This is a genomic window from Paraburkholderia sp. RL18-101-BIB-B, from assembly GCF_046026985.1.
GTDB lineage: Bacteria > Pseudomonadota > Gammaproteobacteria > Burkholderiales > Burkholderiaceae > Paraburkholderia.
Map to the genome: position 1 here is coordinate 56,620 of NZ_JARESV010000011.1, position 57,671 is coordinate 114,290.

A 57,671-nucleotide genomic window follows, 5' to 3' on the forward strand; every position below is an offset into this window, starting at 1 on the left:
CGACTCGCGACTCGCCGACGTATTGCGCCAGCGTTCGCCCGCTTTTGCATTACCCGGTGAAACCTGCCGGCTCGTCGCAACGCGGCTTGCGGTGCATGGTCTCGAACGGTTGCCGGTGGTTGCGGATTCCGCAACGTTGCAACTGATCGGCATCGTGTCGCGCAGCGATCTGATCAAGCCGTCTCTCGCGCACTTCGACGAAGAGCACAAGAAAGAGCGGTTCCGGCGCTTGCGAATGGACACCGGCAAGCGGCACTTCCCACCGGTTCCGTAAACCGCCAGAGCTGTCAGCGATTCTTCCGTGCCCCTTCGGGGGCACGCTTGCCTCCTTTTCCCCGCTGTTTCACAGCACTGTCTCCCGCACGACATCGTCCCGACGCCGCGAAGCCACGTCGCGCGTTTCATCGCTATTCGCAAGCGTTCCAAAGACACGCGCGTCGCAAGCCACAACTGGGAACGGGGCTCGCACACGTGACATCCAACACCATATTGACGATCGAATCAGCCGCCGATCGCGCGCGGACCGACCCGGACTCGCCATCATTATTCAGGAGACGCAAGATGAAGATGATCAGCGCAGCACTGCTCAGCGCACTCACGTTGACCGGCCTTCCATGCTGGGCGCAGAGCGCCGGTCCCACCGATGCGCAGATCGCAGCCATCGTCGTGACGGCCAATCAGGTGGATATCGACGCGGGCAAGCTCGCGGAATCGAAAACGAAGTCGAAAGATGTCAAAGCGTTCGCGCAACGCATGGTCACCGATCACAGCGGCGTCAACAAGGCCGCCGCCGACCTTGTGCACAAACTGGGGGTGACGCCGGAAGACAATCCGACGAGCCAGAGTCTCAAGCAAGGCGGCGATGCAAACCTCGCCAATCTGAAGTCGCTCAAGGGCGCGCCATTCGACCGGGCGTATATCGATCACGAGGTCACCTATCACGAGAACGTTCTCGACGCGCTCGACAAGACGTTGATTCCGGACGCGCAGAACGCGGAATTGAAGGCGCTGCTCGTCAAGGTGCGCCCAGCCTTTGTCGCGCATCTCAAGCACGCGAGGCATTTGCAGGCTGCGCTGGGCAAGAGCGGTGGGTAATCCGACAGTTCGCGCGGCCGGGAAGCGCCGGAGCAAGAGACGTACGAGTGGTTTCGTTCGCGCCTGCGCGCTCCTTGCGATCGTCGTGACGTCACTGGCCGGCGTTTCCAACGCTGTGGCGAAAACCTATCTGATCGTGATCGAGCAGATGCGTTTCGATCCTCCGGTGCTCATCGTGCACCGCGGGGATCGTGTGATGTGGGTCAATAAGGATCTGTTTCCCCACACGGCGAGCGCCATGTCGAAAGCGTTCGATTCACGCGAAATCGCGCCGAATGCATCGTGGACCTATGTGGCACGGGAGACCGGCAGCTATCCGTATCGGTGCACCCTCCACGCCACGATGCGTGGCACAGTGATCGTGCAATAACGGATGCACAATGCGTGGAGGCAACCTGGCGAGGCAGTCATGACGAACATCGCTGAAGCACGTTCAAGCTTTGCCGCGGACGACGAACGTGAAACAGTCCGCCGCATCGTCGCGGGAGATCGATCGGCGTTCGAACTGCTGATGCGCCGGCACAACCGGCGCTTGTATCGTCTCGCGCGCGCCACGCTGCGTGACGCGGCGGAAGCCGAAGACGCGCTGCAGGCGGCGTATCTATCGGCCTACAGATCGATCGCCCGGTTTCGTGGCGATGCCACCCTTCTCACCTGGCTGTCCCGTCTGGTGCTCAATGAATGCTATGGACGCCTGCGCCGGGAAGCTCGCCGTCAGAACGTGATTCCGATGGTGGACGCCAACACTCACGTCGATATCGATGCCATGATCGCGCAAGATTCCGATTCCCCAGAAAAGGCGGCCGCGCGCGCCGAGTTGCGGACATTGCTCGAGCGCAAGCTGGACGAATTGCCGGAAGCCTTTCGCGTTGTGTTCGTGCTGCGTTCAGTCGAGGAAATGAGCGTCGAGGAGACAGCGCAATGTCTCGACATCCCGGAAGCGACGGTGCGCAGCCGGCACTTCCGCGCCAAGAGCCTGCTGCGCGAATCATTGGCGCACGAGATCGATCTCGCCGAGCGCGACGTCTTCGAATTCGGTGGTGCGCATTGCGACCGGGTGGTCGCCAACGTACTAAACCGGCTAGCCGATGAGGATGGTCAGCCGTTCACTTGTGGTTGAGATTTGTTTGCACGCTGTTGGCAGATGGAGAGAGTCGCCTATGCGCCGTCGATACAAATCGGCCGTTTTCGCCGACGCCATTCGCAGTGTCTGGGCGATCCTGGCCCTGCTCGCCGCGGCGGCAAGCTCGAGCGCCGAGGCGCGCGAGATCAAAGTCGTGTCGGGAACCTATGGCAAGAACTGCGGCGCGTCACGAGGCAACGCGACTGCAGACCTCGCCCGCCAGTGCAACGGTCTGCAGACCTGCCGGTACGTGCTGCACAAGGCACCCACAGGCACTCCATCCGAGCGCTGCCGCACGGACTTCCGCGCCGAATGGTTTTGCACCGGCACCGAATTCCATACCGCCGCGCTCAGCGCTCAAGCAGAGCCGGGCAGCACACTCGTGCGGAGTTGCGTCGAAGAGACCGGCGCGGGCAAATAACCGCCTCACTTCTGCGGACGGGCCCGCAGGGCGTTCTGCGCCATCCACCTGAGCCGCTCGCAGTCAGCCTTGACTCTCGATTTGAATTCCGCCGGATCGTGCAACCGCATGGCGTTCATCTGAATGCCTTCCTTCTCGCCGCGGCGCCATCCGGTCTGCCATTGCAGGTCGAAGGTGCTGGCATCATGCAGCACCTTGCGCAGGCGCTCCTTGTACGCGCCAATACGTTCGGGCGAGGTCCCGCAGAATTCCTGGGCGAAGTGAGCCCGCTCACCCGCGGCTTGCGCATTGGCGTTCGCGGTTTCCTCGTTCGCCACGCCCGGCAGCGGCCATGCCACCGACAGCAACAACACGGATGCCACCGGCAACAGCATTCGATAGCAGTACTGCCATTTCCTCATGTCCGACTCCTTACCGTCCACGACGGCGCATCCGTCCAATCAACCCGGCACGGCCGCATCGCCCAGGGATACTCCCTACGTTTTCCGCCATTTCACGCCGATCTGTCTTGATTCGACTGCAGGATGGCGGTTTCGCGCGCTATGCGAGTGTATTGCGTTGACAATACACGGTGTTACGCTCAAGAAAGCAGCCTTCGCGGCAGTGAGCCGCCGTTCAGCGGCAGAACAGCAGCCATAGAACATACCGCGAAGCGCGAATGCCTACGAGAGGCGAAACATCGCTGCGGGAGCGACTGCGATGCAAATCAAAACATATACCGGACTGACGCTATTGGTGTTTAGCAGTGCTGCTTTCGCATGGCAGCCACTCACCTATCCAATTCGAAGTCAAAGCCCTTATCAGCGCAGTATCGACACCGCGATGTGTTACGCGACGGCGAACAAGCAGACCAAGGTCAACATCGTCCGTGAGCCGCAGATTCCACCGCGCAAGCCGGCTGCCACCATGACGTCGTCGACCGGCGTACCGTCGCGGCCGCCATTGCCGCCCAGCACCTTCTCGTCCGCGCCGATCGGCGCGAGCATGCCGGCCGCCGCCGCGCCGGGCGCGAGCGCGCCCGCAGAGACTACGGCGGCGACGGCGACGAAGGGCGCCTCGGCGCCCACGGCGGCGAGCGCGACTTCGGCGGGCACCACGACCACGGCCGCCACGGCGGCATCGGCGACGAGCGCGGGCAACAGCGCCTCGGAAACGGCGGCTGCGAGCGAGGCGCAGATGGCTGCGGCATCCAGCGTGAAGCTGCCACCTCTGCCGGCGCCCGAGCCGCCAATGACACAGTATTGGGCCGCGTATGGCGCGTGCATGCAAGCGCGGGGTTACGTCGTCGCACAGTAACCCTGCTTGCAAGCCTCGTTACGGTGCCTTGTTTTTTTCTGATTGTGGCGCCGGCATTCGACGCCCCTTTGCGACACGGCGATGCTTAGCGACTTTACTTCCGATCAGCACGATCCCCTCCGATGCGGGCACTGCGGTGTCCCGCTAGCCGGTCGCTTCACGCCCTGTCCTTCGTGCCATCGGCGGCCGGTCGATTCGTTCGGCGCGCGTTCGGCGCCGCCTCCCTCGCTCAAAGTCCCGCTGAAGGATCCATTGGACGATCCACAGCCGCTCGTCGACAGCCGTCTGCCGACACGCAAGATCTGGAACCCGTCCTCGCGCGCGCTGGTCAATCCCTACGAGTTCATCGAGGAGCCCGTGGTCGCCGTGTCCGCCTATCAGCGACTGCGCCAGCCCCTCGTGCTGGGCGCATCGGTGCTGGTGGTGACGTCCGCGGTGTATCTGGGGTTCATCCATAGCAACGACTCGGATGTCGGCACGCCTATCGCGGTTTCCGGCAAGGTGCGCACGCAAAACGTCCCGCCGCTCGTCGTCATTCCGCAGAAGCCCACGGCCGCTGTCGCGCAGCGGTCCGCGCCTGCCACCCCGCCGAAACCCGCGACCATCGTCGCCCAGAAGCCTGCAGCCGTCGCCACCCAGAAACCCGCCACCATCGCCACCCAGAAGCCCGCCACCGCCATCGCGCAGAAGCCCGCGGCAGTGCCCCCTGTCGTCGCACCAAAGTCCGCGGCCACCGTCGCCGCCGCGCGGTCCGCGCCCGTGCGTTCGCCGCCGGTTCCGCCACCGGCCGCCACGCCACCGCTTTCGCGCCGAGTCGCATCCGTTGGACCCGAGACGAAGCGAAATCCGGGCGGCCAGTCAGGCAACCCGCCGGATCAACCGCGCGCGGATGTGTCGCGGCATCTCAGAGCTGCCCGTGCCAATCTGCAGCAGAACAATCTTTCGGCGACCCGAGGGCGCCTCGCAGCAGCCATCGCCGCGCAGCCGGATAATCGCGACGCGTTGAACTTGCGCTCGACAGTGAGTCAACGCGAACAGCAGCGCGACGCGCTACTGAGCCTTGCGCGAGGCTGCGGATATATCGCTCGATGGACGTGCGTCTCGCACAACGCCGGCACGGCACTGCAGATCGATTCGAGCAGCAAGGAAGCACAGCGTCTCGTGACGCTTGCACAGCGCGAAACCGAACTGCAGATGCCGCCGCCCGCGGAACCCGCACCCGAGCCGCCGCCCGACACACGCGACGTGGCCATCCATCATTGACACAAGAGGCCGCTTCGATCAGTCATGCAGGAATGGAACAGGACAGGTGCGCGCTGCGCCCTAGCGGGCCGGCACGGCCAGACTCACCTGACGCGCGATTGCGCGATAGCGGTCAGCGGTATCCCTGAGCGTCAAGCCGGCCAGCGAGCGTTCCGCCCGCGCCTGCCCTAGCGCAACGATCACCGCCTCGGCATAGCACTGCACATTGCCGGTATCGACCAATTGGACGCCGGGAAATCCGCTCGCGAAAGCGAAGGCCGGAATCTTGCTCGCCACGATCGGCACGCCGGAAGCCAGCGCTTCGAGAAAAGCCACACTGTGCGCCTCGGATTGCGACGGCATGACGAACACGTTCGACTCCGACAGCACGGTAGCGACATCGGTGCGCGGACCTGCCACCGCGACGCGCTCCGCGATGCCCAGCGTCTTCGCCAGCGCGACGACCGCGCGGTGATAGTCGGGGTCTTCGATGACGCCGTACAACACGAGCCGTGCGTCTTTCTCGTGCTTGAGGACTTCGTTGAAAGCCCGCACCGTCAGCAGTTGATTTTTGACCGCCGCGTACCGGCCGATCTGCACCACCTGCGGCGTGCGGCCGTCGCGCTCCACGCCGTCGGTGAACGCGAAGCGCGCGATGTCCACGCCGTTCGGCACGACGGTCATCGACGGATGCGGCCCGATGGCCTGCACATAGTCCGTCACCCCCTGCTCCGACACGCCGATCACCATCCGGGCGCGTCCCGACAGGACATGCTCGACGCGCCTGAACAGCGGGCGCTCGAAGTCGTTGGTCGCCGAATGCATGACGTAGACCACCGGCACGCGCAACGGCAATGCGCGCGCGTAAAACGACGGAATGGTCGCGTGTGCAAAGATCACATCCGGATGAAAACGCCGCACGGCGCCGAACAGATGGCACAACTTGATGAACGCACGATGCCGCCGCTCTGGAAAGAAGCACTGCACGCCGTGGCTTTCGAGGTCGTTCTGCAAGGGCGCGAAATCGGCATGCGCCGGCAACAGCGAAGCCACGCACACTGCCATGCCTTCGGCACACTGATCGAGCGCGAGGTCCTTAGCCAGGACTTCAGCTCCCGACAGACGCGGCGCAAGAACCAGGTGAAAGACACGCATCATGGTGTCCTTGCCGTCAACGTCCTGAAGAGCATCCACGCGGCGGCGCAGCCAAGGCCGAGCGTCATGGACCAGGCAATGCCCGTCACGCCCCAATAATGCACGGCGGGAGGCGCGCTCAACACCAGCACCACGACCTGGATCGCCGACGCATGCACGGTCGCCTTCGCGTCTCCCACCGCGCGCAGATAGGCCACGAGCACTGCGATCAAAGCGCCGATTGCCATATTGATCACCAGGATCCTGAAGAGCGGCACTGCCGGCAGCCATGCCGCGCCGAGAATCAGCGAGAAGAGCGGCTCGGCGATCAGCCGCAGCACCGCGACGAAAGCCGCGAGCCCGATCGCGATCACCAGCAGATAGATCTTGATGATGCGCGACGCCGACTCCGGACTACGGCGATGATGCGCCGCGAAGGTCGGAAAGAGGTATTGCGACATGGCGATCGCGGCGTCGGCGAGCAGCATCTGCGCGAGCCGCGACGACATCTGATAGCTGCCCAGTTGCGCCGGCCCGAGCAGTTTGCCGACCACCACCTTGTCGAACTGATTGAGCAGTAGATTGATCACGCTGCTGGCCCAGATCCAGCGGCTGAAACCGACATAGTGGCCGATGCCCGACCACACCGCGCGGATCGGCGGACGCGGTTTCATGGTCGCCCAGGTCAGCGTGCTTTTCAGGCTCTCGCCGGCCACGAGGCCGATCAGCACCGAAGACGCGCCGGCGCCGAAATACGCGAGCGCGAGCCCCACCGTGCAGTCGACGAATGACGCCGCCACCTCCACACCGGCGATATGCTGGAAGCGCCGCTCGCGCTGCACCACGTAATAAGCGGGCGACGCCAGACCGCGCAGCAACGGCAGCAGCGCCGCGAGTTGGATCAGGATCAGCGAGCCGTCCAGATGGAACTGGCTGCTCAGCAATGGGGCGAGCGCGACCAGCAGCAGCGAAATGAGCACACCTCGCGCCGTCAATGTCGTCCACACCGCGCCGAGCTGCGAGCGCGACGGCGGATGTTCGCCTTGAATGACCGCTTGCGCGAGGCCGGTATCGGACAGCGCCTCGGCAATCGCCACCGCGAGCAGAGCCACGCTCACGCTGCCGATCGCCGCCGGCCCTAGCATCCGGCCAATCGCAAGAAATTTGATCGCTACAAGTCCACGCACGGCGAACTGCTGTAGCAGGACCCACGTCGCCGCACTCGCGCCGAAGCTGCCCGCCACCGAGAACGCCGGAAGCCTGATCGCCCGCAAGCTATTTCTCCGTCGAATCGGAGCGCCGTTGAATCGGCCGCGCAGAGCGATTTCAAGCATCGCTCTGCGAACGCCGCCGGCGCATAATTTGTTAGGTTGCACCAGCAAGCTGGCGAGGTTTTTTCATCGAACTCTATGCACGACCATACCGCGAGAGAATCGCCTACAACCGCCATCAGCTAGGCCGGTTCGGCCTAAGCCGACACCCCCTAGTACGCTGAACCACAAAGCCGGACAAATTAGTGGTTACACGGATTCCGGCGGTGCTAACGTTGCTCAGCTAGCGCCATGCGGGAACGGGCGCACGGGTACTTTTTTTGCAACGCAAATGGCTACCGAAGCGATGGAACAAGACTACGTCCTGATTGTGGAACCGAATCTCACCGGTCACCGCTGGCGATATGTCGAGTGGACCATGCAGGCCTGCGCTGAAGCCGGCTATCCGTGCATGCTCGTGACCGAGTGCGCGAACGAAGACCACCGGCTCCCGAGACAGATCACCGCCGCGAACCGCCCGGACCAGCAGATCGCGTTTGTCGATCCCGAGGAGCAACCCCGCGGCCTCATGCGCGATCCCAACGAATACTGGCGCTTTCACCGCTATTTCAAGCGCGTGCACACGATCATCAGCCGGATGCAGTCGATCCGCCTCGTGGTCGTGCCCTATGTCGATTATTTCTTCTATTCTCTGCCGTTTCTCGGCTCGCCGTTCGGCAAGACGCCTTGGATCGGCATCACGATGCGCTCGACGTTCCATCATCACAAGGTCGGCATCAAGGCGCCCGATCGTCCGGTCGTCAATGCGATCAAGGCGCTGCTCTTCAAGCGCGCGATTCGGACCACCGGCCTGCGCACGCTGCTGACGATCGATCCCACCTTGCCGGAATGGTCAGCGCGCAGTGCATCGAAGCACAGCGCGGCCATTGCCTACGTGGCCGACCCTTTTCCCGATGAACACGCGGAAAACCCCGTACTGGCCCGCGAGCGTCTGGGACTCGATCCCGAGCAGCGCTATCTGCTGGTGTACGGCTCGATCACGGAACGCAAGGGTATCTACGAACTGGTGCATGCGCTGACGCGTCTCGAGCATGCGCCCACGCTGATCGTTGCCGGCGAGCAGGATGCGGGCACGCGTCATTTCATGCGCAATCATGTGCGCAGCCTCAAGCCCGCGCCGCTGGTGCTCGACGCCTTCATTTCCAACGATATGGAACGCGATCTGTTCTCCGCGTGCGACGCCGTCTGGCTCGGCTATAAGGGGCACTACGGCATGAGCGGCGTGCTGGTGCAGGCGTACCGTTTCGGCAAGCCCGTAATCGCGACGGAAGACGGTTTGATCGGCTGGTTCAGCCGGCGTTGCGAGCTGGGGCCGATTCTGAGCGACCTGAGTTCCGCGTCGATCGGCCGCGCGATCACCGAGACCATGACCTCGTGGCCGCATGCGCCTCAAGCCACGCCGTCCGCGCGTGAAGACCTGCTGTCACGGCATACGCTCGGGCAATTCAAGCAGACCTTGCTGCAGCAGATGGCTTGATTGCACGGCAGGTTCTTCAATAAAACACGAGGCGTCCATCATTGCGATGGACGCCTCGTCACATGTGGCGTCGGTTTCGTCACTGACACGGCGAACTCATGTCTTGAAGTACCGCGGAAGTGGCTGGAATTGACGCGAAGGCTCCAAACGGTACGCGCTGTATGCCGCGAATCGAGGCCAGTAGCAAATCAGATAGGCGAGCGGAATAAAAGAGGTGACGGTAGTGACGCTGACGGTGGCGCTGATAAACAGAAATATCATCATGACGAAGCCGTCGCTCGCGGTAAATGCAATGACAGCGAAAACGACCAATGCGCTGAAGATCCCCAGTTCCGCTATCGTGCCGGGAAGACCACCAAACAGCGCACCGAGCGCCATGTCGTCCTGGATCAAACGGATATAGGGAAGGTACTTGTAGTGCGCCATCATGTCGGGTGCGCTGATGCCCTTGACGAGATCCTCCAGCCGCGCATCGAACACGAACGCATAGCCGGCCAACCGGTGGGCAAAGGTGTCCGAGCCGAAGAAATTGTTGGACGCAAGGTACACCGAGATCGCTGAAATCACCGCATAGTAGCCAACCATGACCACCACTGGATGGAGCGAGCGCAATCTGTAACGGAAGGGATACAGCGCAGCGAAAAGGAAAAGCACCATCGACGACTTCGAGAAGCTGATGAAGAGGCCGAAAAGATAGAGAGCAATGAGTTTTTTATTGGGTGAATCGCTGAAGAGATGCAGGATAAGAGACGCCACCAGCAACGACGAGAAAAACCCCGCTTCGCGCGAAAATCCCGAGACCCGAGTGAAGTAGAACACCTCGTAGAAGTTCGTGTTGGTCATCGTCGCGTAGTCGCCCCAAATCAGTTTCGACAGATTGGTTGGCCCGAGCAGGAGCGAGAAATCACGATTGACGTAGTACATCGCGAATTGCACGGTTGCGAACAGGATATTGATGACCATCCACGGATGAAGGTAGCTGATGCGGCGCTCTGTCGTGTACATCAGATAGCCGATGCAGATGCCGATCGACAGGACCCGCACCGCCGCGGAGGGAGAAGTCAACGCGCTTGCCATAACCGCGATCAGCAATGGGCCGGCCCAGCGACGCGCCGTACCGGCGAGGAAGCGGGAAAAATCCAGATCGAGGAACGGGATCACGAGATAGAAATAAAGGGTGATTCCGTTCACCTGCGGATTGAGAATCACGCAGGTAAAAAACATGTAGAACAGCACGGATACTAGTCTGGAGTACATTGTTTTCTCAATGCAGGAACGCGCGACAACCGGCGGCCGACCGGCCGGCGGCGATCACGATGCGCCATGCTGTTGCGGTGGCGGAGCACTCGCCGCGGCATAGGCCGCTGCATAGCCGTAGCTGCGTTTCTCGCTGCGCCGTCGCGGCATCGCGTTGAATATCATGCCGATCAGACGCGCGCCGGCGCGATCAAGACTTTGCGCGGTGTCCTCGAGTTCCCGTTCGCTCTGGGCGCTCGGACGTACTACGAGCACCGTCGATCCGCCGAGAGAGGCGATCAGGTTTGCATCGCTCACCGCGAGCACCGGCGGTGTATCAACGATGATCACGTCATACAATTCGCCAAGACGGTCGAGGAGTTGTTGCATGCGGGGAGTCGAGAGCAGCCGGGACGGATTGGACGGGTACCGCCCTGCAGCGATAAACGAAAGTCCATGAACACCTGTGTTTCGAATCACGTGATTGACGTCGACCTGGCCAGCCAGAACTTCGGCGAGGCCACCCGCACCGGTCTGCTTCATGATGGCGGCCAATTGGCCGCGGCGCATGTCGCCGTCGATCAGCAGTACCCGTTTTCCGGCCTCCGCGCTGAGGACGGCCAGATTCGAAGAGATAAAACTCTTTCCCGTGCCGGGCGTCGCGCCTGTCACGACAAGCACGTTATTCGGCGCGTCCTGAATCTGCCGTTGCAACGACGCGCGTATGCCCCGTAAAGCTTCAAGCGGCATGTCATCGTACCCGTCGGTGGCGAGCAGGAAGCGGCCGCCGGCCAACACGGGATCTTGCGGAGCAGAGCCGCTATAGGCCAATCTGGGCGGCGATCCGGTTATCCTTTCGGCCCCTGTTTGCTGTGCTCTCCCCGAAAGGCCTTTCTTCGCCGGCTGCAAGTTCAGACTCTGCGCACGGTCCAGCCGGGCCTGCTCGTCACTGAACAACACGTGACCAAAGACAGGCAGGTTCAGATGGCGCTCGGCCGCCAGCGAGTTCTCGAGCGCCGACGACCATAGGCGCCGCACAAAGACGTACAGGAACGCCGCGATCAGACCGCCGGCGGCGCCCACGCCGATCACTAGCGGGCGCTTGGGTTTCACAGGGTCCACGGGCAACAGCGCGGTGTCGATGATGTGTACGTTCCCAAGCGTCCCAGCCTGCGTCACCGCCAGTTCGTTGGATTTGTTGACCATAGCAACATAGATATCTTCGGCGACCTTGACGTTGCGTGTGAGGTCGGCCGACCGGCGCTCGGACGCGGGCAACTGGTCAAAGCGCGCTTCGAACGCGCTCTTGGCATTCTGCAGAAGTTCGAGTTGGCTATTGACGGTCTGCACGTCACGCGAGTTTGCTGCAAAGTGACTTTCCAGCGCCGCTTTTTGCACCTTGAGCATCGCGATCTGACGGTCGAACTCAATGCTGCCCTGGAGGTAGGACGCGGCTTCGGTACCCGCCTGCATCGAGCTCGACGCGGTTCTGTACTGGCTCAGTTCGGCCTCCGCTTGCGTCAGGTTGGCGTGAAGCTTCGGCAGTTCTCCAACGATAAAGTCACGGGTCGTGAGGGCCTCGGTGCGGTGCTGCGCTATATGAGAAGCGATATAGCCCTGGGCGATGCCGTTGGCAATTGCGCGAGCCAGTTCCGGATCGGTGTTTTCATAGATGATCTGCACGACGCCGGTGTCCTTACCCGACTCGCTGACTTTCAACTGATGCTGGAAACGTTCGATTGCCTTGACGTCGCTAAAGCGCACGAGCGTGAATTCGGTTCCGGGGCGCGCGACGAGCCGATCCATCGTAAGCGCCACGCCGTTGGCCTGGGAGGGTACGCCGGGTGCGCCCGTGAGCAAGGTCCGCCCTTTCGGATCGGTGAGACGGTAGTGACCGCCAGCGAGAGCGGTCAACGTCAGTGATTCGTCTTCGAGCCAAGCCGGAACAGTCAGCGAACCGACCGACGCTTCCTCTCCGCCCCATGCAAAGGAGCCCAAACCGATGGGCGCCGGCATTGGCTCACCCGGCGTGGCAAATTGGCTGGTGATCGCTCCGATAACGGGGATGCGGTTCGGCGTGATTGAGGTGTCCTGCTTAAATTTCTTGATCACCGGCGCAATCACGCTCCGGCTTTGGATGATCTGAATCTCCGCCTCGGTAGGCAACGTGGGCGGAACGACCTGCTCCGGCGTCTTCGACGCTTGACCGAGCGCATTGGGCTGAGGGAAATCAACTTTGACCAACGCATCCGCGGAATAGACGGGGGTTGCTGCGAATGCATACAGCGCGGCCAGTCCCGTGACCACCGCGACAATGCCGACGATCAACCACACGTTGTCCACGATCAGGCGTGCTAGTTCGCCGGCGGAAAACGCATCGACGTTGTTCCGTAGCCCAACCGGCGCAGTACGGGAAACACTCGAATTCATACGACGAACTCCTTGTTTGTTAGAACCAGAGTGAACCACTGGCCGGGAAATCCTCTTCCCGAACGCGCCTCGCAGTTCGACAGGCGCATCAGATTGGATCAGGGGATCCGTCACGCTTGCGTGAGGATCAAGGGGTCGTTGGTGGCAGGGGTGGAGCGGTCCGGTCTCGCCTGACAGATTGCGGCGCCGCAGCGACATCGTCTGTGCTGTAACGCACACGACTTAAAAATCGCGCTACACAGAAGGGACGGACCAAAAGAAACAGCCCGCGGCTTATAGAAAGCGCGGGCTGCGGAGGTAGAAGGCTTGCTGCGCCGGGACGCCGGCGCGACGGATCGGGTTAGACCGGATTGGCGGCAACGAAATTCTTGAAGGCCGCATAAGACGGATTCTTTGTGACGCCGTCTGCCTGTATGAGGCCGAAGTCCGGATCGATCAGGCAGTACATCTGGACGGATTGAATGTTGTATTGATCCTTGAGCGATCGATACTCCGTCAGCGCCTTGGTTACATAGCTAGCCTGTTGCGCCGGGGTGACCTGGTTGCCCTGCCAGCCCCATTCCGTCAACCAGATCGGCAGGTTAAAGGAGTCTTTCAGAACTTGCAGTACATTCAGGCAAGCGTTGTTTCGCCAGCCACAAATGATATCGCCTGAACTCTGGTACCAGTGGTAAGTCGTGTAGTCCCAGCGAACCTGCGCTGCGCCTGAGACGCCGTTAGCCGAGCCGTTGGGCGTGATGCCGCTCCACAGCATCTGCAAGGCGCGATAGGCAAGCGGGACACCAACGTTGACGCCGCATTGGATCGTCGGGTCGATCGCCTTCACGCCGTCGATCATGCCCCGAATCACGCCGCGGAATGCCGGCCAGATCGCGGGACTATAGTTGTTCGTGTTGCTACCGTCACCGTTCGTAATCAGGCCGTTCGAGTCGAGCTCGTTACCGCACTCGATGTACTTGACGAGGCCCTTCAGCGGCTTGGCGATGGACGATCCCAGGTTGTAGCCCAACGTGTATGCGGCCGATTCGGAACCGTTCTGGTTATACGCCGTCGACCAGACGTTAATACAGGGCATGATGGACACGCCGCTGCCGGCAAACGCACCGGTCAATGCGTTGGCGACCGTCTGAGCCATGCCTGCGTCTGCTACGTCGACGCGATAGGTCGTAACGCCGAGATCCTTGAGCAACGCCAATTGGGCAGCTGCCGACATGGTGTGGTAGATACCGTCGGGCCACGCAAGGTGGCCATTCATGCCGTAGAACAGCGAGCCCGAAGTCGACCCGGAAGTCGCCCGGGTGACGTTGACCGTGATGGTCTGCGTGGTCTTGGTGCCGCCCGCTTGTCCCGCCGCAACGGAAAATGCGACCACATCGATCTGATGCGAACCCACGGTCAATTTAGTCGTATCAACCTGGATGGAAAATTTGCCGCTGCTCGGCGTCGTGTCCGCGCCGATCTTGGCGACCGTCGCGTGGTCGTAAACGGCCACGTTGCGCCAGTTGGTGCCGGCTGTGCCGGTCACTGTGATGGTACCGGAGATAGTCGCGTTGGCCGCAGGGGTCGTCACGGTGAAGCCGCTTGAGCCGGCCCTGTTGGCCACACTTGCGTCATTGGCTACCGCCGCGGGTGAGTCGCCGCTGCCACCGCCGCCGCATGCGGAAAGTGCAATCGACCCGGCACCTGCGACGAGACCGGCGAGGAACTTCCTTCGAGGTACTGATTCAGCAGGAACCAAAGAAGGGACGGACAGTGGAAGATGTTGCTGATTTTTCGGTCGGGTAGGTAAGGTCATGAGTACAACTTACGCAGTTCGGTTGGGGATCGCAGTATATGTGCCCGCCTTTTTCGTATGTTGTAACTGGATGTAAAAGCGCAGCGATAAGGCGAACTATCTCCAGACTTATGCGAAGAAGCAAATATCCGCATTACGCGTATCTAAAAAGAGAACATATGTGCGCCGCCGCACATACGAACTGTTGTGTCCGCGCAGCAGTAAAACAATTATTTACCTATTAATTAGGGGTTTTCAGCACTTAATTTTTGTGCTTCATCCCGGCTCCAAGCGAGTTCTCGCTTTGTTTTCGGACAACCCGTCCCCGATAAAAGATTAAGTATCGCGCGGATTTATTCAGACAAATACCAACTCCTCCTTCTATTTTGTCTGATGAATAAGGGTAAAAACTAACGACACAAAAAAAGTCAGACCCTTAAATCGTTAGAGGGCCGACCGCATGTTCGCCATAGAAACTCTTTACGCGCGCACTTCTTCGAAGTCGATTACGCCATTGGCTTGAAAGAGTTTAAGTTTTCATAATTCATTTAAATTATTCTCCATACGAAATGCCGGCCGCCCTTTTGGATGCCCGTAGCCATGGGCAATCAACAAATGCGAGTGCGCCTGTCTGCCGCGCGGAGTGCCTGTGCGCCGGCGTGACGCTACATACTCGAACGCAAGCGCGGCGGCGAATGCTCTGAAAGTTCGATTTCGTACTGACGAGTGGTCCGGCGCACCGTATTTTGGTTCTGCTTGCCGCTAAAGAACGCGGAGTTCCGCGTTGCCTTCAGGTGCCTGCAGACGCCTGCCTCTTGCTCATCGAACCGACTGAGCCATTTTCATAAGATTCAACGAGGATTGATCCGATGCCGACGATTCATCGCCGCCGCAGCCTATTCAGATCACGCATATTCGGGCGCGCTACGCTGTCTGCTCTACTGTTCCTGACTTTCTCAAGCGGTTCGTACGCGCAGGTGAAGCTGCAACTGGCCAACCCGGCGGGCTCGCAAGTCATGCTGACAAGCGGAAAGAAGACACTCCAGTTCAAAGTCGTGCCGCCGGACCATCTGCGCGCGGCGAAAATAACGGTGGGCGTTTATTCCTATGACGGCGACGGCAAGCCGGCGCCCACTCCAGTCGCCTCGTACGAGAAAACCATCGGCAGCATGCAGGGTGGTAAGGCGATCGACATCGACGTAGCGATCCCGCGTGCGGGTCTATTCCGCCTCGACGCAACCGTGGAATCGGCGCATGGGGAAACGCTCGGCAAGACAACGAGCACGCTGGCTGTCGTCACGAAACGCGACGAGGTAGGGCCTTCCGACTTCGGGGTCGGCACGCACTTCGCTCAACACGTCACACCACCAGCGTCGGTGCTGTTGCCGCTCGTCAAGCAGGCTGGATTCTCGTGGATTCGGGATGACCTCTATTGGGCGGCAATCGAGAAAAAACCCGGTGTGTTCAAATTTCCCAAGAGCTACGACGACTATCTTGCCTTATGTAAGCAGCTCGGCATTTCGCCGTTAGTCGTTCTCGGCGAGGGTAATGAGGCCGCCTATCCGACACTCTTCCCAAAGTCGAATTTCCCGCTGTCAGCCGACGCTCGCGCGCGCTTCGCGGATTACGTCGACGCGGTGGTCTCCCGCTACGGTGACGATGCTGTGACTGCTCCCTACGGCGGAACAGTTAAACATTGGGAGGTGTGGAATGAGCCGGACTTCAACAAGATCGGCTACGCCGCCTACCTTTCCCTACTATGGGAAACGTTCGGCGCCGTTAAGGATGTCAACGCCGATGCATCGGTCATTTCCTGCGGCGGTGGCGGCTCGGGCGGCGGCCCCGGCGGCGACTGTGTTGTCGGTTTACTCAAGGAAGGAGGACTGAACGATCAGACCGGATTTAGCGTACACCCCTATATGTCGCCGAATACGCCAGAAAGGGGTTACAAAACCGAAGGCGCTCCAATCGACTCCGTGAGCATTCCGACGGTGTGGCCCTACCTGAAAAACTTCACTGCCGACCGTGTAAAAGCAGACGGCCGACCTCTGCAAGTTTGGGTGACGGAGTTCGGCTGGCCTGTGAATCCTAAAGAGCCGGGGCAGGATGAGGCCACGCAGGCGGCCAATCTTGTGCGCAGCTATTTGCTATCGCGACGCTATGGCACAGTTCGCGTCATGTTCTGGTATGACTTCGTCGACGACGGCACCGACCTCAACAACATCGAACATAATTTTGGCTTGCTGCATCACGACCTGACACCCAAACCCGCATTCGTCGCGGCGTCCGTATTGAGCACCACGCTCGGCAAGCGTAACTGGGCAAGAGCGCTCGTCGACGAGGAGAACCTCAAGGCGTATCAATACGGAACCGATGATCCAGTTATCGTCGGCTGGACGGTCGACGGCAAGCAGCGCGTTGCATCAGTCAGCCTGCCGCCTGGAAAATATATTCTGCGCGACTGGCAAGGCGTCGACACACCGGTCACGATTACCGCGCAGAAATTCCAGTGGCGAGTGGGTCCGATTCCCCGTTACCTTGTGCCAAACCGACCGTAGTGTCAGTACACGCCAGTGCGCCGGACCGCCACGCAGAGCGGCATGCATGCACGCTCAGGATAACTGCCCACCCGCAGCAGCGGCGGGCACTTCCTCGCGCACCGAACTGCTGCGCTTTTCTGGGAACAGTGCATTGCGCATCAACAGGAACGGATACTCGATAGCACGCGTGGTCACATAGCCGATCGCAATCGCGATCGCAAACTGCGCCGTAAGCGCGACGACCCAAATGAGGCTCGGCGCAAAACCCAGCGCGGTCGCTTTACGAATCAGCATGTCGCCGGGCGCGAGCGCGAGCGAATGCCACAAGTAAATACCGTACGAATAGAGGCCGATCCACGCCACGCCGCGATAGATCCACGACTTACGCAGCGATCCGGAGTATTCGAGCACCAGCACGATCAGCGCAGCAAAGCCAAGCGCTTGAATCGTGTAGCCGATGCTTTCATCCAGTGCGAGGTTCTTGGTGGCGAAAGCGAGCCATGCGCAGAGCAGGACGACGCTGAAGATCAGCAGCCACTTGCGCTTGGCGAGCTGATGGTAGACGCCGGGTTTCATCCAGTAGATCGCGGAAAGAATCACGCCCACCAGCAAGCTGTCGATACGGTATTGCGTGTAAGCAAACGCCCCATCGAGATTACCGCCCGCCACTGCGAAGCAACGCGCCGTGAGCACCACCGCGCAGATGCCGGTAAGCACGCTGACGATCGTCCACGCGCCGAGACGCCAACGCGCAAACACCAGCAGAAGCGCCGGCAGCACCAGATAAAAGTGTTCTTCGACCGCCAGACTCCACGTCTGCGTAATCGACGTGCCCAGATAGTTTTGCAGGTGGGTCAGGTTCTGGAACAGGAAGGTATTCCACGGGTGGCGGCCGGCCAGCACATGGAAGACGATCAGCACGTAATACGCGGGCCAGATGCGGAAAATCCGGCGGATGATAAAGCGCCGTGCATCGACCTGTCCTGTTTCGGCGTACTGTCGAAGCAGCAGACCGCCCACCAGAAAACCGCTCAACGTGAAAAACAGGTTCACGCCTTCACGGCCGAAACTCTTCAGTGGGTACTCAATAATCTGAATGAGGTAATTGCCGGTATGAACAGCATGAAAGTGAAAGCCCATCACCATGATGATCGCGATGCCGCGGACGAAGTCGAGTTCGATCGCCCGTCCGGCTTTTGTGGGTCCCGCCCCGCCGAATAACTTCATGTTGTGCTCCGGTCCCATGCAAATGCGGTCATGCAAGATTGCGATCGTCTCTCGCGGGCCCCATGTCCCTTTTTGCATCTTCGGTGTCGGCAAGCGTGCGTGCGCGCCAACTTCAAGGCATTGACCGACAACATACGCAAGTGTGCGCGCGTCTTGCAGAGCTTACGCTTTCCGCGACCGCCAGAACCCAGGCAATGGTCGACGAATGCGGTCCAGCCCACTAACAGGCGTGCAGATTCCTTCAAAATAACCCGATGCGAGACCGTCCACTGTAGACCGACGGCGAAACGACGGTGACGGGGAGGAACTCGGTAATGCGCCACCAGTATGCAACGCCCTGGATATGGTTTTTTCTGCTGCCGCTTGCGTTCGACTATAAGGCGACCGACGCGAATACGGGTCACTTCGCGCAGTTCATCTTCGTCCTGCCGGCGATCGCCGCAGGGATTGCCCTTCTTCTCATCGCGCCGCGTTTTCACGAGCGCTCGCGGCTGCGCTCGGTCGTCACCTGGAGCTTGATCCTGTGCGTGTTCGGCAGCATCGTCGCCCAACTGGTTCAGGATAACGACACCGGCAACTATTTACGAACGCTGCTGCCGTTCACTCTCTTCATGCTGGGTTACCTCGTGGCGTGCCGCCCGTGGAGCGAATTCCGCATCGCCCAGTTCGAAAAAGCCCTGTTCGTCGCCAACGTCATCAGCCTCGTGTTCACCATGGTCTACGGCATGGCGACGGGCGGCGGTCTCGACGACGTGCGCTTCCGTATCCTCTCCGTGACGCTGCTGGGTTTGCAAGGCGTATTGCTCCACGAATTCATCGTGGCAAAGCGTTTTTCGCTCTTTACCGTGTCGATCTTCGCGCTGAGCGTCGTCATCGAATTGCTGAGCGTGACCCGCAGCGTGATGGTCGGCACGGTGCTGCTGTTCCTGATCGCCATGGGACTGAGCGCGCCGTCGATCCGGCATATCTGGCGCGCAATGAGCCGCACCATGATCATCGGCGCCGTGCTCGCCGGCATGGCCGGCGTCGCGGCCCTGACTTTCCCGACCGTCGCCGAGCACTGGACGCAGCGCATTTTCTTCTCCGAGGAAACCCGCTCCGGCAAGGATCCGACCACGATCACGCGTCTCGCGGAAATGCGCGACCAGTACGATCAGGTCACCGCGCAGCCGGAGACCTTGTTGTTCGGCGAGGGTTACGGCCACTACTATCGCTACTCGCCGGTCTATCTGCCGGACCTCGCCGGCCAGATCAGCGAGAAGGACTTTTATGCGATCAACGAATGGGCCGCGGGCCACAACTTCTGGGTCTATCAGTTCTTCGCGGGCGGCCTGCTGTTCGGCATCGGCATGCCGTTGGCCACGCTCGCCGCACTGGCGATCTGCTTCTTCTCGTATCGCTATTGGCGCTCCGTCGTGCCCGACGCACCCATGCTGCCGGTGCTCGGGCGCGCCATCATGCTGTTTGCCGCGCTGCCGGCCACGTCGATCGGCGGCAATCCGCTTGGGCCGCGTTTTTCGGGCCTCATATTCGGCGTCGCGCTCGGCTTGATGATCGCCACCCACGCGCGTTTGCAGCGCGCGTTGCCGGCGCGCGCGCGGCGCTTGCGCAGGCCGCCTTACGTGCGCCCGGAAGCGATGCCGGAATTGCCCGGCCGGATCCAGCCGGGCATGGGCCGCGCGGACCTCACGTCCACGCTCGGCGTCTCGCGCACGGCCGGCTCCTCGTCCGACGCCGGCCAGTTCGGTGCGCTCGTCCCGCATACGCCGCCCAGGCATCGCTCCAACCGACCGAATATCGCCCGATGAAAATTCTCCACCTGCTTGCAAGCGTCGACCCACGCGCCGGCGGTCCCGTTGAAGGCGTCCGCCGCAGCGGCATGGCGATGCGGGAGGCCGGACACGAGATCGAAGTGGCGACCTGCGATGCCCCCAACGACGCCTACCTTGCGGCCTTTCCCTTTCCGCTCCACGTCTTCGGCCCGACCAAAGGCCGCTACAGCTTCAGCGAACGCCTCGCGCCGTGGCTCGCCGCCAACGCGAAGCGCTTCGATGCGGTGATCGTCCACGGCTTGTGGCAATACCACGGCTTCGCGGCATGGAAAGCGCTGCACAAGAGCGAGGTGCCGTATTACGTGTATGTGCACGGCATGCTGGACCCGTGGTTCAAAGAGGCCTATCCGCTCAAGCATCTGAAGAAGTGGCTGTACTGGCCGTGGGCCGAATATCGCGTGTTGCGCGACGCGCGCGCCGTCATCTTCACGACCGAGGAAGAACGCACGCGGGCGCGCCAGTCGTTCTGGTTGTACCGCGCGCATGAACGGATCGTGCCGTTCGGCACGACGGTGCCGCAACTCGAAGCCGCGCCGCTGCGCGAAACCTTCCTCAAATCCATACCGAGCCTGCGCGGCAAACGCATCGTGCTGTTCCTCGGCCGCGTGCATGCGAAGAAAGGCTGCGATCTGCTGATCGAGGCCTTCGCACGCGTTGCCAGCCGCGATCCGGCGCTGCATCTCGTGATCGCCGGTCCAGACGAAACCGGCTGGGCCTCGACGCTGCGCACCCAGGCACAGGCGGCCGGCATCGCGCATCGCGTGAGCCTGCCGGGCATGCTGCAAGGCGAACTCAAGTGGGGCGCTTTTCATGCGAGCGACGTGTTCGTTCTGCCGTCGCATCAGGAGAATTTCGGCGTGGCGGTAGCGGAGGCGCTCGGCTGCGGACTGCCGGCGCTGATCTCCGACAAGGTCAACGTGTGGCGCGAAATCGAAGCGGACGGCGCGGGGCTGGTGGCCGCGGATACCGTCGACGGTACGGAAAAGAATCTCGTGCGCTGGCTCGAACTCGACGACCCGGCTCGCGAAGCGATGCGCGCACAGGCAGCCCGCACATTCAATGCGCGCTTCCGTGTCGAGACCATGGTCAGCGCGCTGACTGCCCTGCTCGAGACCAAGGGCGGCCACGACGACGTGCGTGAAAACGACAACACCCTCACCACGCTGCGCGAAGCAACCCAGCAAAGCCGCTGATCACCGGCGGCATTCCACGGCCTGAAGGCCTCACACTCAAAACGAAGATGGCGCGCCTCGTGCGCGCCATCTTCGTTCGTCTTCATCAAACGCTCACTGCTCCTTCATCACCGGCGTCAAAGTCGAGGCTGCGATCGGCAACGTCTCGACTTGAGGCGGCGTCTGGAGCGACATGGTCGCGCTGTTCGCGGCTTCGGTTCGCGTACTGCCTACGGCGTCCGGCACATCCAGTTGCCGCATCAAATGACCGGCGAGACGCAGCGACAACGCGGCAATTGTGATGGTCGGAAAGTTGGCGCCCACAGTCGGAAACACCGAGCTGCCGCCAATGTACAGATTGCTGATCCCGTGCACCTTGCAATCGCGATCGACCACGCCCTCGCGCGGTGAATCGTGCATGCGCGTGGTGCCCATGTGGTGCCACGTGCCTTCCAGCTTCACCGGCCACGTCCGGCCTTCGAGCGGCGCATCGAGCGTGACGTCAGCGACGTTCGCCATCTGCAATTCCTGCGCGAGCAATTGGAACGTTTTGTCGAAAGTGCGCTGCACCTGGTCGCCCAGGCGCCACTCCACCCGCACGCGCGGCATGCCGAAGTGGTCGCGCTTGTCGGCCGACAACGTGACGCGGCTATCCGGATTGGGCTCCGCTTCGACGATGGCCTGCAGCGTCACGTCGGTGATCAGCGCGGGCCATTGCAACAGCCGCGTCAAACCGAAACCGACAGTGTGCAGCGGGTGCGCGATCATGGTCTCGATGTCGCGCTTCACGCTGCGGCCGGGCTGGTCCTTGCCCATCAGCGCTTCCTTGAAACGGATCAACGCCTCGGAACCCGCACTGCCTTCGCCGTACCATTTCGAATAGAGCCACACGCGTGAATTGAGCAGCTTCTCGCGTTCCATCCACTCCTGCTTCGGCGCGAACTGGGACGAGATCTTCGTGCCGTGCGCGGAGACCGCCACATTCTGGTAGTGATACTTGATGTCGTACAGCTTGTTGCGCGCGATGCCCGGACGAAAGCGCACCTTGCCCGACATCATGCGTGGATGGTCCATGAAGTAGCGGCCGACCAGATCGTTGGCATTGCCGAGCCCGGCAGCCTGCACGTTGTTCGACGCAAGCAGCAGGCGCGCGTTTTCGATGCCGCCCGTGGCCAGCACGAAAATCCGCGCGCTCACCGACATCGCGCGGCCGCTGATGGTGGCCACCTTCACTCTGGAAATCGTCGTGCCTTGCGCATCGGCGTCGATATTGAGCACGTTCGCATGAAGGAACACGCGCACCCGTGTCGAGCGCGACAGTTCCTCGCGATACACCTTGCCGAAGCGCACCGGCGGGCTGAACTGCGCGACGGTATCGCGCATGTCGCCGGTGGCGAGCGGCAGACGGCGCACGTCCTGACGCCCGATCTCCTGCTCCCAGTAAGCAGGGTCGAAATTCTGCGGACCGAGCTTCAGCAGTTCATGTGTGCGCGCATAGTAAGGCTCCAGTTCGTCGAGGCCGAACGGCCAGCCGCTGTGCGCAATCCAGTCGCGCTTTTCGAAGTCCCAGGGATCGAGCGGGCGGCACCAGCCGCCCCAGCAGTTGCTGCTGCCGCCGAAATAGCGGCTGCGCGAGCCGTCCGCGAACGTGTAGGGCAGCCCGATGTTCTCGCCGCGATAGAGGTCGCGGGTTGCGTCGTCAGGACCAAAACCACCGCTTTCCAGCATGCAGGCGTCGATACCCGCCCTCGACATTTCGAGCGCGAGCGTAATTCCCGCCACGCCTCCGCCGATGATGCAGACGGTCGTTTCAATGACCGTGTTTTGTTCAACAGTACGCGTATCGATGAACATCCGCTACTCCCCATCTGCTTCACGCATTTCCTGAGCGCGTCACGGTTCGCCAAGCGGAGTTGGCAACCAGGCCACGCAAACGTCGCGGCCGGAACTCGCATTGGTGCTGCCACGAACGCCGCTCACCATGCAGCGCGGCAATCCCATTGTGGCAGTCGACATTCCGGCAAAGCGACCTCGGCCTCCCAGCGTACAAAACGCTGTGGTTCTATGTCTGTGGTTCAGGTCACGGAATCGAACCGGTTCCTGATAAAGCGGCAAGGATTTCCGCCGTACACGCCCTCCGCTTCCAGCGAACGATGCACGACCGACAAAGGTGTCACGACCGCCGAGCGGCCGATGGTCACGCCCATTTGCACGACGCACTTCGAAGTGATCCAGACGCCGTCCTCGATGATGATCGGCGCGACATGCAGATCCATCGTCGTGCTCATGTCGTGAGAGCCCGCGGTGAGGAACGTGCCTTGTGAAATGCACACGTTCGAGCCGATGCGAATCAGCGTCTGGTTGTAAATCCACACATCGACACCGAACCAGCAGTTGTCGCCCACTTCGAGATTCCACGGCGCCTTCACGCGCACCGGATGCACGAATCGGCAACCTGTACCGATCTTTGCGCCGAACAGTCGCAGCAACGCAACGCGCACACCTGAGAACGGCAGCAGTTTGTTGTTGATCACACAGGCTTCCAGCACGAACCAGATGAGCTCGATCAGCGCACCGCGCTTGGCCTGATAGTTTCCTTTTCCGGCCTGCGACAGATCGATGACGCGGCCGTCTTCGCGCGCGCCATCGGCTTGCGGCATGCGCCCGACGTGTGGATCGTCGGCTACGTTACCCATCAGCTTTCTCCGAACCACGAACAGTGGTAAACATACGCAGGCATGCCAGGCAAACCTCTCACATTATGTTGCCGCGCCTGGCTCGACTTCGCGCGGTGGCTGTGAGGGCAAGCGTTTTGGCGGCTACACGCGTACCGGTTGGCGCACGATAGCTTTATCCCGACAGCATTTCCCTGGGGAATGAGATGATGACCTCGCTTCGACACACCGCTACCTGGACGTTTCTCGCGATCGCATCGTGCGCGATGCCGGCGTTCGCACAGAACGCCGCACCCAATCCCGCCACGGCCGCCCGCCCTCCCGCCGCGACGGCGGCCAACGGCTACGGTCTGAACGCACAGCTTCCCGCCGACCGGCGCGCCGCGCACCGCAGCAGCGAGCAAGGCCTGCTCGGTGCCCCGAACCCATACGGCACCGACGGCGCGCAAGGCAATACCAACGACGCCCAACGTGCCGCGCTGCTCGACTCGCAACGCATGACGGTGCTGGGCGGTGATCAGGCTGCGCAACCGGCGGTGGGCAAGGGCAAAGGCCAGCGCAAAGCGCCGGCTGCGGCCAACGGCCAGGTCCGTGTAGCCGGCCAGCCGGGACGGCCGAATGCGGCCGACGGTCTGACGCCCGAAGGCGCCGCAAGAGCCACCTATGCCGACCCCTACGCCACCAAGCAGGGTGTCTACCGTTCTCCGTGGTGAGATCGCCTTCATGACAAGGGCCGCGCGCCGGATCAATCCGGCGCGGCTTCCTCCGCAGTAGCCGGTTTTCGCCGGCGCCTCGCTGCAGCACCTGAAGGCCGCGCACCGAAAGACGGCGCTTCGCCTTTGCCGCGCTTACCGTCCACCTCAAGCAACAGCATCGCGAGCCGTTCCTCGAAGGCGCGAATCGTCGACTCCGGCGAGAGCGCGCGCTCCGCATAATTGCGCGCCGCCTTGCCGAGTGCCGTGCGCCGTTCCGCGTCGCTCGCCAGCACCGTGATCGCCGCCGCCAGCGCTTTCACGTTGTCCGGCGGCACGACCACGCCACGCGGCGCCACGGCTTCGTAGAGCGCCGTGCCGCGACGCGCCATCGCCACGGTCGCGCGTCCGCTCGCGAACATGCCCGTGAGCTTGGACGGCATGACGAGATCCGCCGCGTCGCCGCGTTGCGGCAACACGTGAATGTCGGCGAGGTTGAGCAGTTCGTTCAGGCGGTCCACCGGTTGCAGCGGCAGGAACACGCAATTCGTCAATCCTGAGCAGCGCGCGACCAGACTCTCTTTCGCGGCGCCGCTGCCGCAGAACACGAAGGTGAGGTCCGTGCGTGCGGCCAGCGCGACCGCTGCATCGGCGAGCGTTTCGATGCCCTGCTTCGCGCCCATGTTGCCGGAATAAAGAATCACTTTCTGCTCGGCAGGAATCCCGAGCAAACGCCGGAATTCGCTCGGCCGCGCAAGCGGAAAGATGGTCGACACGTCCACCCAATTGGGCAGGCAAACAACCCGCGACGCGTCGACGCCCTTGGTTGTCGCGCGCGCGCTCATCTGCCGCGTGATCGACGACACCGCATCGAAGCGCCGCAGCAATGCGCTTTCCACCCAGCGTGCGGTGCGGGCCGCGAACGAGCTTTTCAGCAATCCCAGATCGAATGCCGCATCGACCTCGTAGTCCTGAATATGCAGCCACGCGCGCGCGCGCGTGATGCGTGCGAGCATCAGCGAGCCCGGCGCGCACATCAAGGTCGGTGCGATCAGCATGACCGCGTGGGGGCGCCACAGCACGTGCCGCACGAGCAGCGGCAGCGAGGTCGCCGCAAAGGTCGCGAGATGCAGCATCCGCTTCAGGCCGCTCGGACGCGTCGGCACCCATAGCGGCGCGCGCCAGATCGCCACGCCGTCGCGCGTCTCGTGCTGATACCGCCACGAAACGTAGCCTTCCCCAATACGCCACTCCGGGTAGTACGGCGGCGCGCACACCACGCGCACCTCATGTCCGCGGCTCGCCAGCAGCACGGCCATTTCCGCCGTGTACTTGCCCACTCCCGTCAGCTCAGGCGCATAGTTGATGCCGTAAATCAATATCTTCATCGTGGCTGCCAGAACAAGTTAGGGCGTGATGCGCGCGACGTGGCTGGGCGGAGCGACTCAGTCGCTCAACATCAGTGCACAGCCGCGGGCGATGTTGGCAGCCGCGGAAGGCGGATCGAAACGGCGAATCACATCCATGCACCGGCGCGCGGTGCCGCCCGCGTCGGCGAAGGCCTCCATTGCCTTGAGCATGGTGCGTTGCAGGCCGGCGACATCGCCCGCTGTAAACGCATAGCCGCTCACCCCGTCGATCACCAGTTCCGGCACGCAGCCGCAACTTTCGCTGACCACTGCCGGGCAACCATGCGCGAGCGCCTCGTTGACCACCAGTCCCCAAGGTTCGCTGTAACTCGGCAGCACCATGCAGGTGGCGCCGTAGTATTCCCGAGTAAGCGGCTCGTCCTGCAGACTGCCGACGAACGTCACCGCGTCGCCGAGTTCGAGCTCAGCCACCTTGACATGCAACGCTTCGCACATCGGGCCGGTGCCGACAATGCGCAGCTTGGCCGCCGGAATGCGCCGCCGTAATCCGGCGAGCGCCTCGATCAGCGTGCCGATACCTTTCTCTTCGGACAAACGCCCCACGAACAGAAACACCGGCGGATTACCCGCACGAGCGGCGACCCGCTCGACCAGCGCTCGTTCCGGCGAAAACGAACCCGGCATCGCCGCGGCCTGACATGGCACGAAAATCTTGTCGCGCTTCGCGCCAAGCGACAGCAGATACTCGCGGCTGCGCTCGCCGAAGCCGAAGTAACCATCACACAGCGAGAAAAACACGCGCTTCGGAATCGACGTCAGCAGCTTTTTGGGCCGGTCACGCGCGGTCGAGTCGCAGAACACCGCACGCCGTTTGCCGGTCACGATGCACGCCGCGAGCATCGCCCAGTATTCCGGGCGGTGATAGCCCGGCAGCACGATCAAATCCGATTTGGTGCGCAAGACTTCCCACGTGAGCCGTGCGATCAGTTTCATGGTGGGCACGTCTTCGTAGCAGCCGTCGAACAGCTTTTGCATCGGATAGCGATGAAACGAGTAGTCGACGTCGGAAAAGCCGACGCGGTCGTGCTCCGTATCCGCGATCTGCACCATCGAATAGCGAATCGCTCCGGAAGCCGAAATGTTATGCAAGGCGGAAAACACGACACCCTTGTGGCGCGACCACACGACGTTGTGGAAGATCGTGACTGACGCTGTCATTTTTATGCCACTCCTCGAAAAATCGACCCGCGTGCCTTGCGCGTCCTACGCATGCACAGCGTCCCAAGCGGTCCTTTACTCCAAAGCCGCGCGCCTAGGCCTCGATGGCGGCAGCCGGTGTCGAACCAGCGTGTGATTCGACGAAGTCCCGGTACGTGGATGCGATTCCGTCCTCCAGACCGATCGTGGCCTGCCAGCCCATTTGCGCGAGGCGCGAGACGTCGAGCAGCTTGCGCGGTGTGCCGTCGGGTTTCGAGGCGTCGAATAAGAGCTCGCCCTCGAAACCGACGACCTTGCAGATGCATTCGGCGAGCTCACGAATCGACAGGTCCTCGCCCACTCCGACGTTGAAGAGGCCCTCCGTCACGTTGTGTTCGAGAACAAATAGCGTGGCCGCGGCAAGATCGTCGACGTGCAGGAACTCGCGGCGCGGCGTGCCCGATCCCCACACCGTCAACGCGGCGTCGCCATTCAGCTTCGCTTCATGCGCCTTGCGCACCAGCGCCGGCAACACGTGACTGCTCTTCAGATCGTAGTTGTCGTTCGGGCCGTACAGATTGGTCGGCATCAACGCGACGTACTGCGTGCTGTACTCGCGGTTGTACGCTTCGCACAGTTTGAGGCCGGCGATCTTCGCGATCGCGTAGGCGTCGTTGGTCGGCTCCAGCGGCGAGGTCAGCAGGTACTCCTCGCGGATCGGCTGCGGACATTGCTTCGGATAGATGCACGACGAACCGAAGAACACCAGCCGCTCGACTTTGGCGCGGTACGCGGCATGGATCACGTTGGTTTCGATCACCAGGTTTTCATAGATGAACTCACCCGGCTGCGTCGCGTTCGCGAGAATGCCGCCCACGCGCGCGGCCGCGAGCAGCACCACGTCGATCTTTTCGCTTTCGAAGAAGCGATTCACGGCCGCCTGATCCGTGAGGTCGAGCTCCTTGCGCGAGCGGGTGATCACGTTCTGATACCCCTCGGCGGCGAGACGCCTGACCAGCGCGGAGCCGACCATGCCGCGGTGGCCCGCGACGAAGATGCGTGCTTGTTTGTTCATCGCAAGTTACTCGTGATGTTCCAGCGCCGTGAATCCGGCCAGCGTGACGAGCGCGTCACGTCGTGCAATCTGATAATCCGAGCGCACCATTTCCTTGACGAGCGACTCGAACGAGGTGGTCGGCCGCCAGCCGAGCTTCGCATGCGCCTTCGACGGATCACCGAGCAGCGTCTCGACCTCGGCGGGCCGGAAGTAGCGCGGATCGACACGCACGATCACGTCGCCCGGCGACATCCTGATCTCGCGCCCTTCCACCTTCTCGACGATGCCGACTTCATCCACGCCGGTGCCTTCGAAACGCACGGTGACGCCCAGTTCAGCGGCAGCGTGCTGCACGAACTGACGCACGCTGTACTGCACGCCGGTGGCGATCACGTAATCCTCCGGCTGTTCCTGCTGGAGCATGCGCCATTGCATTTCCACATAGTCGCGCGCATGGCCCCAATCGCGCAGCGCCGACAGATTGCCGAGATACAAGGTCTTCTGCATGCCCACCGCGATACGCGCAACGGCGCGCGTAATCTTGCGCGTTACGAAGGTCTCGCCGCGCACCGGCGATTCGTGGTTGAACAGAATCCCGTTGCAGGCATAGAGGCCGTAAGCCTCGCGGTAATTGACCGTGGTCCAGTACGCAAACAGCTTGGCGACGGCATACGGGCTGCGCGGATAGAACGGCGTAGTCTCCGACTGCGGCACCTGTTGCACGAGGCCGTACAGTTCCGAGGTCGAAGCCTGATAGAAGCGCGTCTTCTCCTGCAAGCCGAGAATCCGGATCGCTTCGAGAATCCGCAAGGCGCCGAGGCCGTCCGCATTGGCCGTATATTCCGGCTCCTCGAACGACACCGCGACGTGGCTCTGCGCGGCGAGGTTGTAGATCTCGTCCGGCTCGACGCGCTGGATCACGCGCAGAATGCTGGTCGAGTCGGTCAGATCCGCGTGGTGCAGAAAGAGGCGCTGGTCCGGATCGTGAGGATCGCGGTAAAGGTGATCGATCCGGTCTGTGTTGAACAGGGATGACCTGCGTTTGATGCCGTGTACGTCGTAGTCCTTGGCGAGCAGCAGCTCCGCCAGATACGACCCGTCCTGTCCAGTGATGCCGGTGATCAGCGCGACCTTACGTTTCATGGAGCCTTCTCCTCGTTAACCTTTGCAATGCGAGTGCCACAAGCTTTGCTGCGCGGCCGGCAGTCGGCCGCTGTCTCAGCCGGCGATGCTGTCGTAGCCGTAGTAGCCGCCCTGATAGCCCGAGCCGAGGAACGCGCCTTCCTGCGGCACATCGGTCAGCAGCACGCCTCTGAGCCCCACGCCGCCATTGCGCAGCCGCTTGGCCGTCTCCATGACCTCGTTGAGCGGGTGACGGCCGTGGCGCACCACCAGCAGCGTCGTGCCCGCGTACTTGCCGATCACCGTCGAGTCGGTCACTGCCAGAACCGGCGGCGTGTCGACGATCACGAGGTCGTAGTGCGACTTCAGTTCTTCGAGCATCGTTTCGAAACGCTTGCTCATCAGCAGTTCGGCAGGATGCGAGGGCAGCGTGCCCTTGGCGAGCACGTCGAGACCCGGCAACACGTCGCGCTGGATCATCGAGCTCAGGTCACCGCCGCTCAGCACGTCGGACAGACCCGGCTGATGCGCGACACCGAAATGCGAGTGCACGTCGCCGCGCCGCATGTCGCCGTCGATGATCAGCACGCGCTTGTTCGCCGACGCCACCAGCGCCGCCAGATTCACCGACAGGAACGACTTGCCGGAATCGGGCCGCGAGCCGGTGATCATCACCACGTTGTTCTCGGCGTGATCGAGCGAGAGCTGCAACGAGGTGCGCAGATTGCGCACGCCTTCCACGGCGATGTCTTCCGGCGCCTGCTGCGCCAGCACATGCAGCCCGCGACGGCGCAGCATGACGTTTTCCTGCAGCTTCAACTGGGTCTGGCTGCGCGGCACCACCGCGAACACCGGCACGCCGAGCATGCCTTCGAGTTCGTCCGGACGTTCCACGCCGCCGTACATCGCGCGCTTGAAGAAGGTCAGCAGAATGCCGAGCACGAGGCCGCCTCCGAGCGCGATCAGGATCGCGATCACGCGCTTCGGACGCACCGGTTCATCAGGTGCTTCGGCGAAGTCGACCACGCGCACGTTGCCGACTTGTCCCGCTTTCGCCACGCGCAGTTGCTGCGCGCTATTCAGCAGATTCGTGTACAGCTCCGTATCGACGTGCACGTCGCGTAGCAGCCGCAATGCGGTTTGCTCCGTATCCGGCATCACCGCCACGCTGCGATTCATGTTGGCTGCCGCGCCTTGCAACGCGGCGATCTGCGCGTCGAGCGAGGCCACCGCCGGGTGATTCGCCGTGAAGCGTTGCGACATCTCCGCGCGTTGCTGCTGCAGATCCATCAGCTTGGTCTTGTTATCGACGATCTGTTGCAGCAGCAGGCGGCTTTCTTCACCCAGATCGACCGTGCCGTGCGTGTTGCGGAACTTGTTGTAGCGTTGCTCGGCGTCGTCGAGTTCCTTGCGCAAGCCCGGCAGTTGTTGATCGAGAAAGGCCAGCATGTGCTCGGCCTCGGTCGACCGGCTCTCCACATCCTGACGCACGAACTCGCGCGCCATGCTGTTGACGATCGCGGCCGTCAGGCCGGCGTCGCCGCCTTCAAGGCTCGCGCGGATCACGCCGGATTGCAGCGTGGTTTCCTGCACCAACAAAGCTTTTTGCAAACGGTCCACGGTGCTCAGCGTCGACGCGCGCTGCAATTCGAAACGCGAGCCCGCGGCGCCGACCAGCTTGTCGACGCGCAGCGTGATCGGGCCGTCGGCGGTATCCGTTTCCACGGTTTCGCCGACTTTCCCCGACAGAATCGCAATACCGTTCTTGTCCCGCAGCACGTACGACCCGTCATTGCCGGAAATCAGCGTGAAAGTCGCGTCGTACATCTCCTTCGAGGTGTCGAACCGCGACACCGAAATGCTCTCGTCACCCCATGCATAGCCGGACAGGTTGATGAACTGCGGCAACTTAAAGCCCCATTGCCCGTTCACCAAGCCCGCAATCATTCCGCCGATGAGCGGAAAATAGCGCGGCGTAGCCGTGATATCGAGGTGCAGTTTCTTGACGGTTTCTTCCGTGACGAGCCGCGACTTCAGCAACTCGATCTCGGCCGCCGTCGAAGGCTTGGTGTCGAACATGCCGGTGAGCGGCGGCAAGGAATCCTTGCCGTTCGCATTGGCATTCGCCGTCTTGTCCTCGACGTGAAACAGCACATCCGCGCGGTACGTCGGCGGCGCGAGGAAAGCGTACGCGCACCCCAGCGCGAGCGCGATCAGCGTCACCATCACGATCGTGCGCCAACCTCGCACGATCGTCCGCAGATAGTCCGACAAGTGAAGCTCGTCCGGACCGGACACGTCGGTGTAACGGTTTTCAAAGTTGATTGCCATTTTCTTCACCCAACAAAGCCCGGCGGTTCAAGATCACGTTGTACGGTTACTATTTCGCGAGGACGGCGCCCGTCACAGCCGCATTGATTGCCGGCAGCAGCAGGTTCAACACACGGTTGAAGCGGACCAGCCCGCCTTGACCGACATACACCACGTCCTTCGGCTGCAGTTCGAACTGATTGGCGAGCACCATCGACACCGGCGAGGTCGCGTCGAGGTGGTACACCTCAGGCGCTTCGCTCGTCGAGTTGCGAATCACGAACAGTTGCCGGGCCGCGGCCGTGTTCGAGTCGAAGCTGCCGCTGTCGGAGATCGCCTGCGAAAGCGTCAACGAGCCGTTGCGCATCGGCAGGATGGTCGCCGGCTTGTTGACCTCGCCCATCACGTAGACACCGCTGTCTTCGCGCGACGCCACCCGCAGCATGTCGCCCGGTTGCAGATAGATGTCCGACGGATTTTTGCCACGCTTGATCAGATCGTCGAGGTTGAGCTGATACGGGACGCCATTGCGGATCAACACCACGCGGCTGCGATCCGCATTCGCGCTGAGGCCGCCGCTCAAGCTGATCGCGGTCGTCAGCGACATCGGAATGTCGTTGACAGCCTGAGAGCCAGGCGTGCGCACTTCACCGTCGACATAAACCTGCTGCGCGCGGAACGAGGCCACCCGCACCGTCACTTCCGGCTTCTGGTACACCTTGCTCAGACGCTTCGCCAGGTCCTTCTGGATCGAGGCGACGTCCCTGCCCGCCACATGCACGTTGCCTGCGTACGGAAACTGCACATCGCCGTTTTCGTCGATCAGGAAGCCAGGTGCGGCATCCGTCGTCTTCGTGTTCTGTGCCGGCTGACCGAGTGCGGCAGCCAGTTCCGGGTGATCCCATACGACGATCTGCAGCACGTCGCCGGGGCCGACCTTGTAAACGGTCGGCTTGCCGAACAACGCGACCGTTGCCGGCGGCAGCGCCGAGCTCGTCTGAGCCTGGTTCATCTTGCGCAGCAGCGCGAGGTTGATATCGGTAATCGGGATCTGCTGTTGCGATGCCGCTTCAGTACTGTAATCACCACCCGTGTCCTGAATTGCCGCAGGCGTGACCATCCGCTGACCCGGAGCGATGCCGCATCCGGAAATCAACGTTGCAGTAGCGAAAACCAGGAGACTTCCCGTGCGTAGACCAAGCGAGCTCATGATGTTTCCTCCTTGTGCCACGGCGTTTTTCCTCAAAGTAGAAAGCGCGTAGCGTTTTTAACAACTAATAAGCGTTTCGATGCACCAGTCCGGCGACTATCGTCGCGCCGATAATCCGCATGTCGAGTGCGAACGACCAATGGCCCAGGTAATACAGGTCATGTTCGACACGACGTTCCATCTTTTCGATGCGGTCGGTTTCGCCACGAAAACCGTTGATCTGTGCCCACCCCGTAATCCCCGGTTTTATGCGGTAGCGATTGATATAGCCCGCGACCACTTTCTGATAGAGGTCGTCGTGCTCGAGTGCATGGGGACGCGGTCCTACGACCGACATGTCGCCACGCAACACGTTGTAGAATTGCGGCAGTTCGTCGAGGCTCGTGCGGCGCAGGAAAGCGCCCACTTTGGTCACGCGCGGATCGTTGCGCGTGGCCTGCCTGACGGTGCCTTTTGGCTCGATATGCAAACGCATCGAGCGAAACTTGTAAATCGTGAATACGTGACCGTCTGCGCCTTTGCGTTTCTGCTTGAACAGAACCGGACCGCGCGACGACAGCTTCACCGCGATCGCAATGGCGAGCATGACCGGTGCAAGAGCGATCAGCGCGGTCAACGCGAACAGACGGTCGAAAATTTCCTTCTTCAGCATCGAACTGGCGGACAGCGGCGAAGCCACGAGATTGATCGCCGGCACGCCGAGCAGATCGATCACGCCGCTGCCCTCGAAGAGCGCGAGGCTGCGCACGTCCGGCATGAAACGGATGTTCACCAGATCGTCGCGGAATTCGCCGACCAGCGAACAGATCAACGGCTCTTCGGAAAGCGACAGCATCAGCCACAGTTCATGCACGTCGTTGGTCCGCATGTAGCCGGCCAAAGCATCGACGGTATCGAACACCGGCACGCCCGGGCTCGCGACCGACGACACGTCCGGACGCGCGTTGTACACGGCCGTGGCGCGAAAACCGGTGGTCGGCGCGGCGTTGATCCGGCGAATGATCGCGTCGCACTGCGAGCCGCTGCCGACAATGGCGACCTGGTGCAGATTCATCCCGGCGCTGCGCGCGCTCGCCAGCACGGCATGCGTCATCAGCCGGTACGCGATCAGCAGGCCGCCGGTCACCGCCGTCCAGTACGAGAACCACAGCCGCGACACGAAGTCGATCCGATGCAGCGAATACATCAACACGAGCGCGCTGCCCTGCACCATCAGCCACGCGAGCGACACCTGGCCGGCCAGCACCAGCTTGGAGCGGCCGCGCCATGATTCGTAGACGCCGAACGCCGGAAAGATGGCCAGCGCGAAGGCCGCGGAAAACATCACGAGCGCCCAATAGAACCCGGATTGAGCGAGGTAATCAAAGCGGATTTGCGACGCCACCGCCGCTCCCGCCAACACCAATGCAACATCGAAAACCCGCGCGAGCAAATCCTGAAACTTGCGCATTTTGGTCACCTCGTTCTTGCCGTTCTTGTCCGCAGTTGAGTCCGGCGTGCTGTTTAGGAGCAGCGGCCGTAGTTGTCGTTAAACCTCACAATGTCGTCTTCACCGAGATAGGTGCCTGACTGGATTTCAATGATTTCGAGCGGCACCTTGCCCGGGTTTTCGAGCCGGTGGCGGGTGCCGAGCGGAATGTAAGTCGATTCGTTTTCACTCAACAGAAACTGCTCTTCACCGCGAGTGACGAGCGCCGTGCCGCGCACGACGACCCAGTGTTCCGCGCGGTGGTGATGCAATTGCAACGACAGTTGCGCGCCCGGCGTCACGACGATCCGCTTGACCTGGAAACGCTCGCCATGGTCGATCGAATCGTAGAAACCCCACGGGCGGCGCACCTTGCGATGCGCGTCGGCCTCCGGCGCGTGCTGCGCCTTGATGCGCGACACCAGACCCTTCACGTCCTGCACGTGCGAGCGGTCGACCACCAGCACCGCGTCGGCGGTTTCGACCACCACGACATTGGTGGTGCCGACGCAGGCGACCAGCCGCCCTTCCGAATGCGCGTAGCTCGATACCGCGCCTTCGAACGTCACCCGGCCGCGTCCAGCGTTACCGTTGGCGTCCTTCTCCATCGCGGCCCAGACGGCGTCCCAGGAACCCAGGTCCGACCAGCCCGCATCCAGTCCGACCACCACGCCGGCGGGCGTCGCCGGCGCGCTCGCAGCCGCGCCATCCGTCGTTTCCGGCTCGGCCGTCTCGGTCAGGCGCTCCATCACCGCGTAGTCGATCGAATTCGCCGGCGTACTGAGGAACGCATCGACCAACGGCCGGAAATACGCGCCGTCGACACGGCCGCCGGTGAATGCGCGTTCGCAGGCCGCGTGCATTTCCGGTTGCAGACGCTTCAACGTATCGAGCCACACGCTGGCGCGGACGATGAAGATGCCGCTGTTCCACCAGTACATGCCCGCCGCGACGTACTTCGCCGCGAGTTCTTCCGCGGGCTTTTCGACGAAACCGTCGATCGCATGGCCGCCGCCCGCCAGTTCGGCACCGATGCGGATATAACCGAAGCCCGTGTCGGGGCGCGTGGGCGGCACGCCCAGCGTCGCGATCGAGCCCTGCTCCGCATAGCGTGCCGCGAGTTCCAGCGCGGCCTGCAAGGCGGGCACGTCGGCGATCGAATGATCCGCGGGCATGACGACCAGAATCGCGTCGCTACCATCCGCGCACGCCAGCGACGCCGCCAGCGTCAGCGCAGGCGCCGTATCGCGTCGCGCCGGCTCGACAATAAGACGAGCGTCGACGCCATTTTCATGAAGTTGTTCTGCGATCACGAAGCGATGTTCTTCGCCGCATACGATGATCGGCGATGCGTCCACGCTCCAGCCGGCCGGAAAGCCTTCCATGCGCCGCGCGGTGGCTTGCAGCAGCGAGTCGGAACCGACTACGTCGATCAGTTGCTTCGGATAGTTTTCCCGCGACACCGGCCACAGGCGCGTGCCCGAACCGCCCGCCAGGATCACCGGGACGATGCGCGCGCAACGCGCGCCTGCCGTCGCGCCATCCGCACCGGTCGGGGCGACCGACGCGGTGCCTACAGCTCCCTGATTCGACATATTCGCATTCCTTATAATTTCCAAAGATCAACGGAAGTACGGACCGGATGCCGTGTTGCCACGGCGATCCGGCTGGCCCCGTCGCGCTATTCGCCGACTAGTCGGCGACTTTGAATCCGAAATTCGGTCGGCGAAATTCTCATCCGCTTGCGAAACACTTTCGCGAGGCGGTCGCCGTTACCCATACCCGTGCGCCGGGCAATCTTGTCGACCGGCAATTCCGATTCGGTCAACAGGCTGCAAGTCACCGCAAGGCGTTCGTGCAACAGAAAACTCGAGGGCGTAATGCCCATTTCCATCTTGAAGCGGCGCAGAAAGTTGCGCTCGCTCATCGCGGCGAACTGCGCCGCGTCGGCAATCGAAATCGCCTGCTGGCAGTTCTCTTGCAGCCAGCGAGCTGCCGCGCGCACCTTGTCGCCGGGACTCAGACCACCGTCTTCGCCGAGCAGCGGCGCGAGATTCGAGCACGAATCCGCCAACAGGCGCTCGGCAACCGTACGCGCCGTGGCGCCGCCGAGATCGCGCTTGATCATGGCGAGCGCGCTTCGCATCGATTCGAGGCGATCGCCCGCATCGGCCGTCTGTTCCGGCTGGCGCGCCGACACCGGCTGCGCCTGTGAGTCGCCACCTTCCTTGCTGTCGGGCACATACGCCGCCTCGAGCAGCGCGCGGCCCTCCGCGATCGGCCGGATCATGCCGGTGTTGCGGCGCACACGGCGCAGCCACGCGATCAGGCGTTCATCGCCGGCGGCGGCGAATGCGCCTTTGCCGCCCGCCACATACAACGCGTCGAAACCACCGTAATGCCGCGCGTCGAGGCCGTCTGTCCAGACCCGCAGCGCGGACGACGAAGTCACCATGCCGCCATCGGCCGACAGGAAGGACACGTCGTATAACCAGCCGCCCGAGCCAGACGAAGCCATTTCGTTCGCTGCCTGGAACACCTCGGCAACGACCCCGGCTCCCTGCAGCGAGCAGTCGTTGAACATCAGTATCGCGATGCGACGCATACCCTTGTTTGGAGCGTGCACCCAGCGCAGCATTGCGGACTCGAGACTCGCGCAGGTCATAGTCATCCTCTCACCAGAAAACGGATCTACTTTTCACCTTGGACGGCCGCAGAGAGGCCGGCCTCTGTGCAGCGCATCATAGTCACCGCCAATCAAGCATTTAGCCGCCATGACCGAAAGCGCAGACATGTTGGCGTATGGACAGGGTGACCAACCAGGGATTTTCGGAACACCCCCACTACCGCCGTCTTTTCAACGAATTAATTGCCGATTCCACATAGGAATGAATTGGCATTCTGCGAATGTTAATGCAAATAAAAGCGCCATTTCGTACGCCACCGCACACACCACGACTACTCGAAAACGGCGCAGTTACAATTTGATCCATCCATCGCCATGCCGATTTGAAGTGACTTTTTCCCATCGGGACGCCAGAATGAGCGCAACCTGCTTCGCTATTCCAGCGCCCGCCGCGCCCCTTGCCTACTTGGGTTTCTTCTGACGATATATCCGCGGGGATGGCAATAAGTAAAACGAACATCCAATATAAGCACTTGAGAGTGCGACAAAATTATTTAGTTGGTTGTTATTGGATCTCACGGATATAAACGTGACGATTAATGTTTCAAACGTGAAACACGGGAATAAGACCACTTTAGGCGGCACGGCAATAGACGGGCCAGTGGCGGAATGTGTCGAGTGGCAACCGGGCTATTTCCGCCAGCGGTTTGCGGAAATACACTATGCGGTTTCCGCAACACATTGCTTCGAGAGGCGGGTCGAGGCGGCTTTGACCTGGTGAACTAGTAGTTCGGCGACGCGTCTGTTGCCTTGGAAGGACAGCGAACGACACGGGGAACACATGTCGAATGTACGCGAACAGCGCGCGCCGCGAAAGCGCGTCGACGGCTTTTCCGGCGGCAGTCGAGGACTGAGGAGTGGCATTGCCGCCTCGGTGACGGCCGTCGTCCTGCTCGGCCTCGCGGCCGGTCGATGCGCTGCGGCCGATGCTGCGCCGCAGGCAAATGGTGGGGGCAATGGCGAATTCACCGCGGACGGCAGAAAGTGGACGCCGTGTGCGGCGGAATACGGCACCTGCCGTTTCAACGGCACGCGCGACGTGCTGTATGGCACTGCACAACAGCACGTCGTCAAAACGTTCTCGAACAGCGCGGAGTGCAACAACGGCGTATTCGGCGATCCTGCACCGGGCGTGGAGAAGCGTTGCGCGATGGCGCCAACGGTGGCGAATAATGCAACCGCGTCTGTCGCGAAGCAGGACGCAACGCCGAATGCGGCAATGCAATCCGCCACACCCACGGACCTGAAGGCGCCGCCCGGACAAGGGCTGCGTTGCTCAGCGCCTTCGTCACAGGTCCCCACGGCCGCGAGCGGCGATCTGCTCGAAGCCGACACGCCCAGCGACGGCACGCGTCTCTTCGCCATGAACAAACCGTTCGCGCTGGTTTTCGCCACCCGCCCAGCGCAAGCCGACACGCTCAACTGGCAGATACGCGACACATGGAATGCCGTGCGCGCCAGCGGACGCTTTCCCGTTGCAGCTGGTGCGACGCTGTCCACGTTGAGCTGCGCGTCGAGCGTGGCGGGCTACTTCGCGGTGTCCGCATCGCTGGAACGCGGACACGGGCAGTTCGAATCGCGCGGCACGCGTCCCGCGGGCATCGTCACCTTCGGCGTGCTGCCGGATCCCTCCGCTGCGTTACCCGGCGTGCGTTTTCCGTATGAAGATCTGCATCGGTTCGGCGGACAGGGGGCCGCTTATCTTGCGCCGGGTCAGCACTGCTGCGACGGCGACGGCTATCGGCCGGTCTATACCGCTCTCGGCCTCACGTGGGTCAACGACAATCGCAACTGGTATATGGAGGAGCCGAAAAAAACCGGCACGTTCGACCCCGCGAGCAAACAGCTCACGCCCTTCTTCCGGCGCGGCGACCTGCTGCGGCTGATCCAGCTCGACGGCATTCCGCAGTGGGCAAGTCCGACGAACAAGGAGACCCACAGCTATGTGCCGACCTCGCTCGCACAAATGAAGGACTACATGGCCAAAGTGGGCGCCGAGTCGAATCGCGTTCGCATGACTTACTTTCCCAAACAGCGCGACAACTACTATCAGGTGACGTGGGAACCGGACGCCGACGGCGGTCTGCCGTGGCGCGACACGGACGCGAATTTCATCGCCATGTACAAGGCGGTCTGGGAGGGCATCCATCAGACGGATCCGCATGCGGTGGTAATGGGTCTGACCTATTCGTCGGTGCAGGGCAACGTCACATGGATGCGCAAGCTCGGCCCGCTTGGAATCGGCCGCTATATGGACGGCATGACGATTCACGGTTACTACGACATCGGCACGACGCCTTCGCATCCGCCCGAGCGCGCCGCGGATTCCGGCAATCAGGGCACGGTGCCAGGCGCGTTGCCCGCCGCGATGCGGGCGCTGCGCCACGAAATGCGTCTTTACCTGAAGCCCGGCGCGCCGCTCTTCGTGACTGAAACCGGCATCAGCTACGACATCGGGCAGTCGTATGGCAAGAACTATCCGGGCGCGAACGTGCTGTATGCACAGGCTGCCGTGACGGCGCGCACGCATCTGATTTTGCTCGGCGAAGGCGCCGACATGACCTACGTGTTCTATCTAGCGGATATGCCGGACGCCGCGCCGGGCTACGGCATTTTCTTCGAGCTCGATCATCCGAAAGGCGCCTACGGTCCTTCCCGCATCAGCCCGAAACCCGCGGCGCTCGCGGTGGCGGCGATGACGCGAATCATCGACGGCACCGACACGCTCGGCCCGCTCAAGGATCTGCCCCAAGGCGTCTACGCCTACGCGTTCCGCCGGCTCGGCGGCGGCAAGATCGTGACCGCGTTATGGACGCATGACAACGACAAGTGGAACGCCAAAAGCGGCTTCGACGCGAGCCGCAGCGTGGACTATCGGCTGCGGGTCGACGCGCCCGGCACGACCGGCGAAGTGACGGCGTTCGACATGATGGGCAACGCGACGAGCGTGCCCTACCGCGACGGAATGGCTAGCCTGAAACTCTCGCCCGCGCCGGTCTATGTCGTCTCCGGCAATGCCGAAGTCTTCAGGAACGCAGTCACCACGCCCGAGGGTTACATGGCGCATTAGCGGCGCGATGTGACGATAGTTCGGCGTGATGTGACAGGTTCTGTGGCCCTTGGCGCACATAGTATGCAGGCGGAGGCACGTTAGCATGCCTATCAACACGCTGGAGCCGAAACATGAGCGGCCTTGCATGGATGATGCTGATACTGGCCGCGATGATCGGCGCATTTCTCTTTGCGACGATCGGCGCGATTGTGCTCGCGCTTCTTCTGACGAGCGTCTCAAGCCGGCTCACGCGGGACGATGATCAACATCGTGACTACTAGCTGACCTGGCGCTCAACCAGCGCGAGAAGCGGGGGAGATGACATGCTGCTGACCGAGATCGATTTCCTGGACGTGGTCCGCCTCACGCCCCTGGTCGCATTCGATCTGATCGTCAGCGATGCTCAAGGGCGCGTGCTGATCGGCCGACGCCGCAACCGCCCTGCCCGTGGCACATGGTTCGTTCCCGGTGGCCGCATTCATAAAGACGAAACACTCGACGCCGCGTTCACGCGCATCGCCGACGCCGAGTTGGGCATTGCGCAACTGGCGCGCTCGACGGCACGCTTCGAAGGCGTGTTCGAACATCACTACAGCGACAACTTCGCGGGCGAGCCGGACGTGTCGACGCATTACATCGTGCTCGCCTATTCGCTGACGCTCACGGGCACCGCACCGCTCGGACGGCCCGAGCAGCACAGCGAATATGTGTGGCTTGCGCCTTCGGAACTGCTCGCGCGCGCGGACGTCCACGAAAACACCAAGGCCTATTTCCGCTGATACGGGAGCAAGCCATCACGCGGGCCTGAACCCGCGCCGCATCGCAATCTGGCGCTGACTGTGAGTTCGGTAACGTGCCGGCCACGGTCGCTACAGTATGATGCGAGCTCACCGTCAGAGCTCGAATCACTATGCGACTACCGGCAATCAGGCTCGTTCGCGATTCTTTCACTGCTTTACTCGCGGTTTTCTTCTTCACCTTCCTGCCGGGCACGGCGCGCGCGGCCGATTGCGGCGCCGGCACGCTGGTCACTGTGGTCGCGCACCTCGACGACGATCTGCTCTTCGTGGACCCCGCCATCAGCGAGCGTCTCGACGCGGGCTGGTGTATCACCACGGTGCATCTGATCGGCGGCGCCAACGGCGGGGACTTCGCTTATGTTCAAACGCGCGAGCGGGCCTCGCGGCTCGCCTATGCGCGCATGGCAGGCGTGCCTGACGAGTGGCTCGAATCCAACGTGACGATTGCCGGCAAGCTCGTGCATCAAATGGTGCTGAAGGCCCGGCCGCAGGTGCGCCTGCTCGAATTGCGCCTGCCCGGCGGCGCCGTGCGCGGCGGCCGCGTGCCGCTCGGCCTGCTGTGGGAGCAGCACGCCACGATCTCCACTTATCCGATGAACGCGGACGGCTCCGTACGCGTGAAATACGATCGCGACGCGTTGTCGGCCACGTTGAAAGTGATACTCGCGCAAGCGACGCTGATCTACACGCTCAATCCGGACACCGTTCCGTTTATCGAGCATCCCGATCACATCTATTCCGCGCGCATTACCCGCCACGTCGCGCAGACGCTCGGCAAAGGCGTCCCGATCGTCTATCACGTCACCTATCCGACCGGCGGCTGGCCCGGCAATCTTCCCGCCGCCGAAGTGCAGCGTAAGCGCGACATCGTCGCCAGCTATTTTTCGATCGACGGCAGCGAGTCGTCGCATGTATTCGGCGAGTTTCAATGGGACGGCAACTGGATTTCGCGCCGCTATGCGTTTGCCGATCGCTCCGATCGCCGCGTGCCCGATTTCGTGTCTCATCCGATTCAGCTCTTCAATGCGGCGGCGAGCCGCTGCCTGACCTCCGCGGGTCCAGGCCGCGCGCCGACACTCGCCGCGTGCACGGACTCGTCCACGCAGCAATGGCGATGGGATCCGCTGACCGTGTATCCCGGCAATACGCGCAACGCGGCGCTCGTGAGCGTCGCGACTTCGCAATGCATCGCCGAGCGCGACGGCTATCTGGTCGCCGAGACTTGCGATCAATGGGACCTGGCACAGCGCTGGACGCCGTGGGACTTCGGCCTCGTCTATACGCCGATGCGGCATTGCCTCGGCGAAAACGATGGCAAGCTGACCATGCGCGGCTGCACCGCGCTCACCACCCGCTACCGTTGGGCCACCACGCAACGCACCCAGGCGAACGACCTGAGGCTCGCCACGGCGATGGTCGGCGACATCGCCGGCTCGGGCGAGCAGTCCGCCGTGTACGTTCAGCGGCAACACGACGGCCCGGGATTCGACGTGTATGCCGCGTCGCTCGCGAAAGCGTCGCCGCCCGCGCTCTGGTACGCGGGCGCCGTCCCATTCGATCCTCTGGCTACCGCACCGAGCTGTGCCGGCGACAAACTGTGCTTCGACAGCGTGCGCTTCCTGCTCGGCGATTTCGACGGCGACGGCAAGGCGGATCTGATGATCGTCGCGGCGCGCCAGGGCGGGACCGCATTCTGGTTGCTCCGCAGTGCCGGCGACCGGTTCGAGGCGCCGCGCCTCTGGCTGCAGACCAGCAATGCGTTCAAGCCGGAACTGACGCAGCAATATGTGGCGGCGGACTTCACGGGAACGGGACGGGCCAGCGTGCTGATCGCGCAGAAGCGGCCCGACAGTGGGCTCGATCTGTGGATCGCGTCTTCGCAAGGATCGGGCGTCTCAACGGGAGCGGCGCCGGCGCTCTGGGCGCAGGCCAAAAACCTGCCGCAGAACGTCAATCTGCTGGTGCGCGAAACGGCGGGCGCGCGCGCCTCGCTGGTCGCGGTCGACGGCGCGAACCGCCGCCTCGCGCTCACGCCCATCACCAACGAGGGCTCGCGCATGAGCGTCGGCGAACGCAACGTCTTGCCGGCAAGTTTCGCCCCCAACTTCGTGAAGGTGACAATGGGCGCCGTGCACGGCCGCGACAGCAACACGCTGATTTTGCTGAGCCCGCATCTCGACGAGTCGAGCGAAGAAGCGATGGTCGACGTCGCCACCCTCGACCTGAGCGGCGCGGCGAGCGCGCCAGCCCAGGCGGCGATATTGCACGGCATGACCTGGTCGGATGTGTTTCCGCAATTCGTGCGCGACAGACAGGGTGCCGCACTCGTGCTGTTTCGACGGACGGACGCGACTCTCGGCGATTTCTATTTCACCGGCGGCGCGCCCGCGCTCACGCGCTATCCATCCGGAAACGGCCTGACACTGGGCGAAGCTCAGGAACTCGGCAAACTGCCGGGGCTTTTCTCGGAGACAGTGCGAATCGACCGGCTCGCGCAGTAGCGCGGACCGGCCGGTCCGATAGACGTCAGGCCGAAACCTGTAGCTGAACGAACTTGCGCGCGATCGTCATGTAACGATCCGCGGTGTCGTGCAGCGTGTAGCCGGCCAGTTGCCGGTTCGCGCGCGGCGTGTCGAGCGCGTGCAGCAGCGCGCGGCCGTAGGCTTCCGGGTCGGTCGTATCGACCAGGTTGACGCCGGCGAAAGCGCTCGCAAAGCCGAACGAGGGAATCCGGCTCGCCACGACTGGAATACCCGACGCAAGCGCCTCGAGAAAACCAATGCTCTGCGCTTCGAAACGCGACGGCATCGCGAAGACACGCGAGGCGCGCAGGATCGCGGCGACGTCGGAACGCGGCCCGCCCACCGTCACCTTGCTTTCCAGGCCGAGTTGACGAACGAGCGACAGCACCGCTCTGTGATAGTCGAGATCTTCGACAACGCCGCAGAACAGCAGATGCGCTTCCGGCTCCGATTGCAGCACGCGCTCGAACGCGCGGATCGTGTCCAATTGGCTCTTGCCTTCGATATAGCGGCCGAGCTGGACGATCTGCTTCGGGTGCATGCCGATATCCGGCGCGACGGCGTCGTTGGCTTGCGCGAATAATTGCGCGTCCACGCCATTCGGAATCACGACCATGGACGGATGCCGGCCAATCTCACGAAGGTAGTCGTCGATATTCTGCTGCGACACGCCGATGATCGCTCTCGCCCGTCGCGAGAGGAGGCGTTCGGCCCGCTTGAGCGCGCCGTTCTCGAAGTCGTTGACGCCGGAATGCATCACCCACGCAATCGGCGTATGGACCGGCAGGAGGCGCACATACAGCGCGGCAAGCGTGGCGTGAGCCACGATGAAGTCGGGCCGGAACCGCCGTACCACGCGATACAGGTGCAACAGCTTTCCCACCCTGCCGTAGCGAACCTCGGGAAACAGACACGTGACGCCCGCCGCCTGAAGTTCTGCGTGAATGGCGGCGAAATCGTCCTGCTCTGGGAGCAGCGACGTCATGCAGACTTCATGGCCACCGCGCTGATGGTGAATGGCCAATCCTTTTACGAGTACTTCTGCTCCGGACAAGCGCGGTGCATGAACCAGTTGAAGAATCCTCACGATTTATCTCTCTGGATAACCGCCTTTTTTGCGCAGCGGAGGGATACCGCCCCCGTTATTGCAGACCCCAAATAACGTCGGCATCCATCATCGTGTATCGCGCGTTCCCTTTCGCGGAGCGCGTCAATGGCTCAGTAAAACAGCGACAGTTCCGCTGCGAAGTCCATGTCGCGAGGAAACGTTACACCCAAGGCCCAGCACTTTTACGCCAACCCCAAGAGCTTTTCGGCGGGTCAATGAGCGCTAGCGCCCATTTCTCAGTCGATTAGCCGTGCCAGATAGTTAGGCATCCGTTTCAAATTATTGCGACCCCAATTCGTTATGGCGAAAAAATACTAGTTTCGCCTGACGGATATTTTCATGCGATCAAAGCAATTAGTACTGCATTAATGTTCATACGTAACGACTCGTTACTTCTTTTAAACACACTAATGCGTATTGTTGCGGTCGATTCTTCCCAAATTGAGCTTTTCTAGCTTACAGGACAGTAAAAAATTCATCGGCTCGCGCCGTGAATTCATGTAATGCGATCTGAATCGCGCTGTTCCTCAACTCGCTGGCCGTTTTCGTCGTACCTTCCCCGGTCGTCCGATTCCGCCAAATCCGCTTCTGTCAGCGGTTCGGTTTCGTATGACAAGAGTTTCTCTACAGAGAAATGCGTTCGGGGCCGACATCCCGGGAAGGCATCACCTTCGCGCAGCCGCAAAGCTGCGCACACAGGACGCCAGTGTCGAAGCCTCGGTCATCGGCTGGCTTGCAAATGAACCCCGATGTTCGCTCCACCTCCCGACGCGCTTTGCGCGAGGACACGGACGAAGCATCAGCTAACGCATTGCTTACAGATTGATGAAATCGCACCTACTCGCACTCTCGACACTCTCCCTCGCACTCGCCGCATGCGGCGGCGGTGGCGGCGGCAGCACCACCAGCACCGCGGCAAGCCAGTCCAACGGCAACAGCAGCAGTTCGAACAGCTCGGCCAGCACGTCTGCCGCTAACAACCCCAGCACCGGCACCACTGCGCTGAACGCCACGGGCGGCACCGCGGCCATGAGCTGCGCCTCGCCCTCCACGTCGGCCGGCTCGGGCAGCGCGACGATCTCCGCCGATACGCCCAGCGCCGACGGCACGCGCATCTTCGCGGCCGGCAGCACCTTCCAGCTCGCCTTCAACACCAACGCGCCGAGCGCGGACACGCTGAACTGGGCCGTCACCGACACGCTCGGCCGCGTCGCCGCGAGCGGCAGCACCGCCGTGCCGAGCGGCGCGAAGACCATCACGTTCAATTGCACCTCGACGCTCGCCGGTTATTTTGCGGCGACGGGCACGCTCGCCAAGAACGGCGGCCAGCTGCCGCAAGCCGGCACGCGTCCGGTCGGCATCGCCAGCTTCGGCGTGACGCCGAACCTGTCCGGCGTCGTTCCGGCCGTCACCTATGCGCGCCAGGAACAGCATCGCTTCGGCATGCAGGGCGCAAACGACAACGGTCCGCTGCTTGCCGCGCTGGGCATTTCGTCGACGATCGACGACCGCCAGCTCTCCACCATGGAACCGAACGGACCGAACACGTTCAATCCGTCGGCCAGTAATCTCGATTCGTTCTACAAGAGCGGCAACGTGATGCGCCTGATCCGCCTCGACGGCATTCCCGCCTGGGCGAGCAGCACCGGCGCCTTCCAGGACGACACGACGCTGCCAACCGATATTTCGTACTACCAGAGCTATATGAGCCGTGTCGGCACGGAATCGAACGCGATTCGCGCCGCGTACTTCCCGACCCAGTCGGCGAACTACTATCAGGTGACGTGGGAACCGAACCAGATGTGGACCGATACCGACGCCAACTTCGTCGCGTTGTACAAAGCGGTCTACCAGGGCATTCATTCAACCGATCCGCACGCGATGGTGATGGGCCCGGCCGATGCCTTCCCGAGCCTGACCACGACGCACCTGAAACGCCTCGCGCCGCTCGGCTTCGGCCAATACATCGACGCGGTCGCCACGCACGGTTACTACGACGCGGGCACCTCGCCGTCGCACCCGCCTGAGCGCTACGACAGCGACCCGTCCACTGCGGATGGTTCATTGCGCGGCCAGATGCGCAACCTGCGCACGGAGATGGCCACCGACTATCGCACCGGCATGCATCTGTTCTCGACGGAAGCGGGCATCAGCTACGACCTCGGCAGCTCGTACGGCCCGAACTATCCGACCGCGAACGTGCTGTACGCACAAGCGGCGGTCGCGGCGCGCATGCACATCATCACGCTCGGCGAAGGCGCGGATCAGACCTACGTGTTCTACGGCGCGGACTATCCGGATGAAGTCGGCTACGGCACCTTCTTCGACCTGAGCGATCCGCAAGGTGCGTTCGGCGCGTCCAACATCAGCCCGAAGCCGGTTGCCATGGCGATCAGCGCGATGACGCACACGCTCGACGGCACCACGACGCTCGGTCCGGTGAACGGCACGCCGACCGGCGTATACGCCTACGCGTTCCAGCAGGTGGGCAACGGCGCGGTGGTCACCGCTTTGTGGGCGCACAACAACAACGTGTGGAGCGCGAGCGCGGGTTTCAGCTCGACCTATAGCGTCTCGTACAGCCTCAACGTCGATGCGCCGGGCACGAGCGGCACCGTGAAGGTGGTCGACATGATGGGCAACGCGACCAATGCGAATTACAGCAACGGTGTGCTGACGCTCAACCTGACTGAATCGCCGGTGTATGTGGTGTCGAACAATGCGTCGGTCGCCAAGGCCAACGCGACGACGCCGGTGGGATACGTCGCTATGTAAGTTGCGCGTTTGATGGACCCGAATTCGGGTACTCGGTGGACATGAAAAACGTCAGCCGGCTCATAGGCCGGCTGACGTTATTTTTTTGGACGCTCGAAACAGGCAAGGCATGTTCGGCGTCGAGATCGAGTCACGATGTTCTCGTGGCGCTGGCGATTGCTTTCATCGCGCTGGCAAAAACCGGTCAGATTTCTTGCATGACTTGTGCGCCGGCCAAACTGCTGGGCCTGATGTGAGCTTCGCCGAGACCACAGCCAGGCAAGCGCCTTAAAAACCAGAAACCCCAACATAAAGCACAAAACAGGCGCACACTACCTTATTGCTCCCCTGCGGAGCAAAAACCGCCAATTTGGGAGTCCATCATGGCAAAAGGTCAAATGCGCAGTAACCGCGAAGTCAAGAAACCGAAACAGGCGAAGAAACCCCAACCCGCCACCTCGCCATCAGGCGCGCCGCCGATTCGCGTAGCACCGAGCGTGTCAGCGACCCAGAAGAAGCACTAAAGCGAGCAAGCCCGCCCCACACAGGCGGGCATCCTCCTCGACAAACTACTTCGAAATATCCTCCAACGCCACGTCCCGCGTCTTCGGCCCAAGCGTTCCAATGGCCAGCATCACCACTGCCATTGCCCCGGAGATAAACACGAACACGCCGTCCACGCCGAAGCGGCTCAAACATCCCGCGATCACGAACGCGGAGAACATCGCCGAAATCCGGCTCCACGAATAAACGAATCCCACGGCCCGCGCCCGAATGCTAGTCGGAAACAACTCGGCCTGATACGCGTGATAGCTATACGAAATAATATTTCCCGCTAGCACGAGACAGACGCCCAGGCTCACCAGCAACACCGTCTCGCGCGCCTGGCTGAACGCCAGCCCGCACACCACGTTGACCGCCGCCATGCAGATAATCACTGTCTTGCGCTCGAAGCGGTCGGCGATCAGCAATCCCAGCAACGGCCCGAGCGGTGCGGCAATCGCGATGATGCTCGCGTACATCAGACTCGTCGTCACCGTAATGCCCTGCTTGATCAGCAAGGTCGGAATCCAGTTTGCGAAGCCGTAATAGCCCATTGTCTGGAACACGTGGAAGATGATCAGCATCAGCGTGCGCTTGCGATATGGCGGCACCAGCAGATCTCGAAACGCCGCCCGTGCGCGCACCGGTTCGGGCGAGGCCGGCTCCGGCAACGGCCGTCCGTATTCGCGCGCCACGCGTGCTTCGAGCCGCGTCATGATCGCGTCCGCTTCGTCGATGCGGCCTTTCTGCGCGAGCCAGCGCGGGCTCTCCGGCAAACGCAGGCGGATCCACCACACCACGATCGCGCCGACCACGCCGGTCAGCACGACCAGACGCCAGCCATCCAGGCCGAAGTAGCGATGCGGCACCAGCAGATACGAGAGAAACGCGACGATCGGCACCGCGCAAAATCCCACCGCCTGTGAACACGCCGACGCGCGTCCGCGCACATGCTTCGGCACGAGTTCGGAAATGTACGTGCCGATCGTGACGATCTCCACGCCAATGCCGATCCCCGCAATGAAGCGCCACAGGTTGAGCCCGAGCGCCGTGTCCTGGAACGCCATGATGATATTGGCCGCCGTGTACCAGAGCAGCGACCACGTGAAGATCGCGCGCCGGCCAAAACGGTCGGCGAGAAAGCCGCACGCCGCCGTGCCGATGAACAGGCCCGCGAACAACGCCGCGATGAAACTCGCGACGCCGCTGGTGCCGAACAGACCGTGCGTGGTCGCGGTGAGAATGCCGCTGCGCACGAGTCCCGGCGCGATGTAGCCGGAGAACATCAGGTCGTACAGTTCGAAGAAGAGCCCGAGGCTCAGCAGCATCACCAGCTTCCAGATCGAACGCGTGGCCGGCAGGCGGTCGAGTCGCGCGGAGATACGCGCACCATCGAGCGCGATTTCGTCCGCGCGGCCGTCCGCCGACGCACCCGCGCCGGAGGGCAAACCGCCGAGCGCGCCGGCATCGCCGACCGCTGTCGCATACACCGCATGATTCGACGACTTCATCGTCTGTCTCCTTTGTCCGGTCTTGCGCCGGATGAGATTGATTTGATTGCGTTCCATACATCGAACGCCGCGCTCATGCAACGGCCTCACGCGGCTTCCTGCGGCGCCTGCTTCGACCCGCCGCCCAGCGCCACGATCTGCGCCTCGTCGTAGCCGAGATCGCGCAGCACTTGCGCCGTGTGCTCGCCGATCTTCGCGATCGGTTGACGTGGCTGCAGACGCGCGCCGTCGAGTGAAATCGGCAGCAAAGGCATGCCGGTTTCGCTGCCGTCATCGAGCGTGAGCCGAGCAAGACCACCGCTCTGGTTCAGATGCGGATCGTCGAACAGCTCTTCGGGTTTCGTGATCGACGCGAACGGAATGTGATCGCGCTCGAACTGGGGCGCGAGCGCCGCGCCTTCGAACTGGCTCAGCGTTTCGCCGAGTGTCTTCAACAGCCATTCGCGCGCCAGCACGCGGTCGTTGTTGCTGGTGAGGCGCGGGTCGGCCAGCAGATCCGCGCGGCCGAGAATCGCACACAGCGCGCGCCACTGTCCGTCGCCGGTCGCGGCGATGAACATCTGCTCGTTGTTGGCGAGCGTGAACACGTCGTACACGGCCCACGCGCTGATGCGCTCGGGCATCGGCGCGGCTGGCACGCCGGTCGCGGCGAACTGCTGCATGTGCTGCGCGGACAGCAGCACGCAGTTCTCGAACAGCGCGCTCTGCACTTCCTTGCCGCGTCCGCTCGCATGCCGTTCGTGCAAGGCGGCGAGCACGCCGATCGCGCCGAACATGCCGCCCATGATGTCGTTGACCGAACTGCCCGCGCGCAGCGGACGGCCCACCGGCCCGGTCATGTAGGCGAGGCCGGCCATCATCTGCACGACTTCGTCGAGCGCGAGACGGTGTTCATACGGACCGTTCAGGAAGCCCTTGTGCGAGACGTAGATGAGCTTCGGATTGCGCTCGCGCAACGTCGCGTAGTCGAGACCGAGGCTCGCCATGCGGCCCGGTTTGAAGTTCTCGACGAACACGTCCGTGGTATCGACCAGCTTGTGCAACGCGGCCAATCCCGCTTCGCTATCGAGGTCGAGCGCCACGCTCTTCTTGTTGCGATTGAAGGTGCGGAAAAAGCCCGCGCCGGTGCCGAGCAAACGGCGCGTACCGTCGCCGCGCGGCGGTTCGACCTTGATCACTTCAGCGCCGAGATCGCCGAGAATCATCCCGCAGGTCGGGCCCATCACCATATGCGACAACTCGATCACACGAATGCCCGCGAGCGGCAGCGCGCCTGGCTGCGGCAAAGAGGTGGAAGTAGAGGAAAGCGGATTCATTGCAGTACCTGCGAGTCGGAGAATTCGAAACGTTGACGGGCGGCGCTGAACTGCTTCGGCAAGCCGGCGCGCGCCAGATAGCCGTACAGCGGTTCGCCGGGCAAAGCGTCGGCGAGCACGGCGCGCGACGCGAGCAGAAGGTCGAGGTCGATGCCGGTCGTGTAGCCCATGCTGTCGAGCATGAACACGAGGTCTTCGGTGTTGACGTTGCCGGTTGCGCCCGGCGCATGCGGACAGCCGCCGAGTCCGGCCAGCGACGCGTCGAATTCGCGGATGCCGTGTTGCAGCGCGACCAGTGTGTTGGCGAGACCGAGGCCACGCGTGTCGTGGAAATGCAGCGAGCGCAGCCTGCCGCCCGCGACGTTGCGCACCAGTTCGATGATCTCGCCGACCTGGCGCGGCGTCGCTTCGCCGGTGGTGTCGCCGAGTGCGATCACATCGGCGCCTGCTTGCACCGCGGCGTCGGAGATCGCGGCGATATCCGCGTACGGCACGGCGCCTTGCAGCGTGCAGCCGAACACCGTCGACAAGCCGGCGATCAGTTCGACGCGCCGCGCGCCCGCTTTCGACGCGCCGTCGATCAACTCGCGCATCGCCGCGAACGCCTCGATCATTTCCGCCGGCGTCTTTCGCACGTTCGCAAGGCTATGCGCGCCGCTCACCGAAATCGGCGCGACGATCCGATGCACGCCGCATTCGAGCGCTCGTTGCGCGCCCTTCAGATTCGGCACCAGCGCCGTGACAATCAGATCGTCGTAGGTGAGCGCGTGGGCGATGACTTCGTCGGCATCGGCCATCTGCGGCAGCAGCTTCGCCGGCACGAAGGAGGCGACTTCCATATGGCGCACGCCGGCAGCATACGCGGCGTCGATCCAGCGCCGTTTGGACTCGGTGGGCATCGTGAGGGCGATGCTTTGCAGACCGTCTCGCATACCGACTTCGGTCACGACGACGCGCTCCTGGGTGTCACTCATGGTCTTGAATCCCGGTCTTGGATGCCGCGGAGAATGAGGGGAATGAAGCAACTGAGTGACAGCGTGCCCGCGCATCGACCCGCGGCAAAGTCTGCGTTGGCGACGTACTCCATCGTCGCTCGCGATGGCGGCTCAGGCAGGCCGGACGGGCGTGAGCCGTCGCAAAGGGGAAACCCTTAAGGGCTTTTCAGAGGGAGGAGAGCAGGCAGATCGCGGCCGGGTTTCAGCTCAGACACTCAGCCCGCGTTCAGCAGATGATCGAGCAGATGTGACGCCGCGAGCGTGAGCGCCTGACGGTCGCGCATGCAAATCACGAAGCGCCGTTCGGCCCAAGCTTCGCTCAAGGGCACGGCCATGATGCCGTATTCGTCGGCGGCGTGACGCGGCAGCGCTTCGCGCGGCAGGATCGCGACGGCGAGGCCGGCCTGAATGAAACGATAGGCGGCGTCGAACGTCGATACGTAGGTGCGATAGTTGAGTTCGCGGCCCTTCTCCACCGCGATGCGCTGCATCAGTGCATTCACCGAGGCGTTCGACGAGAGTCCGAGGTGGTCGAACGCCAGCGTCTGCTCGAAGCTGACCGCGCCCTCGCCCGCGAGCGGATGGTCGCGCGGCACGATCAGCGCGAGATGATCGGCGCGATAGGGCAACGCGTCGAGACTGCCCATCGGCACGACATCGCGGCAAATGCCGAGATCGGCGACGCCTTCTTCCAGCCCTCGAACGATCTCCGCGCTCACGCGCTCTTCGACGTCCACGCGAATTCGCGGGTTCGCCTTTAGAAACGCCGAGAGCGCCTCAGGCAGAAACTCCACCATCGACGACACGTTCGCCAGCACCCGCACATGGCCGCGCGCGCCGGCCGCGTATTCACTGAGTTCGGCTTGCAGGCGTTCGTGGCCGCGCATGATGAGCCGCGCATGCCGCAGCAGCGCCTCGCCGGCAGCGGTCGCGCGCACGCCGCGCTGGCTGCGCGAGAGCAACGCGACATCGACCAACGCCTCGAGATCCGCGAGCCGTTTGCTGACCGCCGACGGCGCGATGAACTCGCGTTCGGCCGCGCGCGCAATCGTGCCTTCCTCGCAGACGGCAATGAACAAGCGCAAGGTCACCTGATCGATCTGCCACATGAGCGGGCGTGCTCCCAAGGTCTGAAGTGGGAAAATTATGCCCGACGATGACGGCGGCCGAGGCCCTCTCAGGGTATCCACCGCGGAGGTTGCTGGGGTTGCTGGGGTTGCTGGGGTTGCTGGGGTTGCTGGGGTTGCTGGGGTTGCTGGGGTTGCTTGGGCTGTTTGAGCCGCTTTAACCCGCGATCATTCCCGCACTTGCCCGGCTTTTCCGGTCTGGCTATGCTGAGGGCCTTGCCGGCCGCGAGCCTCTGCGCAGCACGCGAATCGCGGCACGAACCAGAACAATCGACCAGAACCAGAGAGAGCCATGTCCACCACCAGTCTCTTCCTCACCGCCGCAGGCGTCGGCCTCGCGATTGCCGCGCCGGTCGGCCCGATGGGCATGCTGTGCATCCGCCGCACGTTGACCGGCGGTCCGCGTGCCGGGCTAGCCATCGGTTTCGGCATTGCAACCGGCGACGCCGCTTACGGTCTGATTGCGGCACTCGGCCTCGTCAGCATCTCGCAGTTCATGCTCGCGTACGACCGGCCCTTGCATCTGCTCGCCGGATTGTTCCTGTTGTATCTGGGCGTGCGCACGCTACTGCAGAAAGCACCTGCCGACGCGTCGAACGGCGACGGCAACGGCGACGGCAACGGCAAGCTCGCGCAAGTGGGCCGCGCCGGTGCGCTGCGCGCCTATGCAAGTTCATTGCTGCTCACGCTGACCAATCCGCAAACGGTCATCATGTTCGCCGCGCTGTTCACGACGCTCGCCCCGCGCGGCGCGTTTTCATCGGGCATCGCGCTGACCACGGTTGGCGGCGTATTTTGCGGCTCGATCGCGTGGTGGTGTTTCCTCGTGACGGTGGTGTCGCTCGCGCGCCATGCGATCGGTAGCAAACTGCGCGTTGCCATCGACCGGATCGTCGGGTTCACGCTGGCGGCGTTCGGCGTCGTGGAAATTCGCCGGGCGCTTTGAGCAAGCATCCGCGCACAGCACCACGTGTTAGCGCTGCGGCTGGGTCGGCCGCTACGCTCCCAGCCTCTGCCTCACGAGCGCCCGCGCAACGCCACGAGCACCACACCGCAGATCGCCAGCAAACCACCGCATAGCGTCGCGAGCCCCGGGCGTTCTCCGGTCAGCAGCGCGGACAAGACTGTCGCCACGGCCGGCGTCAGATAGAGAAAACTGGCCGCGCGCGCCGCGCCGAAATGACCGAGCGCGAAGGTCCACGTCGCATAACCGAGCGTCGCCGGAAACACGCCGAGCACCAGCACCGCCTGCAGCGTCCCGTGTGGCGCGCCGTCGAGCGAATGCACCGCGCCCGGCAACCAGGGCGTCAGCAGCAGCGCGCCGGCCAGCAATGTGTAGGCGGTGCAGGTCAACGCGCCGTAGACCGGAATCAGACGCCGCTGCAGCACGAAGTAACTCGCGGAACACAGCGCGGCGCCGAGAATCAGAGTGCTGCCCGCGCCGAGCGTCAGGCCGCCCGGCTGCCCGCGCGCAATCACGGCGATACCCGCCAGGCTTATCAGCGACCCGAGCCATCCCCAGCGGTTGAAACGCTCGCCGAGTACGACGGCCGCCAGCAGCGCCGTAAAAATCGGCAGCGTATTGACGATGAAACTCGCCGCGCCCGCAGCCACGGTCTTTTCACCGGTATTGAGCAGCGCGTTGTAGAGCGCGATGCCGAGAAAACCGCACAACGCGAAGCGCAGGCCATCGGGCCATGTCGGCAGACGCGGGCGCCGGTAGGCGAGCCACGCGAGCACCAGCAGCGCCGCAGTAGCGAATCGCGCTGACGCCAGTTGCAAAGGCGGCAAGCCCTGCAAGCCGATCCGAATGAATGGAAAAGCGGATGCCCACGACACAATCGTGAAAGCGACCGCACCTGCCGCCAACAGCGGCTGACGCGCAAAGCGCGAGGGACTAGGCGAAGTGAGTGTGTTCATGCCGCGATCGTGCCTCGCCATGAGCTGCTAAGCTAGAACACAAATGAACACCGTGATGTGAATATGGCTCACACCTCGCCACACGCCGCGTCCGCGCGGCCGCCGCTCGCCAGCCTCGAAACCGTCTGCCATGTGGCCCGCGAAGGCTCGTTCCTCGCCGCCGCGGAAGCAGCCGGGCTCACGCACGGCGCGATCAGCCGGCGCGTCGCGGCGGTAGAAAACTGGCTCGGCATGACATTGTTCGAACGCCATGCCCGCGGCGTGCGGCTGACACCGGACGGGCAGCGTTTTGTTGGGCGGATCGAGCAGGCTTTCGGCATTATCGACAGCGCGGCGGACCAGTGGCGTTCGCCGCGCAGCCCGCAACTGGTCAAGCTGAGCGTGGTGCCCGCATTCGCCAAGCTGTGGTTCTTCGAGCGCCAGGCGGCGTTCGAAACCGAGGCGCCCGCGCTGCGCATCCAACTCGACATCGACCATCGCAACGCGGACATCGTCAGCGGCGACGCGGATCTGGCCATTCGCTACGGGCGCGGCAACTGGCGTCATCTGGAGGTCAAGCCGTTCTTGCCGGAGAAGCTGTATCCGGTGGCGCATCCCGCACTGGCCGCGCAACTGGCGAAGCAGCGGCATAAGCGCGGCGACGCGGCGCTACTCGACGTGCCGCTGCTGCACGACTCGGACGTGACAGGCTGGCGCGCATGGTTCGATGCGCTGGACATGCCGTTGAAACCTCGCCCGCAGGACCGGCGCTTCGAAGACTACACGCTGGTGCTGGCCGCCGCGGAAGCGGGACTCGGCGTGGCGCTGGCACGCGTGCCGCTCGCCGACGCCTATCTGCAGCGCAGCGGCCTCGTACGCGTGAGCCGCCATGAAGTCGCCTCGCCGCTGACCTACTACTTCGTGCATGCGAAAGGCGAAAACCGGCCCGAAGTCCTCGCGCTGATCGATCGTATGCAGGCCGCGCAGCGTACCGCTTCATACGCAAACGCGGCAGTTTTGCGACAATAGCGGCTTTCGCCGCGCCGCGGCGGCCTTTGCGCCGCCCTCCATCGACTGTCGAAGGCCGGCGCGCCGGCCTTGCCGCCTATAACCCGTCCCACCCGACCGCCAGCGGTCCGCTCAATGGCACTTCCCCACATCGATCTGTTGTACTCCGTCTCCGGCCTGTTCGTCGGCTTTCTGGTCGGACTGACGGGCGTCGGCGGCGGCTCGCTGATGACGCCGATCCTGGTCCTGCTGTTCAATGTGCATCCGGCCACCGCGGTCGGCACCGACCTGCTGTACGCGGCGGCCACCAAGGCCACCGGCACGCTCGTGCACGGCCTGAAGGGCTCCGTCGACTGGCAGATCACCCTGCGCCTCGCCGCCGGCAGCGTGCCGGCCGCCACGATCACGCTGATCCTGCTGCATCGTTATGGCATGGACACGCCGGGCGCGAGCCGGCTGATCCAGGTCGTGCTCGGCGCGGCGTTGCTGGTGACGGCGGTGGCGCTGGTGTTTCGTCCGCAACTCGCGGCGCTCGGCGCGCGCAAACAGCGCACGCCGCGTCAGGGACGCACGCTCGCGCTGACCATGCTGACCGGCGCGGTGCTCGGCGTGCTGGTGTCGCTGACTTCGGTCGGGGCGGGCGCGATCGGCGTGACGGTGCTGTTGCTGCTGTATCCGCTTTTACCGACCACGCGCATTGTCGGATCGGACATCGCGCACGCGGTGCCGCTCACCCTGCTGGCGGGCGCCGGCCATTGGCTGCTGGGCTCGATCGACTGGTCGATGCTGCTGTCGTTGCTGGTGGGATCGCTGCCGGGCATCGCGATCGGCAGCTATCTGTCCTCGCGCGCGCCGGACGCGCTGCTGCGCAACCTGCTCGCCGCCACGCTCACACTAGTCGGCGTACGTCTCGTGCTGGCCTGAAACCGCCCTAAGGATATCGACGCACGGCGGCGCGAACGTCCAGCGGCTACTTGAAGAACCGGCAGGTCAGATCGGCCTCGAACTGCCGGATCCACTGACCGTGACGATCGTGATAGGACTGCGCCCAGCCGCCGCGCCGCACGGTGACGAGGCGCTCGTGCGCTTCATCGCTCGGATCCGCGCAGGCACTGATGTCGAAATGGACCGGTGCAAAACCGTGCCGCGCGCACACCAGTTCGAAAGCCGCCCGATCGCCGATGGGCAGATCGGTATAGCGCAAAAGCGAGGTGTCCATGACTTTGACTCCGGTTCCTTACGCATCACAGTACGCTTTGCAACGCGTCAGCAGTGTGTCACAGCGCACAGACGGACCGTGGCCGCGCCGCCGTCCCATTCGAAACGGCTGAGCCCCATCATCGCCGCTTCAATAATCGCCAAATAAATAAAAAAAGGCCCCGGTTTTTTGCCGGAACCTTGGTGCACGCCTGCATCACGATGGCGCATGACGGCGTGAGCCGTCCGCGCCAGGTGCCGCAGCCTGCTTACTGCTGCACAACGGTCAGCTTGTTCGACACCGACGTCACGCCGGCGACGCCCTTGGCCGCCTGGCCGGCAGCGTCGATCTGGCCTTCGTCAGGCACCGAACCCGTGAGGGTCACCGCGCCGCCACGAGCACGCACGGCGATGTTCGACACGTCGACGCCTTGTGTCTTGGCCAGCGCGCTACGCACCTTGCGGCCCAGCTGGCTGTTCGCCTTCTTGGTCGACTTGGCGCTGGCAGCCGGCGCGGCGGTCGTGCCGGTTGCCGTTGCGTCGCTTGCCTGAGCGTACACATTGCACGCCACCACCATTGCCACAACCGAGCCCAGCGTTTTCAGAAAACCGACCGATTTCATAGCTTTTCTTCTCCTTAGCTTCACATTGGACCGCATATACAAGCGGCTTCGTTACGACTACCGGCAGCCATGCTGGGCGCGCACGACAAGGCGCGGCCA

At 62.8% G+C, this 57,671-nt stretch carries 49 protein-coding genes (1 of these 49 running past the window's edge); 21 read left to right on the top strand and 28 right to left on the bottom strand.

The window, feature by feature from the left end; all coding sequences use genetic code 11:
- The 5 genes from P0D73_RS18090 to P0D73_RS18110 all read left to right on the top strand — a co-directional run.
- Positions 1-274, top strand: partial view of a chloride channel protein gene (locus tag P0D73_RS18090; protein WP_408283243.1) — the 3' portion only. The gene continues 1,517 nt to the left of window position 1, outside the view; 274 of the gene's 1,791 nt are visible here — the last part of the coding sequence; its start codon lies beyond the left edge, outside the window; the stop codon is at positions 272-274.
- 287 nt (positions 275-561) lie between these two features.
- A complete protein-coding gene (locus tag P0D73_RS18095; protein WP_408432378.1) occupies positions 562-1,095 on the top strand; it encodes a DUF4142 domain-containing protein in 534 nt (177 codons plus the stop codon).
- Positions 1,088-1,465: a cupredoxin domain-containing protein gene (locus P0D73_RS18100; RefSeq protein WP_408283249.1), complete on the top strand. Its 378-nt coding sequence runs from the start codon at positions 1,088-1,090 to the stop codon at positions 1,463-1,465. Before P0D73_RS18095 ends, P0D73_RS18100 begins: the two co-directional genes overlap by 8 nt.
- 39 nt (positions 1,466-1,504) lie before the next feature.
- Positions 1,505-2,215, top strand: a complete 711-nt coding sequence (locus tag P0D73_RS18105) for an RNA polymerase sigma factor (RefSeq protein WP_408283252.1) — start codon at positions 1,505-1,507, stop codon at positions 2,213-2,215.
- Positions 2,216-2,255: 40 nt separating this feature from the next.
- Complete coding sequence (locus P0D73_RS18110; RefSeq protein ID WP_408432380.1) at positions 2,256-2,639, top strand: hypothetical protein; 384 nt, start codon at positions 2,256-2,258, stop codon at positions 2,637-2,639.
- Positions 2,640-2,644: 5 nt separating this feature from the next.
- Here P0D73_RS18110 and P0D73_RS18115 read toward each other — a convergent pair whose 3' ends face one another.
- The gene (locus tag P0D73_RS18115) at positions 2,645-3,040 is read right to left on the bottom strand and encodes a hypothetical protein (RefSeq protein WP_408432382.1); all 396 of its coding nucleotides are present in this window, start codon (positions 3,038-3,040) and stop codon (positions 2,645-2,647) included.
- Between the two features lie 298 nt (positions 3,041-3,338).
- Between P0D73_RS18115 and P0D73_RS18120 the strand changes: the two genes are divergently transcribed.
- A complete protein-coding gene (locus P0D73_RS18120) occupies positions 3,339-3,935 on the top strand; it encodes a hypothetical protein (RefSeq protein WP_408178800.1) in 597 nt (198 codons plus the stop codon).
- A 252-nt stretch (positions 3,936-4,187) separates the two neighbouring features.
- Positions 4,188-5,198, top strand: a complete 1,011-nt coding sequence (locus P0D73_RS18125) for a hypothetical protein (protein ID WP_408178801.1) — start codon at positions 4,188-4,190, stop codon at positions 5,196-5,198.
- A gap of 60 nt (positions 5,199-5,258) precedes the next feature.
- Here the strand turns inward: P0D73_RS18125 and P0D73_RS18130 are convergent, their stop codons facing one another.
- Positions 5,259-6,332, bottom strand: a complete 1,074-nt coding sequence (locus tag P0D73_RS18130; RefSeq protein ID WP_132375913.1) for a glycosyltransferase — start codon at positions 6,330-6,332, stop codon at positions 5,259-5,261.
- Entirely contained in the window at positions 6,332-7,585 is a 1,254-nt protein-coding gene (locus P0D73_RS18135) for an oligosaccharide flippase family protein (protein ID WP_408178802.1), read from the bottom strand. Before P0D73_RS18135 ends, P0D73_RS18130 begins: the two co-directional genes overlap by 1 nt.
- A gap of 343 nt (positions 7,586-7,928) precedes the next feature.
- Between P0D73_RS18135 and P0D73_RS18140 the strand changes: the two genes are divergently transcribed.
- The gene (locus tag P0D73_RS18140; protein ID WP_408178803.1) at positions 7,929-9,119 is read left to right on the top strand and encodes a glycosyltransferase; all 1,191 of its coding nucleotides are present in this window, start codon (positions 7,929-7,931) and stop codon (positions 9,117-9,119) included.
- Positions 9,120-9,215: 96 nt separating this feature from the next.
- On the opposite strand, the gene P0D73_RS18145 is transcribed toward P0D73_RS18140, so the two are convergent.
- The 3 genes from P0D73_RS18145 to P0D73_RS18155 all read right to left on the bottom strand — a co-directional run bounded on the left by P0D73_RS18145 (position 9,216) and on the right by P0D73_RS18155 (position 14,580).
- Complete coding sequence (locus tag P0D73_RS18145) at positions 9,216-10,376, bottom strand: hypothetical protein (RefSeq protein WP_408178804.1); 1,161 nt, start codon at positions 10,374-10,376, stop codon at positions 9,216-9,218.
- Positions 10,377-10,430: 54 nt separating this feature from the next.
- Positions 10,431-12,785 carry a polysaccharide biosynthesis tyrosine autokinase gene (locus P0D73_RS18150; RefSeq protein WP_408315417.1) on the bottom strand — a complete coding sequence of 785 codons (2,355 nt, stop codon included), beginning with the start codon at positions 12,783-12,785 and terminating at the stop codon, positions 10,431-10,433.
- A gap of 340 nt (positions 12,786-13,125) precedes the next feature.
- Positions 13,126-14,580, bottom strand: a complete 1,455-nt coding sequence (locus tag P0D73_RS18155; RefSeq protein ID WP_408283271.1) for a glycosyl hydrolase — start codon at positions 14,578-14,580, stop codon at positions 13,126-13,128.
- An 848-nt stretch (positions 14,581-15,428) separates the two neighbouring features.
- Between P0D73_RS18155 and P0D73_RS18160 the strand changes: the two genes are divergently transcribed.
- Entirely contained in the window at positions 15,429-17,117 is a 1,689-nt protein-coding gene (locus P0D73_RS18160; protein WP_408432385.1) for a glycoside hydrolase 5 family protein, read from the top strand.
- Between the two features lie 54 nt (positions 17,118-17,171).
- Here the strand turns inward: P0D73_RS18160 and P0D73_RS18165 are convergent, their stop codons facing one another.
- Positions 17,172-18,326: an acyltransferase family protein gene (locus tag P0D73_RS18165; RefSeq protein ID WP_408178808.1), complete on the bottom strand. Its 1,155-nt coding sequence runs from the start codon at positions 18,324-18,326 to the stop codon at positions 17,172-17,174.
- 314 nt (positions 18,327-18,640) lie between these two features.
- On the opposite strand from P0D73_RS18165, the gene P0D73_RS18170 reads away from it, so the two are divergent.
- Together P0D73_RS18170 and P0D73_RS18175 are read left to right on the top strand one after the other, a co-directional pair.
- Positions 18,641-20,134, top strand: a complete 1,494-nt coding sequence (locus P0D73_RS18170; protein WP_408432387.1) for an O-antigen ligase family protein — start codon at positions 18,641-18,643, stop codon at positions 20,132-20,134.
- Entirely contained in the window at positions 20,131-21,351 is a 1,221-nt protein-coding gene (locus P0D73_RS18175; RefSeq protein WP_408432389.1) for a glycosyltransferase, read from the top strand. Before P0D73_RS18170 ends, P0D73_RS18175 begins: the two co-directional genes overlap by 4 nt.
- A gap of 93 nt (positions 21,352-21,444) precedes the next feature.
- Here P0D73_RS18175 and P0D73_RS18180 read toward each other — a convergent pair whose 3' ends face one another.
- Positions 21,445-23,184, bottom strand: coding sequence for an FAD-dependent oxidoreductase (locus tag P0D73_RS18180; RefSeq protein ID WP_132375923.1), 1,740 nt, complete (start codon positions 23,182-23,184; stop codon positions 21,445-21,447).
- 221 nt (positions 23,185-23,405) lie between these two features.
- The gene (locus tag P0D73_RS18185) at positions 23,406-24,026 is read right to left on the bottom strand and encodes a DapH/DapD/GlmU-related protein (RefSeq protein ID WP_408432391.1); all 621 of its coding nucleotides are present in this window, start codon (positions 24,024-24,026) and stop codon (positions 23,406-23,408) included.
- Positions 24,027-24,211: 185 nt separating this feature from the next.
- Between P0D73_RS18185 and P0D73_RS18190 the strand changes: the two genes are divergently transcribed.
- A complete protein-coding gene (locus P0D73_RS18190) occupies positions 24,212-24,718 on the top strand; it encodes a hypothetical protein (protein ID WP_408432393.1) in 507 nt (168 codons plus the stop codon).
- Between the two features lie 32 nt (positions 24,719-24,750).
- On the opposite strand, the gene P0D73_RS18195 is transcribed toward P0D73_RS18190, so the two are convergent.
- From P0D73_RS18195 to P0D73_RS18235, 9 genes are all read right to left on the bottom strand, one after another.
- Positions 24,751-26,085, bottom strand: a complete 1,335-nt coding sequence (locus P0D73_RS18195) for a glycosyltransferase WbuB (protein WP_408432395.1) — start codon at positions 26,083-26,085, stop codon at positions 24,751-24,753.
- Between the two features lie 57 nt (positions 26,086-26,142).
- On the bottom strand, positions 26,143-27,285 hold the full coding sequence (locus P0D73_RS18200) for a glycosyltransferase family 4 protein (protein ID WP_132375927.1): 1,143 nt from the start codon (positions 27,283-27,285) through the stop codon (positions 26,143-26,145).
- Between the two features lie 94 nt (positions 27,286-27,379).
- Positions 27,380-28,339 (bottom strand): GDP-L-fucose synthase, encoded by a 960-nt coding sequence (gene fcl / locus P0D73_RS18205; protein WP_408432397.1) that lies wholly within the window; start codon positions 28,337-28,339, stop codon positions 27,380-27,382.
- A 6-nt stretch (positions 28,340-28,345) separates the two neighbouring features.
- Positions 28,346-29,464, bottom strand: coding sequence for a GDP-mannose 4,6-dehydratase (gmd, locus tag P0D73_RS18210; protein WP_132375929.1), 1,119 nt, complete (start codon positions 29,462-29,464; stop codon positions 28,346-28,348).
- Positions 29,465-29,539: 75 nt separating this feature from the next.
- Complete coding sequence (locus P0D73_RS18215) at positions 29,540-31,774, bottom strand: polysaccharide biosynthesis tyrosine autokinase (protein ID WP_132375930.1); 2,235 nt, start codon at positions 31,772-31,774, stop codon at positions 29,540-29,542.
- A gap of 49 nt (positions 31,775-31,823) precedes the next feature.
- Positions 31,824-32,963 (bottom strand): polysaccharide biosynthesis/export family protein, encoded by a 1,140-nt coding sequence (locus P0D73_RS18220; protein WP_408178814.1) that lies wholly within the window; start codon positions 32,961-32,963, stop codon positions 31,824-31,826.
- Between the two features lie 64 nt (positions 32,964-33,027).
- Complete coding sequence (locus P0D73_RS18225) at positions 33,028-34,413, bottom strand: undecaprenyl-phosphate glucose phosphotransferase (protein ID WP_342960127.1); 1,386 nt, start codon at positions 34,411-34,413, stop codon at positions 33,028-33,030.
- A 53-nt stretch (positions 34,414-34,466) separates the two neighbouring features.
- On the bottom strand, positions 34,467-36,026 hold the full coding sequence (locus tag P0D73_RS18230; protein WP_408432399.1) for a mannose-1-phosphate guanylyltransferase/mannose-6-phosphate isomerase: 1,560 nt from the start codon (positions 36,024-36,026) through the stop codon (positions 34,467-34,469).
- Positions 36,027-36,112: 86 nt separating this feature from the next.
- Positions 36,113-37,096 (bottom strand): helix-turn-helix domain-containing protein, encoded by a 984-nt coding sequence (locus tag P0D73_RS18235; protein WP_132376975.1) that lies wholly within the window; start codon positions 37,094-37,096, stop codon positions 36,113-36,115.
- A gap of 802 nt (positions 37,097-37,898) precedes the next feature.
- Here P0D73_RS18235 and P0D73_RS18240 point away from each other — a divergent pair.
- The 4 genes from P0D73_RS18240 (at position 37,899) to P0D73_RS18255 (ending at position 43,470) form a co-directional block, all read left to right on the top strand.
- Entirely contained in the window at positions 37,899-40,187 is a 2,289-nt protein-coding gene (locus tag P0D73_RS18240) for a hypothetical protein (protein WP_408283296.1), read from the top strand.
- 113 nt (positions 40,188-40,300) lie between these two features.
- Positions 40,301-40,450 carry a hypothetical protein gene (locus P0D73_RS18245; protein WP_408178817.1) on the top strand — a complete coding sequence of 50 codons (150 nt, stop codon included), beginning with the start codon at positions 40,301-40,303 and terminating at the stop codon, positions 40,448-40,450.
- A gap of 45 nt (positions 40,451-40,495) precedes the next feature.
- Positions 40,496-40,948 (top strand): GDP-mannose mannosyl hydrolase, encoded by a 453-nt coding sequence (locus P0D73_RS18250; protein WP_132376976.1) that lies wholly within the window; start codon positions 40,496-40,498, stop codon positions 40,946-40,948.
- A gap of 131 nt (positions 40,949-41,079) precedes the next feature.
- Positions 41,080-43,470 carry a PIG-L family deacetylase gene (locus P0D73_RS18255; protein WP_408178818.1) on the top strand — a complete coding sequence of 797 codons (2,391 nt, stop codon included), beginning with the start codon at positions 41,080-41,082 and terminating at the stop codon, positions 43,468-43,470.
- A gap of 25 nt (positions 43,471-43,495) precedes the next feature.
- Here the strand turns inward: P0D73_RS18255 and P0D73_RS18260 are convergent, their stop codons facing one another.
- Positions 43,496-44,578, bottom strand: coding sequence for a glycosyltransferase family 4 protein (locus P0D73_RS18260; protein ID WP_408178819.1), 1,083 nt, complete (start codon positions 44,576-44,578; stop codon positions 43,496-43,498).
- Between the two features lie 836 nt (positions 44,579-45,414).
- Positions 45,415-45,864 (bottom strand): hypothetical protein, encoded by a 450-nt coding sequence (locus P0D73_RS18265; protein ID WP_408432402.1) that lies wholly within the window; start codon positions 45,862-45,864, stop codon positions 45,415-45,417.
- Between P0D73_RS18265 and P0D73_RS18270 the strand changes: the two genes are divergently transcribed.
- Positions 45,833-47,374 (top strand): hypothetical protein, encoded by a 1,542-nt coding sequence (locus tag P0D73_RS18270; RefSeq protein ID WP_408178821.1) that lies wholly within the window; start codon positions 45,833-45,835, stop codon positions 47,372-47,374. The genes P0D73_RS18265 and P0D73_RS18270 overlap by 32 nt on opposite strands.
- Positions 47,375-47,415: 41 nt before the next feature.
- On the top strand, positions 47,416-47,610 hold the full coding sequence (locus P0D73_RS18275; protein ID WP_408178822.1) for a hypothetical protein: 195 nt from the start codon (positions 47,416-47,418) through the stop codon (positions 47,608-47,610).
- Positions 47,611-47,922: 312 nt separating this feature from the next.
- On the opposite strand, the gene P0D73_RS18280 is transcribed toward P0D73_RS18275, so the two are convergent.
- The 4 genes from P0D73_RS18280 to P0D73_RS18295 all read right to left on the bottom strand — a co-directional run bounded on the left by P0D73_RS18280 (position 47,923) and on the right by P0D73_RS18295 (position 52,827).
- Positions 47,923-49,407: an MFS transporter gene (locus P0D73_RS18280; RefSeq protein WP_132375937.1), complete on the bottom strand. Its 1,485-nt coding sequence runs from the start codon at positions 49,405-49,407 to the stop codon at positions 47,923-47,925.
- Between the two features lie 86 nt (positions 49,408-49,493).
- Complete coding sequence (locus P0D73_RS18285; RefSeq protein WP_408315444.1) at positions 49,494-50,723, bottom strand: CaiB/BaiF CoA transferase family protein; 1,230 nt, start codon at positions 50,721-50,723, stop codon at positions 49,494-49,496.
- Positions 50,720-51,697: a hydroxymethylglutaryl-CoA lyase gene (locus P0D73_RS18290; protein WP_408432404.1), complete on the bottom strand. Its 978-nt coding sequence runs from the start codon at positions 51,695-51,697 to the stop codon at positions 50,720-50,722. Before P0D73_RS18290 ends, P0D73_RS18285 begins: the two co-directional genes overlap by 4 nt.
- A 236-nt stretch (positions 51,698-51,933) precedes the next feature.
- Positions 51,934-52,827, bottom strand: coding sequence for a LysR family transcriptional regulator (locus P0D73_RS18295; RefSeq protein WP_132375940.1), 894 nt, complete (start codon positions 52,825-52,827; stop codon positions 51,934-51,936).
- Between the two features lie 310 nt (positions 52,828-53,137).
- On the opposite strand from P0D73_RS18295, the gene P0D73_RS18300 reads away from it, so the two are divergent.
- On the top strand, positions 53,138-53,791 hold the full coding sequence (locus P0D73_RS18300) for a LysE family translocator (RefSeq protein ID WP_408178826.1): 654 nt from the start codon (positions 53,138-53,140) through the stop codon (positions 53,789-53,791).
- Between the two features lie 71 nt (positions 53,792-53,862).
- Here the strand turns inward: P0D73_RS18300 and P0D73_RS18305 are convergent, their stop codons facing one another.
- The gene (locus P0D73_RS18305) at positions 53,863-54,765 is read right to left on the bottom strand and encodes a DMT family transporter (RefSeq protein WP_408432407.1); all 903 of its coding nucleotides are present in this window, start codon (positions 54,763-54,765) and stop codon (positions 53,863-53,865) included.
- Between the two features lie 63 nt (positions 54,766-54,828).
- Between P0D73_RS18305 and P0D73_RS18310 the strand changes: the two genes are divergently transcribed.
- Together P0D73_RS18310 and P0D73_RS18315 are read left to right on the top strand one after the other, a co-directional pair.
- Positions 54,829-55,773: a LysR substrate-binding domain-containing protein gene (locus P0D73_RS18310; RefSeq protein ID WP_408432409.1), complete on the top strand. Its 945-nt coding sequence runs from the start codon at positions 54,829-54,831 to the stop codon at positions 55,771-55,773.
- A 114-nt stretch (positions 55,774-55,887) separates the two neighbouring features.
- The gene (locus P0D73_RS18315) at positions 55,888-56,676 is read left to right on the top strand and encodes a sulfite exporter TauE/SafE family protein (protein ID WP_132375944.1); all 789 of its coding nucleotides are present in this window, start codon (positions 55,888-55,890) and stop codon (positions 56,674-56,676) included.
- A 46-nt stretch (positions 56,677-56,722) separates the two neighbouring features.
- On the opposite strand, the gene P0D73_RS18320 is transcribed toward P0D73_RS18315, so the two are convergent.
- The 3 genes from P0D73_RS18320 to P0D73_RS18330 are packed head-to-tail and all read right to left on the bottom strand — an operon-like array spanning position 56,723 to position 57,572.
- Positions 56,723-56,971, bottom strand: a complete 249-nt coding sequence (locus P0D73_RS18320) for a hypothetical protein (protein ID WP_132375945.1) — start codon at positions 56,969-56,971, stop codon at positions 56,723-56,725.
- A gap of 47 nt (positions 56,972-57,018) precedes the next feature.
- On the bottom strand, positions 57,019-57,180 hold the full coding sequence (locus P0D73_RS18325; RefSeq protein ID WP_408283325.1) for a hypothetical protein: 162 nt from the start codon (positions 57,178-57,180) through the stop codon (positions 57,019-57,021).
- A 38-nt stretch (positions 57,181-57,218) separates the two neighbouring features.
- Positions 57,219-57,572, bottom strand: coding sequence for a BON domain-containing protein (locus tag P0D73_RS18330; protein WP_408283327.1), 354 nt, complete (start codon positions 57,570-57,572; stop codon positions 57,219-57,221).
- Between the last annotated feature and the right edge of the window lie 99 nt (positions 57,573-57,671).

Bases quoted from the DNA above. Each gene is read 5' to 3' on its own strand.
- P0D73_RS18190 (WP_408432393.1), top strand. From the start codon at position 24,212: ATGATGACCTCGCTTCGACACACCGCTACCTGGACGTTTCTCGCGATC.
- P0D73_RS18225 (WP_342960127.1), bottom strand. From the start codon at position 34,413: ATGCGCAAGTTTCAGGATTTGCTCGCGCGGGTTTTCGATGTTGCATTG.
- P0D73_RS18320 (WP_132375945.1), bottom strand. From the start codon at position 56,971: ATGGACACCTCGCTTTTGCGCTATACCGATCTGCCCATCGGCGATCGG.
- fcl (WP_408432397.1), bottom strand. From the start codon at position 28,339: ATGAACAAACAAGCACGCATCTTCGTCGCGGGCCACCGCGGCATGGTC.
- P0D73_RS18255 (WP_408178818.1), top strand. From the start codon at position 41,080: ATGCGACTACCGGCAATCAGGCTCGTTCGCGATTCTTTCACTGCTTTA.
- gmd (WP_132375929.1), bottom strand. From the start codon at position 29,464: ATGAAACGTAAGGTCGCGCTGATCACCGGCATCACTGGACAGGACGGG.
- P0D73_RS18300 (WP_408178826.1), top strand. From the start codon at position 53,138: ATGTCCACCACCAGTCTCTTCCTCACCGCCGCAGGCGTCGGCCTCGCG.
- P0D73_RS18290 (WP_408432404.1), bottom strand. From the start codon at position 51,697: ATGAGTGACACCCAGGAGCGCGTCGTCGTGACCGAAGTCGGTATGCGA.
- P0D73_RS18275 (WP_408178822.1), top strand. From the start codon at position 47,416: ATGAAAAACGTCAGCCGGCTCATAGGCCGGCTGACGTTATTTTTTTGG.
- P0D73_RS18170 (WP_408432387.1), top strand. From the start codon at position 18,641: ATGCGCCACCAGTATGCAACGCCCTGGATATGGTTTTTTCTGCTGCCG.
- P0D73_RS18095 (WP_408432378.1), top strand. From the start codon at position 562: ATGAAGATGATCAGCGCAGCACTGCTCAGCGCACTCACGTTGACCGGC.
- P0D73_RS18315 (WP_132375944.1), top strand. From the start codon at position 55,888: ATGGCACTTCCCCACATCGATCTGTTGTACTCCGTCTCCGGCCTGTTC.
- P0D73_RS18150 (WP_408315417.1), bottom strand. From the start codon at position 12,785: ATGAATTCGAGTGTTTCCCGTACTGCGCCGGTTGGGCTACGGAACAAC.
- P0D73_RS18325 (WP_408283325.1), bottom strand. From the start codon at position 57,180: ATGCGCCATCGTGATGCAGGCGTGCACCAAGGTTCCGGCAAAAAACCG.
- P0D73_RS18175 (WP_408432389.1), top strand. From the start codon at position 20,131: ATGAAAATTCTCCACCTGCTTGCAAGCGTCGACCCACGCGCCGGCGGT.
- P0D73_RS18160 (WP_408432385.1), top strand. From the start codon at position 15,429: ATGCCGACGATTCATCGCCGCCGCAGCCTATTCAGATCACGCATATTC.
- P0D73_RS18120 (WP_408178800.1), top strand. From the start codon at position 3,339: ATGCAAATCAAAACATATACCGGACTGACGCTATTGGTGTTTAGCAGT.
- P0D73_RS18230 (WP_408432399.1), bottom strand. From the start codon at position 36,026: ATGTCGAATCAGGGAGCTGTAGGCACCGCGTCGGTCGCCCCGACCGGT.
- P0D73_RS18280 (WP_132375937.1), bottom strand. From the start codon at position 49,407: ATGAAGTCGTCGAATCATGCGGTGTATGCGACAGCGGTCGGCGATGCC.
- P0D73_RS18145 (WP_408178804.1), bottom strand. From the start codon at position 10,376: ATGTACTCCAGACTAGTATCCGTGCTGTTCTACATGTTTTTTACCTGC.
- P0D73_RS18200 (WP_132375927.1), bottom strand. From the start codon at position 27,285: ATGACAGCGTCAGTCACGATCTTCCACAACGTCGTGTGGTCGCGCCAC.
- P0D73_RS18130 (WP_132375913.1), bottom strand. From the start codon at position 6,332: ATGCGTGTCTTTCACCTGGTTCTTGCGCCGCGTCTGTCGGGAGCTGAA.
- P0D73_RS18285 (WP_408315444.1), bottom strand. From the start codon at position 50,723: ATGAATCCGCTTTCCTCTACTTCCACCTCTTTGCCGCAGCCAGGCGCG.
- P0D73_RS18245 (WP_408178817.1), top strand. From the start codon at position 40,301: ATGAGCGGCCTTGCATGGATGATGCTGATACTGGCCGCGATGATCGGC.
- P0D73_RS18140 (WP_408178803.1), top strand. From the start codon at position 7,929: ATGGAACAAGACTACGTCCTGATTGTGGAACCGAATCTCACCGGTCAC.
- P0D73_RS18305 (WP_408432407.1), bottom strand. From the start codon at position 54,765: ATGAACACACTCACTTCGCCTAGTCCCTCGCGCTTTGCGCGTCAGCCG.
- P0D73_RS18295 (WP_132375940.1), bottom strand. From the start codon at position 52,827: ATGTGGCAGATCGATCAGGTGACCTTGCGCTTGTTCATTGCCGTCTGC.
- P0D73_RS18215 (WP_132375930.1), bottom strand. From the start codon at position 31,774: ATGGCAATCAACTTTGAAAACCGTTACACCGACGTGTCCGGTCCGGAC.
- P0D73_RS18330 (WP_408283327.1), bottom strand. From the start codon at position 57,572: ATGAAATCGGTCGGTTTTCTGAAAACGCTGGGCTCGGTTGTGGCAATG.
- P0D73_RS18180 (WP_132375923.1), bottom strand. From the start codon at position 23,184: ATGTTCATCGATACGCGTACTGTTGAACAAAACACGGTCATTGAAACG.
- P0D73_RS18240 (WP_408283296.1), top strand. From the start codon at position 37,899: ATGTCGAATGTACGCGAACAGCGCGCGCCGCGAAAGCGCGTCGACGGC.
- P0D73_RS18155 (WP_408283271.1), bottom strand. From the start codon at position 14,580: ATGACCTTACCTACCCGACCGAAAAATCAGCAACATCTTCCACTGTCC.
- P0D73_RS18115 (WP_408432382.1), bottom strand. From the start codon at position 3,040: ATGAGGAAATGGCAGTACTGCTATCGAATGCTGTTGCCGGTGGCATCC.
- P0D73_RS18105 (WP_408283252.1), top strand. From the start codon at position 1,505: ATGACGAACATCGCTGAAGCACGTTCAAGCTTTGCCGCGGACGACGAA.
- P0D73_RS18165 (WP_408178808.1), bottom strand. From the start codon at position 18,326: ATGAAGTTATTCGGCGGGGCGGGACCCACAAAAGCCGGACGGGCGATC.
- P0D73_RS18185 (WP_408432391.1), bottom strand. From the start codon at position 24,026: ATGGGTAACGTAGCCGACGATCCACACGTCGGGCGCATGCCGCAAGCC.
- P0D73_RS18195 (WP_408432395.1), bottom strand. From the start codon at position 26,085: ATGAAGATATTGATTTACGGCATCAACTATGCGCCTGAGCTGACGGGA.
- P0D73_RS18220 (WP_408178814.1), bottom strand. From the start codon at position 32,963: ATGAGCTCGCTTGGTCTACGCACGGGAAGTCTCCTGGTTTTCGCTACT.
- P0D73_RS18310 (WP_408432409.1), top strand. From the start codon at position 54,829: ATGGCTCACACCTCGCCACACGCCGCGTCCGCGCGGCCGCCGCTCGCC.
- P0D73_RS18235 (WP_132376975.1), bottom strand. From the start codon at position 37,096: ATGACCTGCGCGAGTCTCGAGTCCGCAATGCTGCGCTGGGTGCACGCT.
- P0D73_RS18110 (WP_408432380.1), top strand. From the start codon at position 2,256: ATGCGCCGTCGATACAAATCGGCCGTTTTCGCCGACGCCATTCGCAGT.